Consider the following 56,808-nt stretch of genomic DNA (forward strand, 5'->3'; position numbering starts at 1 on the left):
CGACGTTTCAAACTCTAGCCGATCCCCGCTCCGAAAAGCGAATCCAGCCGCAATCCAATAAAACGTGCACGCCGAATACGCACCGAGCCGCGACAGGTCGCGACCCAGCCCGAACCGGGAAGTGGTGTTTCAGAGGATTGGCTGCCCCGGGACCGTCCGCGCCGACGCGTGTCCGGTGCTCCCTGCCAGGCAGCTCGAAGAACATTAGACCTCTCGGGAGGCCGAGTCAAGCGCGGGTTCCCGCTCCTCGGGGGCCTCCTCGGCGGTCTCGTCGGCCGGCAGCTGGAACGCCAGGACGGCCACGTCGTCGTCGTGCTCCGAGGTCACGCCCATCGCCCGGAGCAGGCGGGCGCAGATCACCTCGGGTGCGCCGATCGCGCCGGTGAGGGTGCGGGCGAGGAGGTCGAGGCCCTGGTCGATGTCCTCGTCGCGGCGTTCGACGAGGCCGTCCGTATAGAGGACGCCGGTCGTCCCGGGCAGGAGGCGCAGCGTGTGCGAGACGTGCAGGCCGCCGCCGGTGCCGAGGGGCGGGCCGTTCTGTTCCTCGCTGCGCAGGATGGTTCCGTCGGGGCAGCGCAGGAGCATCGGGAGGTGGCCGGCGGAGGCGTAGGAGAGGGTGTGGCGCCGCGGGTCCCAGACGGCGTAGGTGCAGGTGGCGATCTGGTTGGCGTCGATCTCCATGGCGAGGCCGTCGAGCAGGCGCATCACCTCGTGCGGCGGGAGGTCGAGGCGGGCGTACGCGCGGACGGCGGTGCGCAGCTGGCCCATCACGGCGGCGGCGCGCAGGCCGCGGCCCATCACGTCGCCGATGACGAGCGCGGTGCGTCCGCCGCCGACGGCGATGACGTCGTACCAGTCGCCGCCGACCGCCGCCTCGGCGCCGCCGGGCTGGTAGGTGGCGGCGACGCGGAGGTCCGCGGGCTGGTCGAGTTTCTGTGGGAGCAGGCTGCGCTGGAGGGTGACGGCGGCCTCGCGCTGGCGGCGTTCGGCCTCGCGGAGCCGGGCGGCGGCGAGGACCTGGTCGGTGACCTCGGCGGCGAAGATGAGGACGCCGGTGGGCGGGCCGTCGGTCGGGGTGTCGCGGGTGTCGCGGGTGTCGCCGGTGCCGAGCGGGACGCAGGAGACGTTGTAGTAGCGGTTGCCGGTGAGGCCGAGGATGCAGCGCGCCTTGACGCTGCGGGGCCGGCCGCCGCGGATGACCTGGTCCATGAGCGGCAGGACGCCGAGGGTGCCGAGTTCGGGCAGGGCCTCGCACGCGGGCAGGCCGGTGGGGCGGTCGCCGAAGAGTTCGCGGTAGGCGCGGTTGGCGTAGGCGAGCTGGTGCAGCGGGCCGTAGGTGACGGCGACGGGGGCGGGGATGCGGTTGAGGACCTCGCGCAGGTGCTGGGGTTTGTGCGGGTCGAGGAGTTCGGCCGCGGTGGCGAGGCTGGTCGGGTCGCGCGGGCCGGGGACCACGACGTCGCCGGAGGGCACGCCGTCCTCCGTGCCGACCGCGGTCTGCGGGGCGGCACGCCAGGGGACTCCGGTGAGCCGGGCGCTCCAGCGCATGAGGTTCAAACGACGGCCGCTTCCTCGGTTTCCAGTCATATCATCACTTTTTGTGTGCACATCAACACACGGGGTAATGACTCGGTTGAGGCTGATCCTGTCAGGCGGAGGCCCGATTCCGGAAGTCGCGCGTGTCCGGCGTGGCCGTCCGGTCGGTCACGCCGGGGCGTCCGGCCCGTGCTCGGGGCGCGGTCCGAACCCCGCCTCGAACTCAGAACGCGGGTGTTCCGGCGTTCCGAGCGACACCACTTCCCGGGAGAACAGCCCGCCCAGCACCCAGTCCATCAGCACCCGCACCCGTCGGTCCGCGCTCGGCAGCCGGCGCAGGTGTCGGGCGCGGTGCAGCCACCAGGCCCGGCGTCCGGTGAGCCGCCCGCCGCGCCTGGTGCGGGCGACGGCGCGGCGCAGGCCGAGTGAGGTCGAACAGGCGACCGGACCGGGCCGGTACTCGGCGAGGGCGGGCGAGTGCGGGCCGCCGTCCAGGGCGACGGCGATGTTCCGCGCGAGCAGTTCGGCCTGGGCGAAGGCGTGCTGGACGTTGGGCGCGCAGGGGGCGCCGTCCGCGTGCGGGTCGGGCACGGCCGCGCAGTCGCCGGCCGCCCAGACGCCGGGCAGCGCGCGTCCGTCCGGGCCGACGACCTGGAGGGTGGGCAGGCAGCGGACCCGGCCGTCGGTGTCCAGCGGCAGGTCGGTGTCGCGCAGGAGCGGGGACGGGCGGAGCCCGGCCGTCCAGATCAGCGTGCGGGCGGCGAAGCGGCTGCCGTCGGAGAGCGCGACGACCTGGCCGGCCGCGGACTCCAGCGTGGTGCGCAGCCGGATGTCGACGCCGCGTTCGCGCAGCTGTCCGAGGGTGTGCGCGGCGAGTTCGGGCGACTCCTCGGCGAGGATCCGGTCGGTGGCCTCGACCAGCACCCAGCGCAGGTCTTCCGGAGCGACGTTGTGGTAGCCGCGCACCGCGTACCGGGCCATGTCCTCCAGCTCGGCGAGCGCGCCGACGCCCGCGTAGCCGGCGCCGACGAAGACGAAGGTGAGGGCCGACTGGCGCAGGGCGGGGTCGCGGGTGGCGGACGCGAGGTCGAGCTGTTCGAGGACGTGGTTGCGCAGGCCGACCGCCTCGGCGACGGTCGAGAAGCCGAGGCCGTGCTCGGCGAGGCCGGGCACGGGGGCCGTCCGGGAGACCGAGCCGGGCGCCACCACCAGTACGTCGTACGGGAGTTCGAGCGGCGCGGGGGTCTCCCCGGGGGCCGCGGCGTCGGCGAGGGCCCGGCGGCCGGTGTGTTCGATCCGGGTGATCCTGGCGGTGAGCACCCGGCAGTCCGGCAGGGCCCGGCGCAGCGGGACGACCACGTGCCGGGGGTCGATCGAACCGGCCGCCACCTCGGCGAGCAGCGGGTGGTACGTGAGGTAGGCCTGGGGCTCGACGACGGTGATCTCCGCCTCGCCCCGGCGCAGCCGTTCGCGCAGGCCGCGCTGGAGGTGCAGCGCGGTGGCCATCCCGGCGCAGCCGCCTCCGGCGATCAGGATCCTGATGGTGCACCTCCTGACGGTGTCGCGTTCGTGTGGCGTTTTGTCCCGGCCGTCGAGCCGGGGCCGTTCCCCGTTCGGGGGTCCGCCCCCGACGCGCCCCCCTATGAAGGACCGAGGCGTGCCGTCTTGTCCACAGTCCGTACGGGGCTGGATACGGCGCGAGTGGCGGGTGTGGCCAGTTGTGCCGCCAGGGAGACTTTCTGACGCACTTTCGGCTTCGGAGAGCCGTGAACTATGGTCGGATTGTGTGCCGGAGCGGCCACCGCCATGACAATCGGCGGCGACGCACCGTGGAGCGGCCACTACGGCCAGTTCCAGCGTTGGCGCGAGAACCCGACTGCGGGACAGTCATCCGGGGAAGGGTAGTTCCCGGACAAGGCCCCGGGCGGTGCCGACGCACCGAACCGGACGCGTGGACCGGCCCGGTGGCACGACCGTGGTCACCGGAACGGGACGGGCGGCACGAGCAATGGGTCATCAGGTCACTTCTGACGGACTGAGCTGCACCGGGGGGTGCAGGGGCGGGCGACGACAGGGTCCGGGTTCGGACGCCTGCGGGGGAGAGTTGAGATGATGGAGCAGGAACAGGTGTTGGGACGGGCGGGTGCACCGCACGTCGGCCAAGGCACGGTGCCGGAGCAGCGCGGCCCGGTGGAACTGCCGCCGCAGCACGGGGTGTCGGCGGTCTCGTACGCCGGCGTGCCGTACCGGGCGGAGCCCTCGCAGGCCACCGTGCCGGGCGCCCGGCTGCGGGTGGACGCGCGGCGGAACCTGGAGAGCGTGCTGCGCGCCGCCCGGGAGGTGTTCGGCGAGTTCGGGTACGGCGCCCCGATGGAGGAGGTCGCCCGCCGGGCCGGGGTCGGCGTCGGCACGGTGTACCGGCGCTTCCCGAGCAAGGAGGTGCTGGTCCAGCGGATCGCCGCTGAGGAGGTCGCCTGGCTGACCGCACAGGCGCGTGAGTCGCTGTACGGCGGCGGCGGTGCCTGGGAGGCGCTGGCCGGGTACCTGGCACGCGCGGTGGGCACCGGCGCCGGGCGGCTGCTGCCGCCGGAGGCGTTCCGGTACGCGGAGGAGCTGGGCCGGGTGCCCGAACAGCGGCTGTCCGAACACGCCGTCGCGGCCCGGTACGACCTGCAGGGCGACGAGGCGCGGGCGGCGGGCGGGGCGACGGCGGCGGACGCCGATCCGCGGCTGCTGCTCCAGCTGTTGGCCGCCCTGGTGGCCCGGGCGGGCGCGGCGGGCGAACTGCGGCCGGGCGTCACGGTGGCGGACGTCGTCCTGGTGCTGACCGCGTCGGTACCGGTGCACGCGGCGCGGACGGCGGCGGCCGGGGTGCCGGGCGTCGTGGCCGTCGGGCCGCAGGCGGAGGGGCACGCGGTGTCCGGACCGTCGGACCGGCTGCTGCAGATCCTGCTGGACGGCCTGCGGGCGCGCTGACGGCCCGCGGGCGGGTTCGCGTCCACCGGGCCCGGTGACCCGGGGTGCCGCCCGGGGATCCGACCCGCACGGCCGGCTGCCGTGACCGGCAAGGGCGTTGGACGAGGAACCGGCGTGCGAGCACTGGACGCGCGCCGGGTACGGGCGTCGCACAACCGGCTGCCGCGCGCTGGGCGAACACGTCCGCGACGTCCCCTCGGAAGAGTGGGTACCGGCCGGTCCGGCTACCGCCCGTCTCTGCGCTATGCCATCCTTTGCCCGTGGTTGGAGCCAATGTCCCGATGCGCGCCGTTCGAACGCCGTCGGCGCCGTACGACGGGGAACCGTGCACCCACGCACGCCCACGTGCTCTGCCACGCCACAGGGGCTGTCGTGGAGTCTGGGGTCCGTTGTGAGCGCCGAGGAACAGAACGACTACGGATACGGCCTCGACTTCGGCCGCGCTGACGGCCGCTCCGGTCTGCCCGACGGCGTGCCCGGCAATCCGTCCGACGGTCCGTCCGGCGGCCTGCCGGAGGGGTCCGGCGCGTCGTCCTCGGGGCTGCCCGGCGCACCGTCCTCCGGTGTGCCCGGCCAAGTGCCCGGCCAAGTGCCCGGCGGCGCACCGGGATCGGCCGCGAGTCCGGCCACCGGCCACGTCCCCGACCAGGCCGGGATGCCCAGCCGCGAGTCGCTGTCCGCCTCCGCCGCCCTCCCGCCGGGCCGGGTGCCCGGTCAGGCGCCCGCCGGCCGCGGCGGCGTCGCCCCCGAGGCGTTCGTCGTCGGCGGCGGCCGCCCCGCCCGCCCCACGGTGCCCGCCCCCGCCGACCCGGTGGACGGCGAGCGCCCGCCCTCCGACTCCGAGTTGACCGCCCGGGTGCGGTCCGGCGACGACACCGCGTACGAGGAGATCTACCGCCGGCACGCCGACCCCGTCCGCCGCTACGCGCGCACCTGCTGCCGGGACAGCTTCACCGCCGAGGACCTCACCGGCGAGGTGTTCGCCCGCACCCTGCAGGCGCTCAGGGCGGGCAAGGGCCCCGAGTTCGCCGTCCGTGCCTACCTGCTGACCGCCGTACGCAACGTGGCCGCGGCCTGGACCCGCAGCGAGCGGCGCGAGCAACTCGTCGACGACTTCGGCGTGTTCGCCCAGACCTCGGCCGCCGCCGTCGACTTCGACCTGGCCGACCCGGGCGCCGACGCCTGGGCGATGGCCATGGCCGACCAGCGCATGGTCATGCAGGCGTACGCCGAACTCCCCGAGGACGACCGGGTCGTGCTCTGGCACACCGAGGTCGAGCGCGAGTCCCCGAAGACCGTCGCGGTGATGCTCGGCAAGACCGCCAACGCCACTGCCGTCCAGGCCCACCGGGCCCGCGACCGGCTCGCCGCCGCGTTCCTCCAGGCGCACCTCTCCGGCAGCCGGGACAGCGCGTGCGAGGCGTACGCCAACCGGCTCGGCGCGTACGCGCGCGGCTCGCTGCGCAAGCGGGCCTCGGCGGACGTCGGACGGCACCTCAGGGAGTGCGACCGCTGCACCGCGGCCTACCTCGAACTGTCCGAGATCAACATCGGTCTACGCGCGCTGCTGCCCGGTGGGGTGCTCGTCTGGGTCGGGGTCGGCGGGTTCGGTGCCGCCGCGGCCGCGGTGGGCGGTGCCGCCGCGGTCGGTGGCGCCGCGGCCGGGACGGCTGCGGCGACGGCGGGATCGACGGGGTCGGTGGCGGGGTCCACTGCGGGGTCCACCGCGGGGTCCACCGCAGGTGCGACCGGTGCCGGTGCGGCCGGCGCCGGGGGTGCCGCCGGCGGGAGCGGGTCCGGTGTCGGCGCAGTAGCCGGGGAGGCCCTCGGCGCCGCCGCCAAGGCCGGCATCGCCGCTGCCGCCGCGGTGGCCGCGGCCGCCGTCGCCACCTACGCGCTCATCGGCTCGCCCGAGCCCGCGCCGCCGGTCGCGGCGCCCACCGCGACCGCTTCCCCGGCCGCCCCGGCCCCGAAGGTGCCCGCACCCGTGGCGCCGGCACCAGCGTCGAGCAGCGCCACGCCTGCGCCGCCGCCCTTGTCCACGCCCGACCCGGCGACCAGCCCCTCCCCCCAGCCGACGCTGGCGCCGACGCCCACCCCGAGCCCGGCGCGCAAGACCACGCAACCGCCTGCGGCCACCGGCGCGCCGGTCTCGGCGCCCACGCACACCCGTCCGGCCACCACGCCACCCGACGTGCCGACGCCGGCCACGCCGGTCGTGCCGACGCCCGAGGTTCCGCCCGTCCCCACGCCGACCGTTCCCCCGGTGCCGACCCCGACCGTCACCCCGCCGACCCCGCCCGCACGCACCGACTTCTGGGCCGACTCGCTGCCCGTCCGCAAGCCCGGCAGCGACCGGGTGCCGCCGCCCGAGCCGGCCATCCGGCAGAAGGGCAGCGACTGGTTCTGGCAGCGCGGCGGCGCCTGGATCGGCGGCGAGTACCACCCGCACGCCCTCACCGTGCACACCCCCGCCACCACACAGGTCGACCTCGACCGCGCCTGCACGTCCTTCGACGCCGTCGTCGGCGTGGACGACGTGACGGTCTCGCCCGGTGGCGTCGTCTTCTCGGTACAGGGCGGCGACGGCAGCACCCTGTGGCGCTCCCCCGTGCTCGCGGCGGGGGACGACGCGGTGCCGGTGCACGTGCCCCTCGCCGGGCAGACGTCGGTCCGGCTGGTCGTCACGCCGGTGCACGGGATCTGGTCGGCGCTGAACGTGGCCGACTGGGCGCGGGCCCGCTTCAGGTGCGCGTGAAACGGGCCTCGGGGGTTTGACGGCCGAGGCCGTCAGATCGCGCAGGAGCCGTCCGCGCAGGCCTCCCCGGCCGGGGCGACCTGGGCGGGCGCCGGCTTTCGCTCGCCGGTCTCGGCGGCCACCTGCTCCAGAACCTGCCGGAAGGTCTCGGCCTCCTGGCCGCCCTGCACCGCCCACTTGCCCTCGAACACGAACGTCGGGACGGCGGTGATGCCCAGCTCCCGGGCCTGCGCCAGCTGCGCGCGCACCTCGGCGGTGCCCTCGTCGCCCGCGAGGTAGGCCGTCACGCGCTCGCGGTCCAGGCCCGTCGCCACCGCGATGTCCGTCAGCGCGGCGCGGTCGCCGACGTCGACGCCGTCGGTGAAGTGCGCCCTGAGCAGCGCCTCCTTCAGCCGGCCCTGGGCGGCGGCGCCGTACTCCGTCTCCGCGAGGTGCAGGAGGCGGTGGCCGAGGAAGGTGTTCGCGTGCAGCGCGGCGTCGAAGTCGTACGTGATGCCCTCGGCGCGGCCCAGCTCGGCGACCCGTGCGTCCATGGCGACGGACTGCGGGCCGTAGCGCTCGGCCAGCCACTCGCGGTGCGGGCTCGGCGTCGCCGGAGCGTCCGGGACCAGCTGGTACGGCCGGTAGACCACCTCGACGTCATCCCTGCCCGCGAAACCGTCCAGCGCCTGCTCGAAGCGGCGCTTGCCGATGTAGCACCAGGGGCAGGCGATGTCGGAGTAGATCTCGACCTTCATGACGGGGGCTCCAGGGGTGGGGGGCGTCTGACGAGATAGGTGAACGATGAACCATCTCGGGACATTCCCGGCGCCTTCGGGCCCAGGGCTGTCAGCCCTGGGCCCTCAGCCCTGGGGCGGTGCGGGCACCACCAGGACCGGGCAGGCGGCGTGGTGGACGGCGGCCGTGCTCACCGAACCGAGGAGCAGGCGGTTGAAGCCGCCGTTGCCGCGGGTGCCGACGACGAGGGTGTGCTGGCGGGTGGACGCCTCCAGCAGCACCTCGATCACGTTCCCGAGCACCACGTGCAGCGACAGCCCCCCGGCGTACGGGCGCGAACGCTGCTGCTGCACGGCGGCGACGGACCGGCGCAGTCCGTCCGCCATGCTCTCCACCAGCGTCTCCACGCTCTCCTGCACCAGCTCCGCCATCCCGGGCGGGTAGCCGGCCGGCGCCGGATTGACCACGGCGAGGACGTACAGCGGCAACCCGAACAGCTCCGCCTCCGTCATCCCCCGGTCCAGCGCCCACAGCGACCCGTCCGACCCGTCACACGCCGCCAGCACCCCCGGCGGCCGCCCCGCCGGTGGCCGCCCGAGCACCGACAACACCACCGGAACCGGCTCCTCCCGACTCACCCCGACCACGACCGCCTCCTCACACCCGGACCCGGACCCCATGCAACCCCGCCATCATCACTCGCCCCTCGCAGGAGCTCTCTGAGCCGCGCGGCGCGGGGCGGCGAGATGGGCCGCACGCCGGGGCGGCGGCAAGGACAGGCGGACGCCGGGCCGAGGGGGCAAGCGGACCGGGCCGTGCTCCCGCGGGCGGCGGGGTGGGTGGACGTGGGGTCATGGGGTGAGGGCGGAGCGGGTGGGGCGGGGGAGGCCGGTCCAGCAGGCACCGTGGCGGCGGGCGCGGAGGCGGCGGAGCCAGAGTTCGGTGGAGACCAGGTCGGCGAGGCCGGCCAGGGCCTGGGGGGAGCGGAGGGTGGCGGGGTCGGTGAGGCCGGCGCGGACGGCGGGGAGGTCGATGAGGCCGGCTTCGGCGAGGAGGGGTGCGTCGAAGAGTTCGGCGAGGCCGTCGGCGGCGAGGCGCAGGCCCGCGCGGGCGGGGGCGGTGCGGTCGGGGCGGGGGCCGCGGCCCCAGTCGGGCGGGAGGTCGGTGCGGCCGGCGCCGGTGAGGACGGCGTGCAGGAGGGCGTGCCGGGCACCGGGCTGGAGGCGGACGTCGTCGGGGAGGAGGCGGGCGGCGCGGACCACCTGGTTGTCCAGGAAGGGTGCGTGGAGGCGCTGGCCGGGCTGTTCGGCTGCGTGGACGAGCGTGCGGAAGGAGCGCGCGTGCCGATGAAGGGCGTGCCGGGCCCGTCGCGCGCCTGGATGTTCCTCGGGCGCTGGTCTGCGCGCCGCCACGCGGAGCCGCAGCGCGACCGCGGAGAGCGCGTCGTCGGAGAGCCAGCGGGCGGCCGGCCCCGGGACGCACCAGGCGAGGTCGCCGGCCGAGCGGTGGCCCGCCGTACCGCCGCCGTCCGGGACGTGGCGGGCCGTCAACTTCGCCGCGGCGTCGTCGAGCGCCTCCGCGTAACGGATCCGGGAGAGCCGGTGGGCGGCCCGGACGACGGTGAGCGGGGTGCGCAGCGCGCCCGTGAGGACGCCGGCGGCGGCGCGGTCGACGCCCGCCAACGCGGCGACCGGGGGCAGGAGTTCGCGGGACCGGCCGGCCCGGATGAGGTCGGCGAGCCGGGCGGGGTGGCCGTCGAGGACCTGGCGGGCGCCGTAGCCGGTGAGGTGGTCGGTGCCGCCGGCGTCGAAGCGGGCCTCGGCGCGGGCGGCGGCGACGAGTTCGGGGCCGGGCTCGTCGGTGAGCCGTCCGGACTGCGGGTCGGTGCGCAGGCTCGCGTACGGGAGGGCGTCGGGGCCGGGGTCGAGCACGGTGTGCCGCAGCCGGGGGGTGTCGGGGGCGAGCGCGAGGGTCGCCGGGGGTTCGGTCTCGCCGAGCGTGACGGCGGCCAACCGCTCGGGGGCTGCGGGCCCCTGGAGGGCGGTACGGGCCCAGGAGCCCTTGACCGCACCGGTCCGCGCGCCGCCCGCCGCCGGAACGGGCTCCCGCGTGCCGGCCGGGGGCGCGGGCGGCAGCGGCACCGCGGCGGCGAGCAGCGCGACGGTCGCGGACGCGGTGCCGTACGACAGGTCGACGCCGAGCCGGGCGCGTCCGCTGCCGGGCGGGGCGGGCACGGCGGTGCGGACCCGCGAGCGGACGGATTCCAGCAGGGCGCGCGTCAGTTCACGGACCGCGGGCGCCTCGCCGCGCGGCTGGTCGGCGCTGCCGCCGGACTCGTCGTAGGTGTCGAGGTACGGCCGGCCGCCGCGGACGGCGAGCACGTGGCCGGGCGGCACCCGCTGGACGCCGAGGTACGGGGTGCCGGTGCCGAGGGCCTCGGGCGACTCCGGGCAGGCGAGCCGGGCGGCGAGGTGGCCGGTGTCGAGGGGCGAGCCGACCAGGTCGGCGAGCGGGAGGGCGGCGGTGGCGTACGCGGTGCCGCCGCACCAGGGGGTGTGGAAGACCGGCTGGGCGCCGGCCAGATCGGTGAGCAGGAGGGTGGAGCGGGTGCCGGTGCGCAGCACGACGGTGTAGCTGCCGGGCCAGGCGGTGAGGTGGCGGACGGCGCCGCCGCGGGCGGCGGCGAGGCCGGCGGCGAGTTCGGCGTCGGTGGCGCCGCAGTGGCCGAGGACGGCGAGCCGGGTGGTGGCGGGGGTGTCCTCGACGGGGTCGGGGGTGGCGAAGCCGGTGCTGACGGCGGTGCGGGCGCCGGGGCGCAGGGTGACGAGGCGGATCTCCTCGGGGCGCCAGTCGCCGACCGCCCAGAGCGGGTTGGGACCGGTCCAGAGGGCGTGCGCGGCGATCGGCGCGACCGTCCCGAGCGCCTCGTGCGCCGGCGCGCCCGTGCGGGGAGCGCCCGTGCTCCAGCCCGTCAGCCACCGCATCGCGCCTCCACCGGACGAGGACCTGCCGCCGTGCGGCACGTCCGCTGGCGGGCAGCCCCGGGCCGGCTCGTGGCGTGCGCCGTGGCGGCTGCCCGGTCCGTTCCGGCGCGCCGTCAGGAGACATCGTGCCACCGGTCGGCGCCGCGGTGACCGGTGTTGGCGGTTCCGGTTGCGCGCCGCGGGAGTTCGGGTCCCGGGCCGCGGTGGCGCGCCCCTCGGGCGGCGGCGCCGCCGGCACCGGTATGCGGCCGGATCCGTTCGGTGGGCGGTGGGCGCCGTCTCCCGCCGGGCGGGCCGGGCCTCCCCCTCCGTGGCCCGGACCGCCCGCGAGGACGCCTTTGTCATGGGCATCGCGAGATGGCCGAAAGGCGTCGTCCAGTCCGGGAGGGCATCCGCATGCCCTCCCGGACTTCACCGCCACCCGCGGGGATTGAGGCGGCGGCATCCCCCGGCCCGCCGGGTCCTCGACGGCGGGCCGACCCACGACCACCAGCGAATCGCCGCGCCGCCGGTCGGGCCAGGGGGCATGGCCGGGCGCACGTGAACACAGGACCGGAGCACGACGCTCCGGCGCGCGGCACCCCCGACCCGTTCCGGGCGGTCCGGACCTCGCCCCGCGAACCCCCCGTGCAGGGACGCCGGGTGCGCGATCCCGCCATCCGGAATGAGGCCTCTTAACCGTCGGAACGCGTCCGACTACTCTAGGTACAGCAGCTACGGCCCGGTGCCGCCCGGGCCCCGCGCACAAGGCCGCAGGAGGTGCCGCCGCCACCATGACCGTCAGCCCACGAGGACCGAACGAACGGCTCGGCACGCTCCTGTCCCTCGCCCAGATCAGCAACGCGGGGCTGGCCCGCCGGGTCAACGACCTCGGCGCCCAGCGCGGACTGACGCTGCGCTACGACAAGACCTCGGTGGCCCGTTGGGTGGGCAAGGGCATGGTCCCGCAGGGGCCCGTCCCGCACCTGATCGCCACCGCCATCGGCGGCAAGCTCGGCCGGCCCGTCCCGCTGGAGGAGATCGGCCTCGGCGACACCGACCCGGCGCCCGAACTCGGCCTGGCCTTCCCGCGGGACGTCGCCGAGGCGGTCCGCTCGGCCACCGACCTCTGGCGGGTCGACCTCGACCTGCGCCGCGGGCCCGGCGGCGGGCGCTGGAGCGACAGCCTGGCCGGCACCTTCTCGGTCGCCGCCTACGCGACGCCCGTCTCCCGCTGGCTGATCAACCCGGCGGACGGTTCGGTGGCCCGCGACGTGCCGCGCGCCGCGAGCGAGTCGACCCCCTACCGGGTCGGCCACTCGGACGCCGCCAAGCTCCGCGAGGCCGCCCAGGAGGCGCGCCGCTGGGACTCCAAGTACGGCGGCGGGGACTGGCGTTCGTCCATGGTGCCGGAGTGCCTGCGGGTGGAGGCGGCGCCGCTGCTGCTCGCCTCCTACAGCGACGCGGTGGGCCGGGCGCTGTTCGGCGCGACCGCCGAACTCACCAGGCTGGCGGGGTGGATGGCGTTCGACACCGGACAGCACGAGGCCGCCCAGCGCTACTACATCCAGGCCCTGCGCCTCGCCCGGGCCGCCGCCGACGTGCCGCTCGGCGGCTACGTGCTCGCCTCGATGAGCCTGCAGGCCGGCTACCGCGGCTTCGCCGAGGAGGCGGTGGACCTCGCGCAGGCCGCCCTGGAGCGCAACCGGGGCCTCGCCACCGCCCGGACGATGAGCTTCTTCCACCTGGTGGAGGCACGGGCCCAGGCCAAAGCCCGCAATGCCGCGGCGTGTGCGACGGCGCTCGGCGCGGCGGAGAGCGCACTCGAACGAGCGCGCGCCGGTGACCCGGATCCGTCGTGGATCGACTTCTACGCCTACGACCGCCTCGCCGCCGACGCCGCCGAGTGCTTCCGGGACCTCGGAGTGCCCTCCAAGGTGCGGCAGTTCACCCGCGAGGCGCTGGCCAAGCCGACCGAGGGCTTCGTCCGCTCGCACGGACTGCGGCTCGTCGTCTCGGCGATGGCCGAGGCAGAGGCGGGCAACCTGGACGCCGCGGTCGCCGCCGGCGAGCGCGCCGTCGAGGTGGCCGGCCGGATCTCCTCGCAGCGCAGCCGGGAGTACGTGGTCGAGATGCTGCGCCGTCTGGAGCCCTTCCAGGGTGAGCGGCGGGTCCGCGAACTGGCCGAGCGCGCCCGGGCGGTGATCGTCGCCCCGGCGTGAGCCTCCGGCTCGTCCTGGCGCAAGCCCCGCGTGAGCCCCCGGCGCGAATGCCTCGCGCGCGCCGGGGCCACGCACCCTCGACCCCTCCCGCCCGCCGTGGCAACATCGGCGACGAACTCGGCCCCTGCGCCCGGCGGCGGGCAGGGGCCGACCGGGCGGACTGCGAGGAGCGGCAGTGACGTACGACTTCGACGTGCTGGTGGTGGGCGGCGGAATCGTCGGGCTCGGCACGGCGTACGCGCTGACGCGGGCCCGGCCGGGGCTTCGGCTCGCGGTGCTGGAGAAGGAGCCCGGCTTCGCCGCCCACCAGACCGGGCGCAACAGCGGGGTGATCCACAGCGGCGTCTACTACCGGCCCGGCTCGTACAAGGCGCGGTTCGCCGTGGCGGGCGCCGCCGAGCTGGTCGGGTTCTGCCGCGAGCACGGGATCCCGCACGAGGTGACCGGCAAGCTCGTCGTCGCCACCCGCGCCGACGAACTGCCGCGCCTGGCGGCGCTGGCCGAGCGCGGGCGGGCGAACGGCATCCCGGTCACCGAGCTGGACCGGGCCGGGATCGCCCGCTACGAACCGGAGGTCACCGGCCTGGCCGGGCTGCACGTCGCCACCACCGGCATCTGCGACTTCCCGGCCGTCGCCACGACGTACGCCCGGCTGGCCCGGGAGGCCGGCGCGGTGCTGCGGCCGGGCAGCGAGCTGCGGACGGTGGACCGGCGGGCGGACGGGGTGACGGTGCAGACCTCCGCCGGTGAGCTGCGCTGCCGGGTCCTGGTGAACTGCGCCGGGCTGCACAGCGACCGGATCGCCCGGCTGGCGGGCGACGACCCGGGCCTGCGGATCGTGCCGTTCCGCGGCGAGTACTACGAACTCGCCAAGGAGCGAAGGGAGTTGGTGCGCGGCCTGGTCTACCCCGTGCCCGACCCGGCGTTCCCCTTCCTCGGCGTGCACCTCACCCGGGGCATCCACGGGGACATCCACGTCGGCCCGAACGCCGTGCCCGCACTGGCCCGCGAGGGGTACGACTGGCGGACGGTCCGCCCGCGCGACCTGGCCGGGACACTGGCCTTCCCCGGCACCTGGCGGATCCTCCGGCGGCACTGGCGGTACGAGGTGGGCGAACTGCACCGCTCGCTGTCCAAGCGGGCGTTCACCTCCGCCGTCCAGCGGCTGCTGCCCGCGGTGACCGCCGACGACCTGGTACCGACCGCCGCCGGCGTGCGCGCGCAGGCCGTGGCCCGGGACGGCTCGCTGCTGGACGACTTCGCCTTCGCCGGCTTCGACCCGGCCGACCCGCGCTCCCCGCGCCGCCTGGTGCACGTCCTCAACGCCCCCTCCCCCGCCGCGACGGCCTCGCTGCCGATCGGCCGGGAGGTGGCCCGCCGGGTGCTGGCCGCACTGGAGGCGGGTGGATGAACGGCACCGGGAACAGGCACCGGGCGCGGACGGATGAACCACGCCGGGGACGGGCGGATGAGCCGCGTCACACGCCCCGCCGGCCGCCCCTCGCGGCCCCGTAGACTCGGGGGACTGTGACTGCCACCGCCCCCATCCCCCAGCAATCGCCGTCCGCCCGCCTGTCCGCCGCGCCAGCCGGCTACCCCGCGCCGATGTACCCGCACAAGGCGACCGAGGCCCAGCACCGCGAGCGGCGCATCCGCAGCTTCCAGCCGCGCCGGGGGCGGATGACCAACGCCCAGGCGGGCGCGCTGGACCGCAGCTGGGAGACCTACGGCATACCCATCGACGGCAGCCCGCTCGACCTGCACGAGCTGTTCGGCGAACTGCCGGTCACCCTGGAGATCGGCTTCGGCATGGGCGAGACCACCGCCACGATGGCCGCCGCCGACCCGGCGATGGGCATCCTCGCCGCCGACGTCCACACCCCCGGCCACGGCAACCTGCTCGGCCTGCTGGAGCGCGACGGCTCCCGGAACGTCCGGCTCGCCGCCGGAGACGCCGTCATCCTGCTGCGCGACATGCTGCCGGACGCCTCGCTGGCCGGCCTGCGGGTCTACTTCGCCGACCCGTGGCCCAAGCCCAAGCACCACAAGCGCCGGCTGATCCAGCCGTCCTTCCTCGACCTCGTCCTGCCCCGCCTCGCCCCGGGCGCCCTGGTGCACTGCGCCACCGACTGGGAGCCGTACGCCGAACAGATGCTCGCCGTACTGACCGCGGCGCCGGAGCTGGAGAACCTGCACCCCGAGGGTGACGGCACCGGCTGGCTGGAGCCCGCCGACCACCCGGACGGCAGCGTCCCCGGGTACGCGCCGCGGCCCGAGTGGCGGCCGGTCACCAAGTTCGAGCGGGCCGGCATCGCCAAGGGGCACGTGGTCCACGACCTGCTGTTCCGCCGCCGCTGAACCGTCCGGGCCGTTCGAACGGCCCGGCCGCCACGGTCGACGGGCCCGGCGCGACGCGGACGATTCGTCCCGAGTCCTCCCTCCGGGCCCGCACCGTGGCCTACCCTGTGCCGGGTGAGCAGCCCGTCGGGCGGCCGGTTCCGGTCCACCGCCCGGGCCGCCGCCGACGCACCGCAGACGGCTCAGCGCACCGGCGGCACCCGGACGATCCCGGGGCCGCGGAAGCGCCGGGCCCACCGGCTCCTGCCCTGGCCGGGCCCGTCCCCGGCGACTCCCCCACGCAGCCGCTCGCTCGCGCTCTCCTCCCTCACCGCGACCGCCGTGCTCACGCTGGGCGGGTGCGGGGTGCTGATCCTGCAGCTGGTCCGGCGGCAGACCGGCACGACCGGGCTGCTGGTCGGCCTCGGGCTCGCGATGGTGCCGCTGCCGTTCGTGCTCGGCGGCCTGGCCTGGCTCAACCTGACCGCCCGGGTGCCGCTGCGGCACGCCGTGTTCTGCCTCGGCTGGGGCGCGTGCGCCGCGACCACCGTCGCGATCCTCGCCAACAACTGGACCAGCAGCCACCTCGCCGCCCACCAGGGCCCGCTCGGCGAGCTGCTGGGCGCCGGTGTCGTCACCCCGGTGATCGAGGAGACCGCCAAGGGCGCCGCACTGCTCGTCCTCCTGCTACCGCTCGGCCGGCGCCTCCGCTGCCGCGGCCTGCGGGACGGGCGCCCCTGCGCGCCGCTGCTGCGCCGTCCGCCGAGCCCCTGCAGCCCCCGGCCGTACGCGCGCCGGGCCCCCGCGCCGCACGCCCGGAAGCAGCTGGGGCCGCGCCCGCGCCTGCGCCCCCTGCCGTACCTGCGGCCCGCCCCGCCGTCCGGCGGCTCGGCCGGACAGGGCCGGACCCCGCGGTCCCGGCCGCGCACGCTGGCCGCCGGGGTGGTCCTCGGCGGGATGGCCGCGTGCGGGTTCGCGTTCACCGAGAACGCCCTCTACCTCGGCCGCGCCTTCACCAGCGACCAGCAGCAGCGGCTGGACAGCATCGGCCTCGGCGAGCAGCCCAGCCTGCGCGACTTCGACAGCACCGTGCAGACCTTCGTCCTGCGCGGCCTGCTCTCCCCGTTCGCCCACCCGCTGTTCACCGCGCTGACCGGTCTCGGCGTGGCGCTCGCGCTCACCACCCGCCGCCGCTGGCTGGCCCGGACCGCCGCGCCGGTCGGGCTGCTGCTGGCGATGGCCCTGCACGGCGTCTGGAACGCCGCCGCCGACCTCGGCACGCACGGGTTCCTGTTGGTGTACGGGGTGCTGATGGTGCCCTGCTTCGGCGCGCTGGTCGGCTTCGCCGCCTGGGCCAGATCCCGGAGCGTCCGGCACGCGGCGCGGGGCCGGAAACGCTCCGCGGAGCTGCGGTGAAGAACGGATTTCCCATCCGGGCGACTTCCACGTATTGTTGTGTTCACCGACGCGGGGTGGAGCAGCTCGGTAGCTCGCTGGGCTCATAACCCAGAGGTCGCAGGTTCAAATCCTGTCCCCGCTACTCAGTAGCCGAAAGGCCCGGAGGATCCGTCCTCCGGGCCTTTCGCGTTTCCCGACCAGGCGCGGCCGTGGTGCCGGAGCCGGAAACCGGCAGGCTCAGCGCAGGGGAGACCGAGCAGCAGGCCGAGGAGGCACTGGCCCCGGCGGCCCGAACGGCGCTCAGGTCCACGAGTCGACCAAGGGTCGAATAATCCGTTGCCCTCCCGTCGGAGTGCTGCCTACAGTGGCCACACACTGAAAGGAGGTGATCCTGAGTTGAGTACCATCAGGATGCGTGAGGTGGCTGCTCGCTAGAGCCGCCCCTGCCTGCGCAGGGTGGAGCCCTGAGGCTCCCGGCAGGCGAAATCCACAGCAGTCACCCGGCCCGTGGGCTCACCGGTACATCCCCGGTGCCTCGGCGCCTGGCCAGTGCACGGGCCGGCGCGGAGGAGCAGCCCACGGGCCGTCTGCTTTTCGGGGGCGGCCGTCGTCACCATGGGACTCCCTGGACGTTTCCGTGGTGGGGCCGCGGCGCTAGAGTCGGCCCGGATTTCGGAGCGGAGCGGCGCGGGCACAGGGGGTACGCGATGGCGAAGGCGCGGCGGCGGGCCGGCACGGCGGCCCTGCGGACGGCGCAGCGGGCAGCGGCGGCCGTCCTGTTCGGGACGGGGCTGCTCGGGCTGCTGCTGTTCTCGCTCGGCCGGGCCCACGCCTGGCAGGCGCTCGGCGGCGGGCTGGTGATCGCCGGGGCGTCGTCGGTGGTCGGCGGCGGGCTGGGATTCCTGTTCGGGGTGCCGCGGGTGCGGAACGGCTCCGGTGAGCCGCAGGGCTCGTACGCGCCGAACACCAACCTGGAGCAGGTGTCGGACTGGCTGACCAAGGTGCTGCTCGGTGTCGGGCTGACCCAGCTCGGGTCGCTCGGCGAGCGGCTGCACCGGCTCGGGACGGCGCTGGCGCCCGCGCTGGGCGGGGAGGACGCGGCGGTGCCGTTCGCGGCGGCGCTGGTGCTGTACTTCCTGGTCTTCGGCTTCCTGGCCGGCTGGCTGGTGACCAGGCTCGCGCTGCCCCAGGTGCTGACCGACGCGGACCAGGCGCTGGACCTCTTCCTGGCCGGGCAGGACCGCGACCGGCACGGCGACAAGGTGGGCGCGGACGACCTGCGGGTGCGGGCGATGCAGCAGCTCGGGCTGCTCGGCGGTAGCGCGGACCGGCCGAGCGCGCTGGCCGCGCAGCTGCCGCCGTCCGCGGCGTCGCCGGCGTCCGGGCCGGACGGCGTGGTGGCCGAGGTCCGCTCGACCGCGCGCCGCTCGGCGCTCACCGCCGACCAGGTGCGGGACCTGTACGCGGACGGTTCGCAGGGCCGGCGGATCCAGGCGCTCGCGCTGATGCAGGGTGATCCGGCGCTGGCCGACCTGTCGAGCGTGCTGGACGCGATCGAGCACCCGCGCTCGGGCTTCGAGCAGTACCACGCGCTGCTGGCCGCGCGGGGCCTGCTCTCCCGGCTGCCCGGCGCCGAGGCGCAGCGGCTGCGGGACGCGGTGGCGGGGCAGCTGGTGCTGCCGGACGGCATTCCGTACGGCTCGGACCGGAGCTGGCTGGCGGAGAAGATACTGTCCCGGCTGGAGGCGACGGCGGCCCCGCAGCAGCAGGCGGCGGCTCCCGTACCGGTTCCGCAGCCCGCCGCTCCGGAGCGGAACTCCTAGACGGCGAAGTGCAGTTCGGGCTGCTCCCGGGGGCGTCTCGGCCCCGGCGCGAGCGGGGCGGTCGGCGCAGCCGGCTCAGCGGCCGCACAGGCCCTGGACGGCGGCCCGGTTGACGTTGGTCAGGCCGCGGACCAGCTGCGCGGTGAGGAAGACGATCACCAGGCCGACCACCGACAGCCCCGCGACCTGCCCGGCGCCCTCGATGTAGTAGACGTGCTCGACGCCCTTGCCGTCCGTGTAGTCGTACAGCCGGAGGCCCGGCCACGGGGTGAAGGTCGAGTAGACCCAGTGGTAGAGCGGGTAGAGCGCCATGGTCCAGCCGAGCAGCAGGAACACCAGCGTCATCACGAAGCTGAACACCGCCCACGGGAACATCACCACCTGGTACAGCACGCCCCTCCAGCCGGCCGTGTCCGCCAGCCGCGCGGTGATCGCCCCCCAGGTGCCCGGCCGGACCCGGCGCACCGGCGCCGGCCCGGGCACGTCCAGGGCGAGCATGCCCCGGGCCCGGGAGCGCTCCAGCCGGCCGAAACCGCGGGCGACGACGGTCAGCCCGGCCAGCACGGGCAGGCCGAGGACGGTCACGAAGGTGCCGGCACCGAACGAGAAGAGGACGACGGCGACGGCGAAGCCCACGAGCGCGACCGGCAGGCCGGTGAGCACGTAGCCGACCTCGCGGTAGTGGTACGCGGAGAACGGCGCCCGCCAGAACGGCGGCGGCTCCTCGGTGCGGCGGACCCGGGCGGGGCGTCGGCCTTCGGCGAGGCCGTCGCCGGGGCCGCTGCCGCCGTCGAGGCCGTCGAGGAAGTCCCACTCGCGGTCGTGCGTGGTGAAGCTGCTGCTCATGTCCCCGCCCCCTGTCTGTCCCGTTCCCGTGCTGACGATCTCATCTTTGTCGAACGGGGCGGGGCGGCGGCATCCGGAGACCTGGCGGATCGGGGGTGGGGTTAACCCCCCTCACCCCTCCGCGCGTGCGGCTCGCCACTCGTCGGCGAGGAGCGAGTAGAGGTACGAGTCGGACCAGACACCGCCCTTGAACAGGTCGTGCCGGACCCGCCCCTCCAGCTGGAAGCCGAGCTTCGCGAGCACCTTGGCGGAGGCCGCGTTGTCGACGTCGACGCGGGCCGCCAGGCGGTGCAGGCCGAGGTGGTCGAAGGAGAGCTCGCACAGCAGCCGGACGATCTCGCTCGCGTAGCCGAGCCCCCACACGTCGCGGCTCAGCACGTAGCCGAGGCAGGCCGATCGGTACTCGCCGAGGGTGAGGGAAGCGTGGGCGATCGGCGTGGCGTCCGCCGGGTCGTCGGCGTCGGCGCGCCGGGTGACGGCGAGCCGGTAGGTGTCGCGCTCCTCCTCCATCGCCTCCTCCAGGTAGAGGGCGAGCTGGTCGGCGCAGGTCTCCCGGTCGTGCGGTTCGAACGGGAGGTACCGGGTGACCTCGGGGTCGCCGTACAGCGCGTACAGCGCGTCCAGGTCTTCCGGGGTGTGGTGGTACTCGCGGATGGCCAGCCGGGGGCCGGTGAGTCGTACGGGGACCATGGCTGCCGACCCTATCCCCGGGCAGCGGTTACCGTTCGGGCTATGAACGACGAAGACCTGCAGCTCGCCCCGCGCACCATGGCCGCCGACCTGCTCGCCTGGGCGGCGGCGGAGGGCCGCACCCCGGTGGCCGAGGCGCCGGTGCGCGCGGTGCTGGCGCTGCTGGAGCTGGGCGAGGGCAGGATGCGCGACGGCTGGCCCGAACTGACCTCGGACGCGGTGGAGCACCTGCTGTACGAGCGGCTCCACCTGTACGTCCAGCCCGCGCCCGAGGAGGACCCGCTGGCGTACGGCGCGGCCGTACGGCTGCTGATCGACCACCAGCGGGCGGCGAAGCGGCTCAACGCCAAGCGGCAGGAGCGGCTGCACGCCGAGGCCGAGTGGCAGGGCGAGGTCGCGGCCGGGCTGCTGCGCCGGGCCGACCTGGTGACCTGGCCCCGGCTCTACGCGGTGCTGCTGCGTGCGCACGGGGTGGACGTCGCGGACGAGGCGGCGGTGCGGGACTGGCTGGCCGGGTTCCTGGAACTGGCGGAGGAGGAGCGGCTGGCCGCGTTCGCCGCGCTGGCGGAGGCCGGGTGGCTGGACGAGCCGGACGAGCGGGGCTGGGGCCCGGGCCGGGTCCTCTCGGTCGGCATGGCCACGGACGGCGCGCGGCGGCTGCTGGAGCAGGGCCTGATGCGGCGCAGCTACCGCAATCTGGCCGAGCTGACCGCGCTGGGGCGGCCGATGCCGGCCGAACTGGCCGGGGAATTCGGGGAGTTCGAGGACGCGGCGACGCAGGCGGCGCTCGCGCTGTACGGCGAGTGGACGGTGCCGGGACTGCCGCGGCTGCTGGTCGAGGAGTTCCCGGAGCTCGCGCCGGAGCCGGGGCAGGCGGAGATCGACGCGTACCTGGCGCAGTTGCCGCAGGAGGAGTGACGCCAAAGGCTGCGAAAAGGCCCCGACCTTGCGCGGTCGGGGCCTTCGTCCGCTCTTCGTTTCGCCGGAAACCCGGTGCAGGAGCTCAGGGGTTGAGGCCGTGCTGCTGGAGCCAGGGCTCCGGGTCGACCGGGGCCCCGCCGCCGGGGCGGACCTCCAGGTGCAGGTGCGGGCCGGTGACGTTGCCGGTGGCGCCGACCTTGCCGATCTGCTGGCCGGAGGCGACCTGGCCGGAGCCCTTGATGATCGAGGAGAGGTGGCAGTACCAGATCTCGGTGCCGTCGGGCAGGGTCTCGACGATCCGGTAGCCGTACGCGCCGGACCAGCCGGCCGAGGTGACGGTGCCCTGGCCGACCGCGTAGACCGCGGTGCCGGTGTCGGCGGCGAAGTCCAGGCCGGTGTGCAGGTGGGCCCAGTAGCGGGCGCTCTGGCCGTAGTGGGCGGAGAGGCTGTAGTCGCGCACCGGCAGGGTGAGGGCGGCGGCCTTGGCCTTCTCGGCCTCGGCGGCGGCCTTCTTGGCCTCGGCCTCCTTGACGGCGGCCTTCGCCTGTGCCTCCTGGGCGGCCTGCACGCGGGCGCCCTCCTCGGCGGCGGTGCGCTGGCTGTCGGCCTGCTGCTGGATGCGTGCGGCGAGCGCGAGGCCGGGGTCGGCGGAGAGGCCGACCGGGGTCTCGTCCGGGGCCTCGATGGCGGGCGCGGCGGCCGGGGTGGCGGAGGCGAACCCGGTGGCACCCAGGGTGGCGGCGACGGCGGTGACGCCGAGCAGCGGGGAGGCTCCACGGGTCTGACGCGGCATCCGGTGGCGGTTGGCCTCGGCCTCCGGGGCCGGGAACTCGTCCTCGGCCGGGCGGGGGTGGTCGAGGAGCTGGGTACCGGCAGCGGGGCCGGCGGGCTGTGCCGGGGTGTGCGTCGACGCCACGGAGGCGCGCTCCTTTCCTTCCTTCGCGCCTACCGGGTTAGCTGACGGGTTCGGAGCAGGAAGGTCTCCTACGGCCGGGCCGGGGCCCCGCCGATTCACCCCAAGGAACGTGGTTCCCCGGCTCCCTGGCCTGCCCGGAGGCCGGCCGGCGGGATTAGGCGACGGCGCACGGTGCCGTCTGGGTACGGCGTTTCGACCGCGCTGCGTTATCAAACGTTAATCCCAGGAGGCTCTGATTCCAAGCCATCCGCCTGGGACGGCCGACGACCGGGCGGGCGACTTGTGCCCTATGAACGTTTTGCGGCTACTGCCCGTCCCTGACACTACTTAACGTGATTGGACGCCGACGAACGGCGGCCCGGGCGGCCCCATCTGAGTACTTCTACTCATGTGCGACCGGCCGGGCCGCCGCCATCCTGACGCCATGAACGCACCGATGCAGTCACGCACCACGGCCGCGTACTACGTCCAGGCCGTACTCTCCTTCGCCCTGTCGGGCCCGCCCTCGCCATCGGGATCGCCTACCTGCCGGTCGGGGCCTGGACCCGGGCCTTCCTCGGGGTCGGCCTGCTCTACACCGTCACCTCCGCCTTCACGCTCGCCAAGGTCGTCCGGGACCGGCAGGAGTCGGCCGAGATCGTCACCCGAGTGGACCAGGCCCGGCTGGAGAAGCTGCTCAGCGAGCACGACCCGTTCAAGGTCGAGGGGGTCTGAGGGCCCGTCGCCGCGGGGCATCGCGCCGGCATCGCGCGGATAGCTTGACGGCTATGGCTATTAGCCTTAGCTTTATGGCTATCGGCGGTACCGCCGATGCCACCGCAGCAGCGGACCGAGGAGGCCCACCATGAACGGCACCATCACCCCGAGCACCCAGTACCTCGACGTTCCCGGCGGCCGGATCGCCTTCGACGACACCCGGCAAGGCGAAGGCGCCCCGGTCGTCCTCCTCCCCGGAATGCTCGACACCCGGCACGCGTACCGGTACCTCGTCCCACTGCTCACCGCCGCCGGCCACCGCGTCATCACCATGGACCTGCGCGGCTTCGGCGAGTCGTCGATCGCCTGGGACGACTACGAGCCGGGCGCGATCGCCCCCGACGTCCTCGCCCTGCTCGACCACCTCGGCATCGAGCGCGCCGTCCTGGCCGGCAGCTCCTACACCGGGGCGACGGTCGTCAAGGTCGCCGGGGACGCGCCCGAGCGGGTCGCCGGGATCGTCCTGATCGACGCCTTCATCGAGAACCTGCCGCAGAACGCCCTCATGCGCGGCATCGTCCACGCCATGGGGACGGTGGTCATCCACTGGCCCGCGTTCTGGGGCTTCTACCACCGCAAGCTCGCCTACCCGGGCGCCAAGCCGGCCGACTTCGACGCGTACGTGAACGGGCTCGTCGACTCGCTGCGCACCCCCGGCCGGAAGCCCGCCACCCGCGGACACGTCCGCGGCGACTCGGCGCCGGTCGGCTGGACGGCCGCGGTGCGGTGCCCGGCGCTCGTCGTCATGGGCGCCAAGGACCCCGACTTCCCGAAGCCGGAGGTCGTCGCCGACCGGCAGGTCGCGGCGCTGGGCGCGCGGAAGGCGATGATCGAGGGGTCGGGGCACTACCCGATGGCCGACAACCCGCGGGCCGTCGCCGACGCCCTGCTGCCCTTCCTCGCCGAGATCGCCTGACCCCCGATCGCCCGACCGTACGGAGAAACCGAGCCCATGCCCCGAGTCGGACTGACGCCCGAGCAGGTCGTCGACCACGCCCTCGCCCTCATCGACGACCAGGGACCGGACGGCCTCACCCTCGCCGCCGTCGCCGCCCGGGCCGGCGTCGCCACCCCGTCGCTGTACAAGCACGTCAGCGGCGGCCTCACCGAACTCCGGCGGCTCATCGCCGTACGGGTCACGGAGGAACTGGCCGCCCGGCTCGCGGACGCCGCCCTCGGGCGCAGCGGGGACGACGCCGTCGCCGCCGTCCTCCGCGCGTACCACGCGTACGCGCTGGCGCACCCGCACCGCTACAACGCCCTGCCGCAGGCGCCGCAGGCGGACGGCGACCTGAGCGCGGCGGCGGCGCGGCTGGTGGGGGTGATCGTGGCGGTGCTGCGCGAGTACGGCCTCGACGGCTCCGAGGCCATCCACGCCGCCCGCACCGTCCGCTCCCTCGCGCACGGCTTCGCGTCCCTCTCGATCGCCGGCGCCTTCCAACTCGCCGAGGACCTGACCACCACCCAGGACCGCCTCATCACCACCCTCACCAGCGGCCTCCGCACCTGGCCGAAGCCCTGAGACGACGGGAGGGGGCCGGCGGGGGACGAACCGTTCCTGCTGCCCGGGGGGAGAAGACGTGACGGCAGGGCGGAGGGTCACGCGAAAAGTCGATGGCGCCGACTTTTCGTGCGGCGCGGCTGCACGTGGGGCGTTGCGAGTGAGGAAACGGTTCTGCTCGCCCCCCAAGGCGCGTGAGACGTCGGTGGGGTCGACTTCTCGTGCGGGGTGGCGAGTGAAGGAACGTTTTTGCTGGGGCTAGTGTGGCGGGGCTGACTGGGGGGTCATGACCGGGGACCGCCCACCGTTTGGCGGAGGTCTTGTGCCCGCACTGACAGGGAGGGTGCGGCGGTGGTACTGGCGGCTGCTGGACGGGGACGCGCGGGCTGAGCGGGACACGCTCGTCGCGCTGCTGGTGCTGACGGTGGCGCTCGGGCTGCTGCCGATCGCGCTGCCGTACAGCTGGCCGCCGTCGGCGCTGGTGCTGCCGCTGGTGGTCGGCGGGCTCGTGCTGCCGCGCGGGCGGCTGCTGGTGCTGGTGTGCGCCGCGCTCGCGGGCAGTGCGCTGGGGGCCGCGTTGCAGAACCCGCACGGGGTGCGGATCGGCGTGACCGTCGTCCTGGCGGCCACCGGGGCGACGGTGCTGGTGACGAACCGGTCCCGGCACCGGCTCGGGCTGCGGGGCACCCAGGGCGACTCGATGCTGCTGGAACTGGCCGAGCACACCAGGACCCTCGCCCGGCTCCCGGACCGCCTGCTGGACTGGCACTTCGACAGCGCCCTCGCCCCCGCCGGCGGCACCTCGTTCTCCGGGGACTTCCTGCTCTGCACCCACCGCCCCGAGGACGACCTGCTGGAGCTGCTGCTGGTGGACGTGTCGGGCAAGGGCAGCCGGGCCGCCGCCCGGTCGACGCACCTGTCGGGCGCCTTCGGCATGCTGCTGGGGCGGGTGCCGCCGGAGGCGTTCCTGCCGGCGGCCAACGACCACCTGGTCCGGATGGGCTGGGAGGACCACTTCGCGACCGCCGTCCACCTCGCGCTGCGCCCGGCGACCGGCGACTACCGCCTCTTCAACGCGGGCCACCCGCCGGCCGCGCGGTACCGCCGGGCGAACGGCGGCTGCTGGGACCTCGCCGCGCACGGCGGCCCGGCGCTGGGCCTGATCCCGGGCGCGCCCTACCCGGCGTCGACCGGGCGGCTGGCCCACGGGGACTCACTGCTGCTGTTCAGCGACGGCCTGGTGGAGGTGCCGGGCCGGGACCTGGACGAAGGGGTGGGCCGGCTGCTGGCCGCCGCGGAGCCGGTGGTGCGGACCCGCCGCACGCAGCAGGAAATGGTCCGGGGCGCGGCGGAGCAGCTGGTGCGGACCGTCGCGCAGGACATCGCCGACGACCGGACCCTGGTGCTGGTGCGGCGACTGGGGCCCGTCGGTCCGCCCGGTACGGGCCCCGCCGGACGCGGCAGGGGTTGACCCGGGCGACGGACCTGCCGACCCCGAACGCGACCGAGCGCCGCTCCCGGCCGGACGACGTGGCCCTGCCGCTCCTGCACCGGATGTGATCCCTCCCGTAACACCTTGCACACATTCCCCTCACATCCCGGAACGCGACTCGGCCACCCGGGCGTGTCCGAAGTGTCCGAGTAGGGAGGAACCGGGGTGGACATGCGCCCGCCCCACGCCCCGATCGTTGGCGAACGAGGTTGGATTGGCGCCGAATTGACTCGATTTTGACGAGATCCGGTCACTTGGCGAGATCCGTTCACACCTTCGTAGGATCATCACCCTAGAATTCGCGGCGTGACGATGACTCAGTGGTGCGCAACGGCGGCCGGCGTGCTCGCGGCCCTCGCCCTCGTGACCGCCGCCCGCTACCACGCGGTCTCCGCCACCCACCGCCGCCGGTCCGAGCGGCTGCGCCGCGACGTCGCCCGGCTCCAGGAGCAACTCGCCGCCGAACTCTCCCGCCGGGGCGAGGAACTGGCCGTCGTCCAGCAGGAGCAGGAGCACACCGCCTCCACCCAGCGGGCCTTCCTCAGCGTCGCCCGCCGGATCCTCGTCATGGCCCACGACCAGCAGGCCCTGCTCGACGAGATGGAGCGCACCCACGACGACCCGGCACTGCTGGAGGGCCTGCTCAAGGCCGACCACGCCGCGGCCCAACAGGCCCGGCTGGCCCAGACCCTGGCCGTGCTGTGCGGCGCGCGGGCCGGCCGGCACTGGCCGGAGCCGGTCCCCCTGGAGGACGTCGTCCGCGGCGCCCAGTCGCGCATCCTGCCGTTCCAGCGGGTCGTGGTGCGCAGCCGGATCGAGACCGCCGTGGTCGGCGCCGCCGCCGAGGCGCTGATCCACGCCGTCGCCGAACTGCTGGACAACGCGACCCGCTACTCCCCGCCCAGCACCCAGGTGTTCGTCACCCTGATGCCGGTGCACAACGGCGCCGTCATCGAGATCGACGACGGTGGCGTCGGCATGCCGGAACAGGCCGTCGCCAAGGCCGCCGCCGCGCTCGCCGGCGGCAGCACCCTGGAGGTGTCCCGGCTGGGCGAGGTGCCGCAGCTGGGCCTCGCGGCGGTCGGCCGGCTCGCCGAGCAGTACGGCTTCCGGGTCACGCTCAGCTCGGCGCCGTCACCGTACGGGGGTGTGCGCGTCGTCCTGCTGCTGCCGAACGCGCTGCTCACCGAACCGCTTCCGCCGACCGTCCCCGGCCTCGGGCCGGACGACCGGGCGTTCGGCGCCGGCCCCCGCCAGTCCCCCCTGGTGGGCGGCCATCCCCTGGTGGAGACCCCACCGCCCGCAACTCCCATGCCCGCAGGGCCTCCCCCCTCGGCGGGTGCCCCGGCGGGCGACCCCGCGCCGCCGCCGCTGCCCCGCCGGAGCCACCGGCGTGACCGGGCCGGGAGCGCCGCGCAGCACGCCGCTCCCCAGCCGCCGCCCGTCCCGCCGTACCGCTCGGCCCGGGACGCGCAGGCGTTCATGGCGATGTTCCAGGCCGGCACCGCCAGCGGCCGATCGGCCGCCCGGGCGCAGGCCCACAACGACCCGTTCCGTCCCCCTTCCCCCCGACTTCCCCAGCGCTCCGGAGAGTTCCATGACCACCACCCCTGACCTCGGCTGGCTCCTCGCCGACATCGTCGCCGTGCCCGAGGTCCAGCACGCCGTCGTCGTCTCCAACGACGGCCTGGAGATCGGCCGCACGGCGGGCATCGTGCGCGAGGACGCCGAGCGTCTGGCCGCCGCCTGCTCCGGCCTGCAGTCGCTGGCGCGCGGGGTCGCGGCGGGCTTCGGCGGGCCCGGCAGCGCCACCCGGCAGATCATCATCGAGTACGGGGGCGGGTACCTGTTCATCGTCGCCGCCGGGGCCGGCGCGCACCTGGCCGTGGTGACCGGCGAGGCGGTCGACGCCGGCCTGGTCGCCTACCAGATGCAGGTCCTGGTCGAGCGGATCGGCACCCACCTCACCAGCCCGCCGCGGGTCGACCACGCGGCGGGGGGCCCTCGGTGAACGGGCCGGTCCGCCCGTACGTCATCACCGGCGGCCGCAGCCGCTCCACCCGGCCCGAGCTGGCGATCGAGAGCCTGGTCAGCGTCCTGCCGGACGCGCCCGAACTCCCCGACCACGCCCTGCTGAACCGGGAGCACCGGCGCATCCTCGGCCTCTGCCGGAGCCTGTTGTCCATCGCCGAGGTGGCGGCCCACCTGGGGCTGCCGCTCGGCGTCGTCAAGGTGCTGGTCGGCGACCTGTGGGACCTCGGCGCCGTCCAGGTGCTCCCGCCCGTCCCGCAGGCCGAACGCCTGCCCACAACCCTCCTGGAAGAGGTGCTCGTTGGCCTCCGCCAACTCCGCTGAAGCCCGGTCCGCTGAAGCCCGGCCCGCCGGGGCCCGGTCCGCCGAAGTGCCCGCCGACCCGCAGTACCTGCCGTCCTCCGTGCAGGGGGCGGTGAAGATCCTGGTCACCGGCCCCTTCGGGGTGGGCAAGACCACGCTGGTCGGCTCGCTCAGCGAGATCGCCCCGCTGCGCACCGAGGAGACCATGACGGCCGCGAGCAGCGGCGTCGACGACCTCACCGGGCGCGGCGACAAGACCACGACCACGGTCGCGCTGGACTTCGGCCGGATCACGCTCAACCCCCGGCTCGCGCTGTACCTGTTCGGCACGCCCGGGCAGCAGCGGTTCTGGCCGCTGTGGGAGGACCTGTCGCGCGGCGCGCTCGGCGCCATCGCGATGGTCGACCTGCGCCGGCCGGACGAGAGCTTCGAGGTGCTCGGCCGGCTGGAGGAGCAGCGGATCCCGTTCGCGGTGGCCGTCAACGTCTTCCCGGACACACCGAGCTACCCCGAGGAGGAGCTGCGCTCGGCGCTCGACGTGCTGCCCGAGGTGCCGATCCTGTACTGCGACGCGCGCGACCGGCGCCAGTCGTACGACCTGCTGATCGACTTCGTGGACCACCTGCACCGGACGTCCGTCCTGGAGCTCCAGGGATGACCGCGCCCGAACCGCCGGCGGCCTCCGGGTGCCCCGTCGGCCACGGTGGCGGCCTGCCCGGCAGCGCAATGCCCACGGGCGGCCCGCCGACCCCGCTGTACGGTGCCGCCGTCGCCGACGACCCGCACGGCCTGTACGCCCGGCTGCGCGCCCGCCACGGCCCGGTCGCGCCGATCGAGCTGGAGCCCGGGGTCGAGGCCTGGCTCGTCGTCGGCTACGCCGAACTGCTTGAACTCACCCGCAACGAGGCGCTGTTCTCCAAGGACTCGCGCCGTTGGCGGGTGCCCGCCGAGGGCCGGCTGGCGGCCGACTCCCGGCTGCTGCCGATGACCTCGTGGCGCCCCACCCTGCTCAACCTGGACGGCGCCGAGCACCAGCGGCTGCGCGCCGCCGTCGCGGACACGCTCGCCCAGATCGACCACCACCAGCTGCGCGGGACCACCGAGGCCGCCGCCAACGGGCTCATCGACAGCTGGGGCCCGGACGGCACCGCCGACCTGATCGCCCAGTACGCCCGCGCGCTGCCGCTGCTGGTCTTCACCCAGCTGGTGGGCCTGCCCGCCGCGGCCGGACCCCGACTCATCGAGCTGATCAGCCACTTCGTGGACAGCGGCACCGAATCGGTGCGCGCCAGCGCCGAGTTCCAGGCCATCCTGGTCGACCTGGTCCGGCGCCGCCGGGCTACCCCGAGCGCCGACCTCACCTCCTGGCTGCTCGCCCACCCGGCCGGGCTGACCGACGAGGAGGCGGTGCACCACCTGGTGGTGCTGATGGTCGCGGGCAACGAGACCAGCATCAACTGGACCGGCAACACGCTGCGCCTGCTGCTCACCGACCGCCGGTTCCGGGCCACCCTCACCGGCGGCCGGCTCACCGTCTCCGACGCGCTGGAGGAGGTGCTCTGGCGCGACCCGCCGACGCAGAACTTCCCCGGCCGCTGGGCGACCACCGACACGGTGCTCGGCGGCCAGTACATCAGCGCCGGGGACATGCTCGTGCTGGGCCTGGCCGCCGCCAACGCCGACCCGGCCGCGCAGGGCGTCGCCGCCGCCGCGCACGGCTCGCTCGGCGGCAACCGCGCCCACCTGGCCTGGGGCGCCGGGCGGCACGTCTGCCCGGCGCAGCACCCGGCGCGGATCATCGTCGAGACCGCGGTCGAGACCCTGCTGCACCGGCTGCCGGACCTCCAGCTCGCCGTCCCGCCGACCGAGCTGGCCTGGCGGCCGTCCCCGTGGTCGCGGGCGCTGCTCAGCCTGCCGGTGCTCTACAGCGCCTTCACCCCGCCCCGACCGCCCGCCCCCGAGAGGCCCGCATGGACACCACCGACGCTCCCCGAGGAACCGGCCCCCGGCCCGTCCGACTCGACCCCTTCGGACGGGACCAGCACACCGAGAACGCCCGGCTCCGGGACGCCGGCCCGGCGGTCCTGGTGGAGCTCCCTGGCGGGGTGGTGGTCTGGGCGATAACCCACCACGACACCCTCCAGTCGCTGCTCGCCGATCCGCGCGTCGGCAAGAACCCCCATCTGTGGACGGAGTTCCGGGAGGGACGCCTGCCCGAGGGCTGGCCGCTGCTCGGCTTCGTCACCGTGCCCGGCATGATCACCGCCGACGGCGACGACCACCGGCGGCTGCGCGGACTCGTCAGCCAGGCCTTCACGCCGCGCCGGATCGCCGGCCTCGCGCCCGCCGTCGAGGCGCGGACCGTCGCCCTGCTCGACGCCGTCGCGGAGCTGACGGGCCCGTTCGACCTGCGCGCGCACTTCGCGTACCCGCTGCCCATGCAGGTGATCGGCGAACTGCTCGGCCTCGCGGCGGAGCAGCAGGACGAACTGCACGAGCTGGCCGACACGCTCGTCTCCAGCGCGGCCACCCCGGCGGCGGCCGTCGCCGCGCAGCAGGGTCTGAACGCGCTGCTCGCCGGCGTCGTCGCGGCCAAGCGGGCCGAGCCCGGCGACGACCTGACCACCGACCTGATCGCCGCGCGCGAGGCCGGCCACCGCCCCGACCGGCAGCGGCTCAGCGAGGCCGAACTCGTCGGCACGCTGCTGCTGATGCTGGTCGCCGGGCACGAGACCACGCTCAACCTGATCACCAACGCCGTCCGGGCCCTGCTGGCCCACCCGGAGCAGCTGCGGCTGGTGCTGGACGGTGAACAGCCGTGGTCGGCGGTGGTCGAGGAGACACTGCGCCACGACTCGCCGGTCGGGCAGTTCCCGCTGCGGTACGCGATCGAGGACATCGAGGTCGGGGACGTGGTGATCCGGCGGGGCGAGGCGCTGCTCGCCTCGTACGCGGCGGCCGGGCGCGACTCCGGGCACCACCCGGACGCCGACCGCTTCGACATCACCCGGCGGCCGAACCGGCACCTGTCGCTCGGGCACGGGCCGCACTTCTGCCTCGGCTCGGGGCTGGCCCGGCTGGAGGCGGAGACGGCGCTGCGCCACCTGTTCGAGCGGTTCCCGGGCCTCGCCCTCGCGGAGGGCGAGGCGCCGGAGCCGATCGCCTCGTTCGTGAGCAACAGCGTGCGGACCCTGCGGGTGACCGTCTGAGCCACCCGGTTACCCGGGGGTGGCCCGGGTCGTTCGGCAGGGCATGAAGAAACTCGCCACCCTGGCCGCCCTCACCATGGCGGGCCTCGCCCTCGCCGCGCCCGCCGCCTCCGCCACCAGCCAGACCGCGTCCTCCCCGGACGCCACCGGCGGTCTCACCGACGGGCTCACCGCCTCCCCGGCCGACCTCGCCATCCACACCGCCGGCAAGCTGCCGGTGGTCGGGCACACCGCCCGGGAGGTGGAGAAGATCGGGACCAACCAGATGGCCCACCCCGGGCTCAGCGGGCAGATCGGCTGACCGACCCCCGTACGGTCGGCCGGCCTGTCGGCCTTGGGGCCAGGCCTTCGGGCCAGGCCCTTCAGGACCGGAAGAGCCCGTTGAGCTCCGGGTAGGTCAGCCCGCCGTCGAGGGCGGTGTACGTGCCGCTCGCGTACACCTCCTCGGCGGCCCGGCGGACCGCCGCGAACGCCACCTTGGCGAGGCCGGGGCCGAGGCTCACGCGGGCCACGCCGAGCCCGGCCAGCTCCGGGACGGACGGGGAACCGGGCGCGGCCAGGACGTTGAGCGGGGCCGGCACCGCCGCGACCAGCGCGGAGATCGTCTCCGGGTCGGCCGTGCCGGGGGCGAACACGCCGTCCGCGCCCGCCTCGACGTAGGCCCGCAGGCGGCGCACCGCCTCGTCCAACCGGCCCTCCGGCTCGCCGAGTCGGTGCAGGAAGACGTCGGTCCGCGCGTTCACGAAGAGCGGCACGCCGGCCGCGTCCGCCGCCGCCCGGGCCGCCGCGATCCGCTCGGCCGCCTCGGCGATCGGGCGGCCCTCGTCCTCCAGGTTCACGCCGACCGCGCCGGTGGCGAGCAGTGCGGTCACCGTCTCGCCGACCCCGGCGGCCGTCTGCGCGTATCCGCCCTCCAGATCGGCCGTGACCGGCTGCTCCACCGCGCGGACCACCAGCGCGGTCTGCGCCAGCACCAGGTCGCGGTCGGCGCCGCCGCCGTCCGGGCTGCCGAGCGTCCAGGAGACGCTCGCGCTGGCCGTCGCGACGGCCCGGGCACCGGCCGCGGCGACCAGGCGGGCGCTCACCGCGTCCCAGACGTTGGCGAGCACCAGCGGCTCGCCGGGGCGGTGCAGATCGTGCAGGAGCCGGGCCTTGACGTTCTGGGTCGTCACGGCTGCTCCCCTCACTTCGCGGCCGGGCTGAGGCGCGAGGTCACGCCGATCCGGTTCCAGGCGTTGATGGTGGCGATCAGGGCGATCAGCTGGGCCAGCTCGGCCTCCTCGAAGTGGGCGGCGGCCTCGTCGTAGACCGCGTCCGGCACATGGCCCTGGGTCAGCAGGGTGACGGACTCGGTGAGCGCCAGGGCGGCGCGCTCCTTCGCGGTGAACCACGGGGTCTCGCGCCAGGCCGGGAGGGAGAGCAGGCGGTGGTCCTGCTCGCCGTGCCCGGCGGCGTCGGTGGCGTGCATGTCGATGCAGAAGGCGCAGCCGTTGATCATCGACGCGTGGACCTTGACCAGTTCGGTGATCCTGGGGTCGAGGCCGGTCCGGGAGGCGCGGTCCACGGCGATCATCGCGTTGTAGTACTCGGGGGCGAGCCGGTGCATCGCGAGGCGCTGGGCGGGCGCGGGGACCGGCGCGTCGGTGGTGCTCGCGGTCTCGTTCGTCGTCGTCATGACCGCCAGCCTAGGGGCGGAGTGGCCCCCTGCCCTGGTGCATTCACCAGTGGTGTTCTTGGGCCAGTTCCCGGGCCGCTCGCCGGGCGCTCGCCGGGCGCTCGCCGGGCGCTCGCCGGGCGCTCGCCGGGCGCTCCGACCGTTCCGGCGCACGAACCAACGTGCGAGGATCACTGGCAGGACGAGGTCAGGGGGCCAGGATCGTGTGTACGGCGTTCGTCAGCATCGAGCCGGGGGCGGCGGTGCCCGTCCTGCTCCTCTCCGTCCGGGACGAGTACCTGGGGCGCCGCTGGCTGCCGCCGGCCCGCCACTGGCCGGACCGGCCGTCGCTGGTCGGTGGGCTGGACCTCGCCGCCGGCGGCACCTGGTTCGCCGTCGACCCCGGACGGCGGACGGCCGCCTGCCTGCTCAACGGCTTCGGGCCGCTCGCCCCCGCCGAGACCCGGCTCTCGCGCGGCGAACTGCCGCTGGTCGCCGTGCGCGAGGGCGGCATCGGCCACCTCGACCTCACCCCGTACGACCCGTTCCACCTCGTGCTGGTCGGACCGGCCGGCGCCCGGGTCGCCAGCTGGGGCGACGGGCGGCTCACCGAGAACGAGCTGCCGACCGGCCTGAGCGTCGTGCTCAACGACGGGCTGGAGGGCCTCGCCGGGAATCGGACCGCCTCCGAGCGGATCCGCGCCCTGATGGCCGCCCGCGCCGACCACTTCCGGGCCCGCTTCGCGGCCGAACCCCGGCCCGAGCCGGGCGCCGACAAGGCGGTCGAGGACGCGTGGGGCGCCTGGCTGCCGATCGTCTCCGGGGACGGGCTCGCGCCGGACGACGACGCGGCGCTCGTCCAGCGGCGCGACTTCGGCGACGGGCGGATCTGGGGCTCGTCCTCGATCTCGCTGCTCGCCCTCGGGCCGGACCTGCTGCGGTACGACTTCGGGCCGGCCCCGGTGCCCGCCGGGGGCGCGGCGTGGCGGCGGGTGCCGCTCGGCTGACCCGACCGGGCGGGCGGCCCGCGGAAGGACTTGAACCTGCCGCAACGGGAGGTTGCATCGTGGTCCTCCGTCGGCCACGAGGGAGGACCACGATGAACCGCCGCCGCCCCGCGAACGTGCTGCCCGCCGTCCTCCTGGTGGCCGGCACCGCGCTCGTCGCCGCCGGCGCCGCCCTGGCGCTCAGCCACGCGGCCGAGCGGGCGGTGTCCTCCGGCGCGCTGCTCGCCGGGTGGGTGCACGTGCTGATCTCCCACGCCCGGGCCGCGCACCCGGCCGCCGCCTGAGCGGGCGGGGCCGAGCGGACGGGTCCGAGCGGGCGGGTCCGAGCGGGCGGCCCGCCGGGTTTCGGTCAGACGTCCACTCGATGAACTTCCGGCGGCAGGCCTGCCGGGCGTCTACATCCCCGTAGTAGCTTCGCCGGGGCTCCCCCTGATCAGACCTCCGAGCGAAGGTGCGCGATGTCCACCCTGACCTACCCGGAAGCGATAGGCGTCGGCCTGCTGCAGGGTGTGACGGAACTCTTCCCGGTCTCCAGCCTGGGCCACAGCATCCTGCTGCCGGCGATCATCGGCGGGAAGATCCAGCACGACCTGGACATGACCGCGGAGGGCTCGGCCTACCTTTCCGTGCTGGTCGGCCTGCACCTGGCCACCGCGCTCGCGCTGGTGGTCTTCTTCTACAAGGACTGGCTCCGGGTCGTCGGCGGCCTGTTCAGCTCGATCCGCCACCGCCGCGTGCAGACCCGCAACGAGAAGCTCGCGTGGCTGCTCGTCATCTCCACCATCCCGGTGGGCATCGCCGGTCTCGCCCTGGAGAAGGCCCTGCGCAACGCCCTCGGCAAGCCCGTACCGGCCGCGGTCTTCCTCGCCCTCAACGGGCTCGTGCTGCTCGGCGCCGAGCGCCTCAAGCGCGGCGGCACCGGCCGCCGGCGGGCCGGCCACGCCGCGCCGCCGACCGAGGAGGCCGGGCTGGACCCGGCGATCGCCTCCGACCACCGGCTCGCCCGGCTCAGCTTCAAGCAGGGCGCCTGGATCGGCGCCGCCCAGATCCTCGCGCTGTTCCCCGGCATCAGCCGCTCCGGCGTCACCATGAGCGCCGGCATCCTGCGCGGACTGCACCACGAGGACGCCGCCCGGTTCTCCTTCCTGCTCGCCACACCGGTGATCATCGCCGCCTCGGCGCTCAAGGTGCCCGAGCTGTTCAAGCCGGAGAACTCCGCCGTCCTCGGCCCGGTCGTGGTGGGCAGCATCGCCGCCTTCGTCGCCGGGTACGTGTCGGTGCGCTTCCTCACCAAGTACTTCGAGACCCGCAGCCTGACGCCGTTCGCGATCTACTGCTTCGTGGCCGGCGCCGGCAGCGCGGTCTACCTCTCCCTCTGACCTACGACTCCTGGAGCACGGCCGCGAGTTCGCGCGGCCGCGAGAACATCGGCCAGTGCCCGGTGTCCAGCTCGACCAGCCGCCAGTGCTCGCCCTTCAGCAGCTCGGCGGCGTGGCCGTACGGCTCCGGCCAGTCCAGCAGGCACTTGACGTACGTCGCCGGCAGCTCGGCCAACGAGTCGGCCAGGACGGCCGGTTCGGTCAGCGAGGCGCCCGGGTGCGGCGTCGAACCGGCGACGATCCGGGCGATCTGCTCGTCGGTGAGCCCCTGGCCCGCGAAGTCCGGGGCGGTGAGCGGCGGCCAGTAGCCGTCGTTCCGCGCGATGGCCACCGCCACCTCCTGGCCGTTCCCGGCGACCGAGACGAACGACTCGCCGTCCTGCGGCACGTTGGCGTCCACGAACACCACCCGGGCCAGCCGGTCGCCGATCCGCTCGGCGGCCTGGCCCACCGGGATGCCCGAGTAGCTGTGCCCGACCAGGACGACCTCGCGCAGGTCGAGCCGCTCGACCTCGGCCACGACGTCCCGCACGTGGACCTCCTGCCCGGCCGGGGTCACGCCCCGCTTCTCCGCGAGCCCGGAGAGCGTCAGCGGGTACGCCCCGTGCCCGGCCGCGCGCAGCTCCGCCGCCACCTCGTCCCACGCCCACGCGCCGAGCCACGCGCCTGCCACGAGTACATAGTTCGCCATGAGCGGCACGGTAGCGCGCAGACGTGGCACACCGAGGGCCGAGCAGCGGGAGGGGCGGTGCTGAACGGCAGGGCGGCGGTCGTCACGGGCGGTTCGCGCGGCATCGGGCGGGCGATCGTCGAACGGCCGGGATCGCGGGACCGCCGGCACCCCCGGCGCGGGGGCCGCGCGGGATAATCCCGTCGATGAGCACTTCCTGGACCGCGTTCGGCGGCGACCTGCACCTCGACCTCACCGAGCGGCGCGCCGCCGGGGCCGGGCTGCGGGCCGCCCTGGAGGACGCGCTGCGCGAGGCCGTCCAGGACGGGCGGCTCGCCCCCGGCACCCGGCTGCCGTCCTCCCGGGCGCTCGGGGAGGACCTCGGGATCGCCCGCAACACCGTCGTGGAGGCGTACGGGCAGCTCACCGGCGAGGGCTGGCTCACCTCCCGGCAGGGCTCCGGCACCACCGTCGCCATGGGGGTCCCCCCGGCCGGAGGCTGGGGGAGGGCCGCGCCGCGCCCGCCGGCGCCCGGGACCACCCGGCCGGCGCCGGAACGCCGGCCCGTCCGGCACGACCTGATGTCCGGACGGCCCGACCTCTCGCTCTTCCCCCGCACCGCCTGGCTCGCCGCCGCCCGCCGGGCGCTCGCCACCGCGCCGCACGAGGCCCTCGGGTACGGATCGCCGCTCGGGCGCCCCGAACTGCGGGAGGCGCTCACCCACTACCTGGCACGCGTCCGCGGGGTCCGCACCGACCCCGACCGCCTGCTCGTCTGCAACGGCGTGACGCAGGGCCTCGGGCTGCTCTGCGCGGCCCTGCGGGAGCGCGGCGCCCGTGCGCTCGCCGTCGAGGAGTACGGCCTGCCGCCGCAGCTCGCCACCGTCCGCGCGGCCGGGCTCGCGACCGTGCCGCTCCCGCTCGACGAGCACGGCGCCCGGGTGGAACTGCTCGACGACCGGGTCGGGGGCGTCCTGCTCACCCCCGCCCACCAGTTCCCCACCGGCGCGCCGCTGGCCGCCGAACGGCGGGCGGCGGCGGTGCGGTGGGCGCGCGAGCACGACGGGTACGTCATCGAGGACGACTACGACGGCGAGTTCCGCTACGACCGGCAGCCACTCGGCGCGATGCAGGCGCTCGACCCCGAACGCGTGGTGTACGCCGGGACGGCCGCCAAGAGCCTCGCACCGGGCCTGCGGCTGGCGTGGCTCGCCCTGCCGGACGCACTCGTCGAACCGGTGGCCCGGCTGAAGCAGCTGGCCGACCACATGTCGCCGGTGCTCGACCAGCTGACGCTCGCCGAACTGATCACCTCCGGCACCTACGACCGGCACGTGCGGCGCTGCCGGCTGCACTACCGGCGCCGCCGGGACCGGCTGGTCGCCACCCTCGCCGAGCACGCCCCGCACGTCCGCGTCACGGGCATCGCGGCGGGGCTGCACGCGGTGCTGCGGCTCCCGGCGGACGGACCGTCGGAGGCCGAGCTCCTCGCGCGGGCGGCGGCGGCCGGGGTGTCGCTCAACGGGCTCTCCTGGCACCGGGCGGACGGTGCCGCCGCGAGCGGCCCGCCGTCGCTGGTGATCGGGTACGGGACGCCGCCGGAGCACGCGTTCCCGGCGGCGCTGGAGGCGCTGTGCGGGCTGCTGCGCAGCGCGTGAAGTCCGGTTCCCGGCCTACTTGTTGCGGCCGCCCAGTTCGAACAGGAGCATGATGAAGCCGGCGAAGGCGTGGATGCCGGCGGTGTAGATGACCAGGCGGACGGCGACGCGGCGGTTGGCCCACTTGCCGGCGTCGATGGTCTTGGGGGCGGCGGGGGTCGAGATGTGGGTGGTCGGGTCAGCGGCCATGGTTGTCTCCTCAGTGCGGTGCGGCAGGGCCGCCGCCGAGGCAGAGTTCGCCACCGGGGCTCTGCAGCAGGGTGTGGACGAAGAGCAGCTCGACCCCGTTCGCCGACTCGGCGGCGATGCAGTGCGGGGTGAGCGAGTCGAAGTGGGCGGAGTCGCCGACGTCCAGGTGGTGGGCGCGGTCGCCGAGGGTCAGCTTCAGGGCGCCCTGGAGCACGTACAGCCACTCCTCGCCCGGGTGGACCCGGACGACGGCGTCCTGCACGCCCGGCGGCACGTGGACCCGCAGGGCCTGCATGGCCCGGCCGGGCGCGCCGGCCCGGCGGTAGCCCCAGCCCCCGGCCCGGCCGGGCTCGATGACGCCGCCGCGGACCACCGGGTCGGGCTCGGTCATCGCCTCGCCCAGCAGCCCCGAGACGGACGTGCCGTAGGCGCGGGCGAGACCGAGCAGGACGGGCAGCGACGGCTGGCGCCGGCCGGTCTCCAGCCGGGACAGATAGGCTGGGGACAGTCCGACCCGGGCGGCCGCCACCTCCAGGGTGAGGCGGCTGCTGAGCCGGTGCTCGCGGAGGCGGGCGGCGAGGCCGGCGACCTCCTGGTCGTCGAGCTGGTCGCCTGCGGCGGCACCGGTGGGGCTGGTGGTCATGTGACCAGTGGACACCTCGCGTGCCGCACGGGCAAGAAATTTGCCTGCCAGGCAAAGCGCCGGACGAGGCGGTCGGCGCGACCCGGAACGGCTCAGGGTCGTGGAATGTTGCGCAGGTTGCTCCGGGCCAGGTCGATCATGCGCCCCACCCCGCCGGAGAGCACCGTCCGCCCCGCCGCCAGGGCGAAGCCCTTGAGCTGGGCGGCCGTGATGTACGGCGGGATGGACAGCGCGTTCGGGTCGGTGACGACGTCCACCAGCGCGGGCCCGGGACGCTCCAGCGCCTCGGCCAGCACCTCCCGCACGCGCCCCGGCTCGGTCACCCGTTTGGCCGGGATGCCCATCGCCCGCGCGATCCCGGCGTAGTCCACGTCGCCGTTGTCGATCTCCCACTCGGGGTAGCCGGAGACCAGCATCTCCAGCTTGATCATGCCGAGCGCGCCGTTGTTGAAGACGACGGTCTTCACCGGCAGCCGGTGCTTGACCACCGTGAGCAGCTCGCCGAGCAGCATGCCGATCCCGCCGTCGCCGGCCATCGCGATCACCTGCCGCCCCGGGCAGGCGAGTTGGGCGCCGACGGCGTGCGGGAGGGCGTTGGCCATCGAGCCGTGCAGGAAGGAGCCGATCACCCGGCGGCGACCGTTCGGCTGCAGGTAGCGGGCGGCCCAGACGTTGTTCATGCCGGTGTCCACGGTGAACACCGCGTCGTCGGCGGCCACCTCGTCGAGCACCGAGGCCACGTACTCGGGGTGGATCGGCAGGTGCTTGTCGATGTCCCGGGTGTAGGCGCCGACGACGTCCTCCAGTGACTTGCAGTGCTTGCGCAGCATCTCGTCGAGGAACGACCGGTCCGGCTTCGGCTCCAGCAGCGGGAGGACGGCCCGCAGGGTGGCGGCGACGTCCCCGTGGACGGCCAGCTCCAGGACGGTCCGGCGGCCGAGCCGGGTCGCGTCGTGGTCGACCTGGACGGTGCGGGCCTGCGGGAGGAACGAGTCGTACGGGAAGTCGGTGCCGAGCAGCACCACCAGGTCGGCGCCGTGCAGGGCCTCGTGGCAGGCGCCGTAGCCGAGCAGGCCGCTCATCCCGACGTCGTACGGGTTGTCGTGCTGAATCCATTCCTTGCCGCGCAGCGAGTGGCCCACGGGCGCTCGCAGGGCCTCCGCGACGGCCAGCACCTCGGCGTGCGCGTCACGGACGCCGGCGCCGCAGAACAGGGCCACCCGGCGGGCCGCGTTGAGCAGTTCGGCGAGCGCCTGCACCTGCGACCAGGGCGGGGCGGCGACGGCCTGCTCGGTGAGGAAGTGGCCGGTGCCGGTGGGGCGGGCGGCGGGCAGCGCGGCGACGTCGCCGGGGAAGGCGAGGACGGAGACGCCGCGGGCGCCGAGCGCGTGCTGGACGGCGATCCGCAGCAGGCGGGGCAGCTGGGCGGGGGTCGAGAGCATCTCGCACCAGCTGCTGCAGTCGGTGAACACCCGCTCGGGGTGGGTCTCCTGGAAGAAGCCGGTGCCGATCTGCCCGGACGGGATGTGGGAGGCGAGCGCGAGGACGGGCAGGCCGCTGCGCTGGGCGTCGTACAGGCCCTGGACGAGGTGGGTGTTGCCGGGGCCGCAGGAGCCCGCGCAGACGGCGAGGCGGCCGCTGAGCTCGGCCTCGGCGGCCGCGGCGAAGGCGCCGGCCTCCTCGTTGCGGACGTGCACCCAGCTGATGCCCTCGGCCCGGCGGATGGCGTCGACGACGGGGTTGAGGCTGTCGCCGACCACGCCGTAGACCCGCTGCACGCCGGCCTGCCGGAGAACTTCCACCATCTGTTCGGCCACGGTTGCCACACGTGAACCCTCCGGTGGGGCGGCGGGGCGTGCACTCGGGGTGGGGCGAACGGGTGAGGGGAGCCGGTGGGTTGTCGGCGGTCGAGTGCGGGTCCGCGCCTTCCGCCTCGCGCGGTTCCTCCCCCAGCGTCCGGCCGGGGGAGGAACCGCGCGAGGGGCGGATGAGGAAGTGGGGTGCGGGAGCCGGGAAGCCGCTATTCCGCCGCCAGGTGGTCGGGGCTCTGGCCCACCTTGCCCGCGGCCACGCCGGCCTGGGCCTGGCGGCGGGCGGGTTCGCGGCCGGGGGGTTGGGAGCAGCGCTCCTGGGCGGGTGGGACCGTGGCCGGGAGGGTCACCGGCTCCTCGGCCTTGAGCTGGACCGTCTCGCCGTCGTGCTGCAGGTGCAGGGTCTCGCCCCGGCGCAGTGTGTACGTCGTGCCGTCGTGGGTGATCTCGACACCGAGCAGCATGCCGCGGACCATCAGCGAGAAGCCGAGCCTGGTCAGCCCGGCGGGCAGCCGGGGCCGGAAGGAGAGCGTCTCGCCGTGGTCGCGCAGGCCGCCGAAGCCGGCCACCAGGGCGACGCAGGCCCCGGCGAGGGAGGCCATGTGGAGGCCGTCGCGGGTGTTGCCGCTGAGGTCGTGGAGGTCCATGAGGGCGGCTTCGGCGGTGTAGTCGTACGCGAGGTCGAGCTGGCCGACCTCGGCGGCGATGACCGCCTGGGTGCAGGCGGAGAGGGAGGAGTCGCGGACGGTGAGGCGCTCGTAGTAGGCGAAGTTGCGGGCCTTCTGCTCGTCGGTGAAGGCGTCGCCGCGGACCTGCATGGCGAGCACGAGGTCGGCCTGTTTGACGACCTGCTTCCGGTAGAGGTCGAAGTACGGGAAGTGGAGCAGCAGCGGGTACTTCTCGGGCGGGGTGCGCTCGAAGTCCCAGACCTGGTGGTGGGTGAAGCCGTCGGCCTGGGGGTGGACGCCGAGGCTCTCGTCGTACGGGACGTACATCGCGGCGGCGGCGTCGCGCCAGGCGGCGGTCTCCTCGGTGTCGACGCCGAGCGCGGCGGCCTCGCGGGGGTGGCGGCCGGCGGCCTCGGCGGCGGCGCGCAGGTTCGCCTGCGCCATGAGGTTGGTGTAGACGTTGTTGTCGGCGACGGCGCTGTACTCGTCGGGGCCGGTGACGCCCTCGATGCGGAACTTGCCGGCGGCGTCGTGGTGGCCGAGCGAGCGCCACATCCGGGCGGTCTCGACCAGGAGTTCGAGCCCGTACTCGCGCTCGAAGTCGATGTCGGCGGTGGCCCGGACGTACCGGGCGACGGCGGCGGCGATGTCGGCGCCGATGTGGAAGGCGGCGGTGCCGGCCGGCCAGTAGCCGGAGCACTCCTCGCCGCGGATCGTCCGCCAGGGGAACACCGCGCCGGCCAGGCCGAGTTGGGCGGCCCGGTCGCGGGCGAGCGGGAGGGTGGAGTGCCGCCAGCGGAGGGCCTGGTTGACGGCGGTGGGCAGGCAGTAGGTGAGGACGGGCAGGACGAAGGTCTCGGTGTCCCAGAAGCTGTGGCCGTCGTAACCGGGGCCGGTCAACCCCTTGGCGGGGATGGCGCGTTCCTCGCTGCGGGCGCCGGCCTGGAGGACGTGGAAGACGGCGAACCGGACGGCCTGCTGGAGTTCGACGTCGCCGTCGATCTCGATGTCGCTGGTGTTCCAGAACTCCCGCAGGTAGTCGGCCTGTTCGTCGGCGAGGCCGTCCCAGCCGGTGTACCGGGCGGCGGTCAGCGCGGCCTCGACCTGGTCGCGGACGGCGGGCAGCGAGCGGGTCGCGGACCAGCCGTAGGACATGAACTTGACCAGCCGCAGCCGCTGTCCGGGTTCGAGGACGGTGGTGACGCTGATCCGGCACTGGTCGGCGCCGGACTCGGCGACGGTGTCGAGCTTCTCCGGGCCCTCGATGACGTGGTCCATGCCGGCCGCGACCCGGATGCCGCTGTAGCGGGTGCGGTGCACCAGGACGGCCTTCGTCCCGTCGGCGTGGTGGGCCTCGGGCTGGAGCGGCGCCTCCAGGACGGCGGCGGCGCGCGGGTCGCCCTCGGGGCCGCCGGGAAGCTGCTCGTTGGCGACGAGTTCGGACTGGAGCACGATGCGGACCGGGCCGTCGACCGCCTCGACGGAGTACTCGACGGCGGCGATGGCGCGCTGGGTGAGCGAGACGAGCCGGGTGGAGCGGACCCGGATCGTGCGGCCGGCCGGGGAGGTCCAGTCGGCCTCGCGGTGCAGCAGGCCGTCGCGGAAGTCCAGCCAGCGCCGGTGGCTGATGAGTTCGCCGTAGCGCAGGTCGAAGGGCTCGTCGTCGACGAGCAGCCGGATGATCTTGCCGTTGGTCACGTTGATGACGCTCTGGCTGGACTCCGGGTAGCTGTAGCCGCCCTCGCCGTACGGCAGCGGGCGGAGTTCGAAGACGCCGTTGAGGTAGGTGCCGGGCAGGCCGTGCGGCTCTCCCTCGTCGAGGTTGGCGCGCAGGCCGATGTGGCCGTTGGAGAGCGCGAAGACGGACTCCGCGCGGGCCATCTCGGCCGGGTCGAGGCCGTGTTCGGCGATCTGCCACGGGTCGACGACGAAGTTCTCGGACACGGTCATGCCTGCTCCCCCAGCAGTTCGGAAAGGTCCTCGACGACCACGGTGGCACCCTCCCGGCGCAGTTCGGCGGCCTGGCCGGTGCGGTTCACGCCGACCACCGCGCCGAAGCCGCCGGCCCGGCCGGAGGCGACGCCGGCGAGCGCGTCCTCGAAGACCGCGGCGTGCGCGGGTTCGACGCCGAGGACACGGGCGGCGTGCAGGTAGGTGTCGGGGGCCGGCTTGCCGGACAGGCCCTCGCGCTTCGCGACGATCCCGTCCACGACCACGTCGAACAGGTCCGCGATGCCCGCCGCCCGGAGCACGTCCCGGCAGTTGGCGCTGGAGGAGACCACGGCTCTGGGCAGCCCGAGCGCCCGCAGCCGGCGCACGTAGGCGACCGAGCCGTCGTACGGCTTGACGCCCTGCTCGCGGATCATGCGCAGGACGGTGTCGTTCTTGGCGAGGCTGATCCCGTGCACGGTACGGGCGTTCGGGGGGTCGTCGTCGGTGCCCTCGGGCAGGTCGACGCCCCGGCTGCGCAGGAACGCGCGGGTGCCGTCGAGGCGCGGGCGGCCGTCGACGTAGGTGTCGTAGTCAGTGACCGCGTCGAAGGGGACGAACTGCCCGCCGGTGCGGGCTGCTTCGGCGCGCAGGAAGGTGTCGAAGGTGTCCTTCCAGGCCGCGGCGTGCACGATGGCGGTCTGGGTGAGGACCCCGTCGAGGTCGAAGAGGAAGGCGCGGATGTCGTCCGGTAGGCCCAGCATGGGTGCAGTCTTACCCGGGATCGCTCGTGATGCCGGGAAAGCCGCGGATTTCCCGGCGGCGCGTCGCGGGACGGGTGGCTCCCCGGGGGTTCGGGCGCCGGGCCGGGGCGGGGCGGGGGTGCACACGACCGCGATCGGCCCGCGGCGGCGATCCCGCCACCCGGCGGGCTCAGGCGGGGTCGTGGCGCCTGGCGGTGACGAAGTAGGGCTGCACCTTGCCGCTCTGGGCGTAGTCCTTGAGCCGGACGACCAGTTCCGCCCAGGTGCCGGCCACCATCGGGATGCCGTCCTCGCTGCCCGGCTGCCAGCCGCCGTGGCGCAGCAGCAGCCGGGTGCGGTCGGGGGCGTCGGGCTGCTCGGCGAGGTCCCAGGTGATCCAGGTGCCGGCCCAGTGCGGCGGGAACGCGCCGGCGTTCGCCCACACCACCCGGTCGAGGTCGGCGCGCTCGCGGCGCAGCCGGAACGGCTCGGGGACGCCGGGGAAGTCGAAGAGCAGGACGTCGTCGCCGTCCCGGTCGACGGCGGTGGTCCACCAGCTGGTCAGCCCGTCGTGGGTGTTGAGCGCGGCGAGGACGACGTCCCGGGGGGCGGCGATGTCGATCTGCAGGGCGATCTCGGGCATGGGTCCGCCTTTCGTGGCCCGCGGCCCCCCTCAGCCACCATGGCACGACCCCGGGGCGAACGCGCCCCGGGGTCGTGCGGTCGTGTGCGGGTGGAATCAGCCGCCGCTGCCGTAGGTGGTGTTCGCGCAGATGTCGTCGTCCGCCGAGCGGGCGTCGTTGGTGACGGTGGTGGGCAGCGGCGCCGGGGTGGACGACGTGCCGGCCGCGGGGGTGGAGCTGGTGGTCGTGGCGGCGCCGTTGGCGCCCGCGAAGTCCTTGCCGACGATCACGGTGACGCCCGGCGAGGTGCCGGAATCCACGGTGGCGCCGGGGAACAGCGCGGCGACCTTGTCGGCGTTGGCCTTCTGCCCGGGGCCGTACTCGATCATGGTGGTCTTGTACTTCGTGCTGGCCGCCTGGCCCGCCGTGGTGGCGGAGAACTTGGCGGCCTTCAGCTGCTCGGTCGCCTTGCCGGCCAGCCCGTTGGTGAGCGTGCCGTTGTAGACGGCAACCTTGACCGCCTCGTTGGAGGCGTCGCCGGCCGGCGCGGGGGCCGAGCTCGGGGCGGCGGGTTGCGACGGGGCCGGGGCGGCCGGGGCGCCGTCCTGCTGGCCGGTGGCGTTCTGGCCGTCGATGGTGTGGTCGGCCTTGAGGGTGTCCCAGAGCTTCTGGACGTCCGGCTGGACCAGGTCGATGTTGGCGTCCTGGGTGCGGTAGCGCCAGGGGGCCGTCACGAACTTGAGGTTGTGCATGTCGATGTTCTTCAGCGACAGGCCGAAGGACAGCAGCTTGTCGGCGGAGCTCAGCCCGGGGTCGACGGTCAGCGACTTGGTGGCGGCGTCGGCGAGCGGCAGCAGGTTGGTGGGGCTCAGCCCCTCCGTCTTGATCTTGTTGGCGAGCGAGCTCATGAACGCCTGCTGGCGCTTCATCCGGCCGATGTCGGAGCCGTCGCCGATGCCGTGCCGCAGCCGGACGTAGTCGAGCGCCTTCTGGCCGTCCACGGTCTGCTTGCCCTGCGGGAGGACGAGCTCGCCCTTCTTGTGCAGGTTGGGGTTGATGTCGCCCTCGTAGATGGCCTTGGGCAGGCAGACGTCGACGCCGCCGACGGCCTTGGTCATCGAGGAGAAGCCGTTGAAGTCGACCACGATGGTGTGGTCGACCCGGATGCCGGTCAGCTTCTCGATCGTGTTCTGGGTGCAGGCGGGGTTGCCGGCGTCGCTGCCGCCGACCGAGAAGGCCGCGTTGAACAGGTCGTTGCCGGCCTTGGTCCACTTGCCGCTGGGCAGCTTGCAGGACGGGATCTGGACGATCGCGTTGCGCGGGATGGAGATGCCGACGGCGTGCTTGTGGTCGGCGTAGACGTGCAGCAGGATCGTCGTGTCCGAGCGCGCGCCGCCGTCGTCGCCGCCGCCGAGGTCGGAGTTGGTGCCGCCGCGGCTGTCGGAGCCGATGAGCAGCACGTTGACCGGCTTGTTGCCGTCCGCGTCGGCCTGCGCCTCCGGCGGGCGGTCGGTGGCTATCGCGTCCGCGTCGAAGGACTTGATGTTGCCGTTCAGCTTGAAGTAGATCGCGCCGCCGGTGCCGGCGAGCAGCACCAGGACGCCCGCCGCCGACCAGGCGACGATCTTCTTGACGTTCTTCTTCGGCTTCCGGCTGTTGCGGGCCGCCGCCCGGCCGCCGCCGCCCGCGGGCGCGGCGTCCTTGCCGCCCTTGCCCTGTCCGGACCGGCGGGCCTCGGCCCGTCCTCCGGCGCGCGGCTGCGGGACGGCGCTGCCGCCGTCCGTGGTGGCCGCGTCGGGCGCGCCCTTGCCACGAGCCGGGCTCTCGCCCCGTTGACCTGCCATCCGCGTACCTTTCACCGCCGGAAGCGCTGCCCGTGATGATCGGGCACACCGTACTGTGGGAGACGGTCAGGACCGCACCCGGGTTGCACAATACGAAGGCCATATAAGAACTACGGCCATCACCGGAGAATACAAGCCGGTCGATCGCGCACCGTGTGACCAAGGTCTCCGCCGGGCGGGGCGCAGCGCGGGCGGGAGCCCGGCCCGCCGTGCGCGAACCGGGATCCCGGGAGGTCGGGCGGTGTCTCAGCTCTCGATCACGCGGCGGAACAGCACGGTGTCGAAGACGTCCTCCATGCGCACCGCGCGGCCGTCGCGCAGCGTCCAGGAGTGGATGAACGGCAGTGTCACCGTGGTGCCGCGCACCGACGTGACCTCGCGCACACCGAAGACCACGACGCGGTCCCCGGCGGCCACGAACTCCTGTGGTCGCAGCCGCATTCCGCCGAGCACGGAGGGCACCTTCGCGAGGAACTCGCGCACGCCGGCGTGGCCGTGCTTGGTGCCGCCGAGGCCGTACTCGGCCATGCCGTCGGGGTGCACCCACTCGACGCGCGGGTCGAGGGTGTCCAGCAGCGCGGCCACGTCGCGGTCGTGGAAGGCCCGGTAGGCGCGCTCGATCAGGGCGCGGCTGGTACCGGTGGCGGTGAGAGCGGTGTCGGTCATGTCGGTCCTCATGCCTTCGTCATGCCTTCGCCGCCCACGCGGCGGCCGTCCAGGTACTGCGGGTACATCACGCGCAGGGTGCGTTCGATGCCGTCGCGCCAGTCGACGGTGCACGGGCCGGTCAGCTTCCGGCGCAGCGTCGGGTCGAACCGGTAGGTCTCGCGGGTCACCTCGCTCGGGACGAGGTTCGCCGTCACTCCGGTGAGCCGCTCGATGTGGCGGATGCAGTCGGTGATGCCGACGGACTGGTCGCCGCCCCAGTTGACCACCGTGGCCGGGGCCGCGGCGGCCTCCCACAGCCGGGGCACCTGCGCCACCAGGTCGTCGGTGTGCAGCAGGGAGCACCAGTTCTGGCCCTCCAGCGGCACCTGGATCGGCTGCCCGGCCAGCATCGCCTTGAAGTACAGCATCGGCACGCCGCCGTAACTGCCGGGACCGTACGCGATGTTGAGCCGGGCGATGGTGGTGGGCAGGCCGAGCACCCGGGCGAAGGCGCGCACCGCGCCCTCGGTGGCGAGCTTGCCCATCGGGTAGGCGGGCAGCCAGTCGGCGGAGCCGTCCACCGGGTCGTCCTCGGTGTACGCGTGGTCCAGGGTCCGCCGCTTGTAGAGCGCCCCGGTGGAGACGAACAGGAACGCCTCGGCGGTGCGGCAGTGCTCCATCAGGCGGCCGGTGGCGACGGCGTTGATCTCGGCGGTGGCGTTGAAGTCGCCGTCCTCGCCGCGGTGGACGGCGGAGTGCAGGACGTGGGTGAAGTCCCGCGGCAGTCCGGCGAGCGCCTGCTCGGAGCCGTCGGCCATGTCCCAGTGCCGGGTGCGGATGCCTCGGCCGGCCAGCGCCTGCTCGACGCCCGGCGTCCCGAAGCGGCCGATGCACCACACCTCGTCGTGCGCGGCCAGTGCCTCGGCGACCGGCCGGGCGACCTGCCCGGTGCCCCCGGTGATCAGGATCTTCTTCCCCCGCATGCTGCTGCTGTGCTCCTTCGTCATCGGTTCGCGCCCCGCCGGCGCGCCAGCTCGTCGGCCTCGGCCAGCGCACGGTCCAGCTCCCGGCGCAGGATCGCCTGGAAGGCGGCCACGTGGCGCGGGCCCATCAGGGTGTAGTGCTCGCCCGGCACCTCCAGGTACCGGTTCTCCTCGCGGGTGTGCTCGTCCCACCGGCGAAGCTCGTTGTTCAGCCAGTCCTCGCGCGTGCCGCGCAGCGGGATCGCGTGGAACACCGTCATCGAGCGGACGTCGCCGCTCGGCCGGTAGCCCTTGCCCAGGTCGGTGAGGGTGTCGGCGATCTCCGCCCAGGCGGCGAACCTGGCGGCGTCCAGGTCGAGTTCGGCCAGCCGGTGCGGCGGGGCGAGCGCGACCAGCCGGGCGGCCTGCTCCTCGCGCGGCAGGTGCCGCAGGGCGTCCGGGAGTTCGACGGACTGCCTCTTGTCGATCAGCTCCAGGAAGAGCGCCAGGTGGGCGGCCGTCTCGGCGTACCCCAGCTCCTCCATGCGGTCCTTGATGTGCGGCGGCAGGTTGAAGCTGCCGACGAAGTCGACCCGCTCGCCCTGCGCCTCCAGGACCTTGGCGATCTCGAAGGCGACGGCGGCGCCGTAGGAGTAGCCGGCCACCGCGTACGGGCCCCGGGGCTGCTCGGCGCGGATGGCGTCCACGTAGGTGTCGACCATCTCCTCGAAGGAGACGAAGGGCTTCTCGCCGTCGTTGAAACCGCGGGCGCGCAGCGCGTGGAACGGGCGGTCGCCGACGAAGTACCTGGCGAGGTTGACGAAGACCAGCACCTCGCCGACACCGGGGTGGACGCAGAACAGCGGGGTCTTGTCGCCGCCGGTCTGCATCGGCACCAGCGGGTCGTACGGCCGGGAGGTGCCCGGGCGGGCGGGCTCGGCGAGGCGGGCGGCCAGGGCGCGGACGGTCGGCGCGGTGAGCACCGTGATGACCTCCAGGCCGGTGACGCCGAGGCGCTCGGCCACCTTGGCGCGCAGCCGCAGGATGTCGAGGGAGGTGCCGCCGAGGTCGAAGAAGCCGGCGGTGGCGCTGATCGCGGCCGGGTCGCAGTCGAACATCTCGGCGTAGATCCCGGCGAGGGCCAGCTCGACTGGGCCCTCGGGCGCGGTGTACCCGCCGAGCATGCGCACCGTCAGGTCGGAGACCGCGTGCTGCTGCCCGGCGTACGCCCCCTCCTCCAGGCGGCGGCGCATCAGGGCGCGCTGGATCTTGCCGAGGCTGGTCCTGGGGAAGGCCTCGGCGGGCAGGGGAAGGACCAGCGCGGGCCGGAAGCCCCAGTGCGTCACCACGGTCGCGCGCACGGCGGTGAGCACCCGGTACAGGGCGGTCTCGTCGCCCTCCGGCAGCTCGGGGTGGAAGGCGATCACCAGCTGCTCGGTGTCGCTGCCCGCCGGGCGGGTCGGGAAGGCGGCGACGTAGGAGCGGGCGACGCCGTCGAGCTGTTCGAGGGCGGCCTCGATGTCGTGGCTGAAGTAGTTGACGCCGTTGACGATGACGCTGTCCTTGCTGCGCCCGACCAGGGTGAGCCGGCCGTCGTCGATCCGGCCGAGGTCGCCGCTGCGGAACCAGCCGTCGGCGGTGAAGGCGTCGGCGGTGGCCCCGGGGTTGCGGAAGTAGCCGCGGGTGATCATCGGGCCGGTGAGCTGGAGCTCGCCGACGGCGCCCTCGGGCAGCGGGCGGTCGGCCGCGTCGGCGACGCGGACGGACAGGCCGGTGACGGGGGTGCCGAGGTTGGCGAACTCGGCGCTGCGGTCGGTGGCCGGGAAGCCGCGGCGGGAGTAGACGCTGCCGGCGCAGGTCTCGGTCATGCCGAAGGCGGGCCAGAGGGTGTCGCCGGCCAGGCCGTACGGCGCCAGCCGCTCCAGAAACGTTTCGCCGGTGCTCACCAGCACGGCCTCGCCGCCGCTGATGATCTGCCGGACCCGGCTCAGGTCGAGCCGCTCGCCCGCCGCGTCCAGCCGGTCGACGGCGGCGGTGACCAGGCCGAGCAGGAAGTTCGGCGCGAAGGTCATCGTCACGCCGTGCCGGGAGACCAGCCGGAGGAACTCCAGCGGGTCGGCGAGCACCACGGCGGGGGCGACGTGCACCTGGCGGGCGCCGACGGACAGCGGCAGCAGGTGGCACTCCAGCAGGGCGGCGACGTGGTCGAAGGAGACCCAGTTGAGCGTGACGTCGCCGGCGTCCAGCCGGTGCGCACCGTTCTTGCCCGCCATCGAGGCCAGCAGGTTGGCGTGGCTGAGCACGACGGCCTTGGAGTTGCTGGTGGACCCGGAGGTCAGCATCAGCACCGCGGTGTCCTCGGGGGCCGCGCGGTGCAGCTCCTCGGCCGGCTCGCCGGACAGCTCCGCCAGGACGGCCAGCGGGCGGTCCGGGTCGGGCGGGAGGACGGCGGCCAGGCCGGCGGTGGTGACGGTCAGCGGCCCGTCCAGCAGGGCGCCGACGTGGGCGAGCTGGGCGGCCCAGCGCTCCGGGTCGGCGGCGGCCGGCGCGGCCAGCGGGCACGGCACGAAGCCGCCGAGCACGGCGCCCCAGAACGCGGGCAGGAAGTCCTCGGCGCGCTCCAGGATCAGCACCACCCGGTCGCCGGGGCGCAGGCCGCGGGCCCGCAGGCCGGTGAGGACGCGCCGGGCGGCGTCGAGCAGTTCTGGGTAGGTCTGGTCGGCCGTGCCGGCGTCGGCGGCGCCGAGGCAGTGGCCGAGCCCTGCCGCGGGGTGCCGCTCGGCGACGTCCAGCAGCAGGTCGGTGAGGTTGGTGGGACGTGTCACGGGCCGTCTGTCTCCTGGCTTCGGGGCGCGCCGGGGCAGCCCGCCTGGCACGCCGAACAGGGGTTGAGGACCAAAGGGGTGCGGAAGTCCGCAGCGTGGCGCGACCGGACGGCTCAGCGCGGGGATGCCGACGACGGCCCCGACCGCCACCGCGCCGTCGCGTCGGTGGCCGGTCGGGCCGGCAAAGTTTCGGACCGGAAAGCCCCCGCTTGACGTGTGGTCACGAGGCTTACCGTAAGGTCGGATCGGACCTGGTCAGCCCGGCGAGTTCAGGGTTGGCCGGAAGGGGACAGGGCCGCGACCGGCGGTGAAGGGCAGGCTACTTCTCGTGAGGAAAACGGAATGCCGGGCCTTCCTTTCCGGCGCCCGAGTGCAGGTTGATGCCAGGGCGACTGGAGATTCGCCAGGTCGGTGGTGGAAAAATCCCGGCCCGATATATGTCCGCCGCAAGGCATATGCCCGCCGCAAGGCCCCCCGCACCCCCCTCGCGACAATCCCGTCCGAGCCGGGCCCAAAGGCCCTCGACCTGCGGTTTTGATCAAAGGTTGACTGACTTCGAACATGCGAACTACTGTCAGTCGCAGGTGGTCTGATCGAGCGTCATCTGACATGTTCTTGATTAAACAGTTGAACGGCGAATGAACGGAAAGACCACCACCGTAAGGGGGACGCAAGTGACCAGGGCAGCCGGCTCGCCGAACGGCCATGGCCAGGAGGAATCGACGCCGGGCGACCACGCCGCACACGTCGAGAAAACCCTGCTCCAGGCGCGGGCACTGATCGAATCCACCGTCTCCCTCTACCGACAGCGCCCCGACCAGAACCCCCCCGCCCCGCACGCCGACGTCACCGCCCTCGGCGAGGCCGTCGAACAGCTCGTGCACGGCGCCCGGCACTCGGTCTGCGTCGCCGTCACCGGCACCGGGCCCTTCGAGCAGATCGCCCGCGACGCCCTGACCACCATGCGCCCGGGCACCGTCGTCCGGGTGCTCTGCGCGCCCGGCGTCGCCGACTGCGCCCTGGCCAAGCTCGCGCACGCGCCCGGCGCCCGCTTCGAGATCCGCGTCTCCGAGGCCGACCTGCGCGACATCGTCATCTCCGACGGCGCCCGCGCGCTCGTCCGCGCCGCCGCCGGGAACGCCAAGGGCCAGGCCACCCTGGTCAACGACCGCGCCGCCGTGCGCGCCCTGGAGCTGCTCTTCGCCGGCGCCTGGTCGCTCGGCCGCAAGCTCGACGACCACCTCGCACTCAGCCCCCGGCTGCTCGGCGACCTCACCCGCAGCATCCTGGAACGGCTGCGCAGCGGCTACACCGACGAGTGCGCCGCCCGCGACCTCAACATGTCCCTGCGCACCTACCGGCGCCACGTCGCCGAGATCATGCGCGAACTCGGCGCCAGCTCCCGCTTCCAGGCCGGCGTGCGCGCGGTCGAGCTGGGCCTGCTCCTCGACTGAGGCGCCCCTGCGGGCCCTGCGGGACAGGGCCGGGCGCCGTTCCCGCGCCACGCGGGGAGAACCGCGGCCCACCAGCCGCGGCGCAGTGAGTAACACCAACGGGGAAACTGGTGAGTACGACGTGCCCATCGAGGCAGAGGACGAACTGGAACGAGCGCTCCTGGAAGTACGGGCGCTGATCGAGTCGACGGTGGCCATCCACCGCGACCGCAACCACCGCGCCCAGCAGATCGCCGCGGTGGACGGCGGCTACCGGGCGGTGCTCGACGCCGCCGCCGCCCTCATCCGCAGCGCCGTGCGCGGCATCGACATCGTGCACGCGCGGATGCCCGGCGCCGAGGAACAGGAGCCCGGGCTCAACGAGTTCGCCGAGCGAAGACTGATCTACGGGGCCGCCGAGTCGACCACCGTGCGGCTGCTGGCCAGCCCCACGATGATCGACGAGGACTTCGTCCGCGAACAGCTCGCCAAGGAGCGGCCGGTGGCGATCCGGGTGGCCCGGGTGCCGCCGCTCCAGGCGCTGCTGGTGGACGGCACGACCGCGCTGGTCGTCGCCGAGTCGGCCACCGGCGTCCGGGCCTCCGTCATCCGGGAGCCCAAGGTGGTCTACACGCTCGGCTCGCTGTTCGAGAGCGTGTGGCGCAACGCCGTTCCGGCCGGCGAGCGGATCGTCTTCGGCGACCGGGACCGGGCCGCGCTGGCCCAGCAGATCCTCGGCGCGCTGCGGGCCGGCGTCACCGACGAGGTCGCCGCGCGCGAGCTCACCGTCTCGGTGCGCACCTACCGCCGGCACGTCGCCGAGATCATGGCGATGCTCGGCGCCCAGTCCCGCTTCCAGGCCGGCGTGCGCGCCGCCGAGCTCGGCCTGCTGCGGCCCGCCCGGCCCGGACCGGGCGGCGGTCCGGGCGGCGGTCCGGGCGGTGGCGGCCAGAACTGACGCCGGGCGCCGGGCGAGTGGCAGCTTCCTGAAGGGTCTGTTGCCGCTTCCCCGGCGCCCCAGTTGTATGGGCCGCGGAAAGGGGAACGGGTGTCGCACGCACCCGGAAAACCCTTCCCGATGGCCTGCCGTACTCCCCCGAAACTGCCGGCCGTCGGCGCGGGGACCCGCCCCGCCGGAAAACCTCCGGTGGCGGGTCCCCGCTCCCACCGGTGAATTCGGCGCGGAAGGCGGGCCAATGGACCAGAACCCGATCGGTCTGGTGTTCCCCGGCCAGGGGACGCAGAAAGCAGGAATGGGCGATCCCTGGCGGGAAACCCCGTCCTGGGAACTCGTCCGGGAAATCTCCGAGGTCACCGGAGAGGATCTCGCCGAACTGCTCCTGGAAACCCCGGACGAACACCTTCGGCGCACCGACCTGGCGCAGCTCACCGTGTTCACGGTTGCCATGGTCGCGTACGCCGAGGCGGTGCGCCGCGGCGCACTCGACGGGCCGGTGGCCGCCGTGGCCGGCCACAGCCTGGGCGAGTACGCCGCGCTCACCGCCGCCGGGGCGCTCACCCTGCCCGACGCCGCCGCGCTGGTGGCGGCCCGTGGCCGGGCCATGCGGGACGCCGCCGACGAGCGCCCCGGCACCATGGGCGTGCTGGTCGCCGCGCCGCTGGAGCAGGTCGCCGAACTGACCGACCGGCTGCGGGCCCGGGGCGCCGACGTGTGGGTCGCCAACGTCAACGCCCCCGGCCAGAGCGTGGTCTCCGGCTCCGCCGCGGGCATCGACCTGATCGGCGAGCAGGCGCCCTCGATCGGCGCCAAGATGATCCGGCTGTCCGTCGGCGGCGCCTTCCACAGCCCGTACATGGAGCCCGCCGCCGACCGGCTGCGGACCGCGCTCGAGAACACCGCCTTCGCCCCGGCCCACCTGCCGGTCGTCGCGAACGCCGACGCCCGCGCGTACGCCGGCGACTGCGACTGGCCCGACCTGGCCACCCGCCAGCTCACCTCGCCGGTGCTCTGGGAGCCCGGCGTGCGCACCCTGACCGGCGAGCTCGGCTGCCGCCGGCTGGTCGAGATCGGCCCCGGAAAGACCCTGGCCGGCCTGATCCGCCGGATCGTCCCGGAGACCGAGGTGGTGTCGCTGAACAGCCCGGCCGCGCTGGGCTGACCGGCCGCCGCCCGGCCGGCGGCCGGTCACCGAACCGGACAAGGAGAACCACCCCGATGACACTGGGCACCGAGAGCATCTGGCTGCGCCGGTACGCCACCGGCGCGCCACCGCGGCTGCGGCTGCTCTGCCTGCCGCACGCCGGCGGCTCGGCCGGCTTCTTCCACGGCTGGGGGCGCGCCTTCGGCGAGGACGTCGAAGTCCTCGCGGTGCGCTATCCCGGCCGCCAGGAGCGGATCGCGGAGGATCCGTGGACCCGCCTGGAGGACCTCGCCGACGCGATCGCCGCCGAGCTGACGTCCCGACTCGACACCCCGCTGGCCCTGTTCGGCCACAGCATGGGCGCCACCATCGGCTACGAGATCGCGCTGCGCCTCGCGCAGCGGCACGGCGTCGCCCCGGCGCTGCTGATGGTCTCCGGCCGCCGGGCCCCGCACCTGCTGACCCCGCGCACCGCCGCCTTCGGCAGCGACGACGAACTGCTCGCCGAGGTCGGGAAGATGGGTGGCACCGACGCCGCGCTGCTGGCCGACGAGGACCTGCGCGAGCTCGTCCTGCCCGCCATCCGCGCCGACTTCCGGGCCGTCGCCCGCTACGAGGCGCGGCCCGGCGTGCCGCTGCCCTGCCCGGTGGTCGGCTACGTCGGCGACGGCGACCCGGACGTCGCCCCCGACGAGGTCGCGGCCTGGGCCAGGATCGCCCCGGCCGGCTTCGAGCTGAAGGTCCTGCCGGGCGGCCACTTCTACCTGATCGACCAGCGCGACGCGCTCGTCGCGGACATCCGCGAACGGCTTTCCGTGACCGTCCGACGCTGAATTCCCGGACGCCGGTGGCAGGTTGTTGCAGCCGCCGTTGTGGGCCCGGAAACCGGGCTCGCAGAATTCAATCAGCACGATTCTTTGATCCAGCACAGCATCCCGCACCGCATTTCGCACGGCCCGGAGAACCGGGTCGGACAAAGGAGAAAACCATGACCACCGCCACCCGCGACGAGCGCCTCGAAACCATCAAGGAAATCGTCTGCGACATTCTGGAGATCGAGGAGGACGAGGTCACCGAGACCAGCCTCTTCAAGGAGGACCACGACGCCGACTCGCTCCGCGCGATCGAGATCCTCGCCGCCCTGGAGAAGGAGTTCGGCGTCGTCATCAACCAGAGCGAGCTGCCCCGCATGGTCAACCTCAAGGGCGTCTACGAGGTCGTGTCGGAGCCGGCCGGCTGGTAGTCCCGAAAACGCTGCGACGGATGGGGAGGTCGCCATGACGGCGGCAGGAAACGGCACCGGGCGCACCGGGCCGCAGCGGCACCGGGTGGTGCTCACCGGGCTCGGGGTGGTGTCCAGCATCGGACTCGGCGTCCGGGAGTTCCTCCAGGGGCTCCGCGAGGGCCGCAGCGGTGCCCGGCCCATCTCGGTGTTCGACACCGAGGGCTTCGCCCACGCGAACGGGTGCGAGATCACCGACTTCGACCCGCGGGACTGGATCCGCACGCTGGACGTCGAACAGCTCGGCCGGGCCGCGCAGTTCTCGACCGCGGCGGCCCGGATGGCCCTGGAGGACTCCGGCCTCGACCTGGCGCGGCTGCGCGGCCGGCGCGGGCTCATCTCCATCGGCACCACCGACGGCGAGAGCTACGACCTCGACCAGCTGGTCGAGCGCGAACTCGCCGACGGCACCGGCACCTTCGACCCGACGGCCGCCCGGCGAGTGCCTGCCGGGCGGCTGTCGGCGGCCATCGCCCAGGAACTGGGCCTGACCGACGTGGAGGCGCTGACCATCCCGACCGCGTGCTCGGCGGGCAACTACGCCATCGGCTACGGCTTCGACGCCGTCAGCTCCGGTGAGGCGGAGTTCGCCTTCTGCGGCGGCGCGGACGCGATGTGCCGCAAGACCTTCACCGGCTTCTACCGGCTGGGCACCATCGCCCCCGACCGGTGCCAGCCCTTCGACGTCGACCGCAAGGGCATCCTGACCGGCGAGGGCGCGGGCGTGCTCGTCCTGGAGCGGCTGGACTCGGCGCTGGAGCGCGGCGCCACCATCTACGCCGAGGTGCTCGGCTACGGGCTCAACTGCGACGCCCACCACCAGGTGGCCCCGGACCGGGACAGCGTCGCCGAACTGATGCGGCTCGCCCTGGACAACGCCGGCGTCAAGCCGCAGGAGGTGGACCTCATCTCCGCGCACGGCACCGGCACCAAGGCCAACGACATCACCGAGGCCGGCGCCATCCGCCAGGTGTTCGGCGACACCCCGCCGCGCACCGTCTCGATGAAGTCGATGCTCGGCCACAGCATGGGCGCCGCCAGCGCGCTCGGCGCGATCGGCTGCGCGCTGGCCATCCAGAACCGGTTCATCCCGCCCACCATCAACCACGTCACCACCGACCCCGACTGCGATGTCGACTGCGTGCCCAACCAGGCGGTCGAGGCCGACCTGCGGATCGTCCAGAACAACGGTCTCGCGTTCGGGGGCAACAACGCGGCGGTCCTGCTCGGGCGGTACGACGCGATCAAGGAGGCGTCATGACGATCCGCCCGATCATCGGGATGGGCGCCGTCGCCGCCACCGGCTCCGGTGTCGACGAGCTCTTCGAGAACCTGTGCGCGGG

General features: G+C 74.5%; 49 protein-coding genes, 1 tRNA gene, 2 pseudogenes and 1 riboswitch (1 of these 53 only partly in view). Of the genes and pseudogenes, 31 read left to right on the forward strand and 21 right to left on the reverse strand.

Going from position 1 to position 56,808, the window contains the following annotated elements:
- Window positions 1-225 precede the first annotated feature (225 nt).
- A pseudogene (locus ACWCXH_RS30050) lies at window positions 226-1,557 on the reverse strand (PP2C family protein-serine/threonine phosphatase); the annotation flags it as partial.
- A gap of 147 nt (window positions 1,558-1,704) precedes the next feature.
- Entirely contained in the window at window positions 1,705-3,072 is a 1,368-nt protein-coding gene (locus tag ACWCXH_RS30055; RefSeq protein ID WP_449804689.1) for an NAD(P)/FAD-dependent oxidoreductase, read from the reverse strand.
- Window positions 3,073-3,645: 573 nt separating this feature from the next.
- On the opposite strand from ACWCXH_RS30055, the gene ACWCXH_RS30060 reads away from it, so the two are divergent.
- Together ACWCXH_RS30060 and ACWCXH_RS30065 are read left to right on the forward strand one after the other, a co-directional pair.
- Entirely contained in the window at window positions 3,646-4,512 is an 867-nt protein-coding gene (locus ACWCXH_RS30060) for a TetR/AcrR family transcriptional regulator (RefSeq protein ID WP_449804629.1), read from the forward strand.
- A gap of 391 nt (window positions 4,513-4,903) precedes the next feature.
- Entirely contained in the window at window positions 4,904-7,270 is a 2,367-nt protein-coding gene (locus tag ACWCXH_RS30065) for a sigma-70 family RNA polymerase sigma factor (RefSeq protein ID WP_449804630.1), read from the forward strand.
- A 32-nt stretch (window positions 7,271-7,302) separates the two neighbouring features.
- On the opposite strand, the gene ACWCXH_RS30070 is transcribed toward ACWCXH_RS30065, so the two are convergent.
- The 3 genes from ACWCXH_RS30070 to ACWCXH_RS30080 form a co-directional block, all read right to left on the reverse strand.
- Window positions 7,303-8,007, reverse strand: a complete 705-nt coding sequence (locus ACWCXH_RS30070; protein ID WP_449804631.1) for a DsbA family oxidoreductase — start codon at window positions 8,005-8,007, stop codon at window positions 7,303-7,305.
- A gap of 105 nt (window positions 8,008-8,112) precedes the next feature.
- Window positions 8,113-8,634, reverse strand: a complete 522-nt coding sequence (locus ACWCXH_RS30075) for a universal stress protein (protein ID WP_449804632.1) — start codon at window positions 8,632-8,634, stop codon at window positions 8,113-8,115.
- 204 nt (window positions 8,635-8,838) lie between these two features.
- Window positions 8,839-10,971 carry an asparagine synthase-related protein gene (locus ACWCXH_RS30080; protein ID WP_449804633.1) on the reverse strand — a complete coding sequence of 711 codons (2,133 nt, stop codon included), beginning with the start codon at window positions 10,969-10,971 and terminating at the stop codon, window positions 8,839-8,841.
- A gap of 773 nt (window positions 10,972-11,744) precedes the next feature.
- Here ACWCXH_RS30080 and ACWCXH_RS30085 point away from each other — a divergent pair.
- The 6 genes from ACWCXH_RS30085 (at window position 11,745) to ACWCXH_RS30110 (ending at window position 18,730) form a co-directional block, all read left to right on the forward strand.
- Window positions 11,745-13,172 (forward strand): MFS transporter, encoded by a 1,428-nt coding sequence (locus ACWCXH_RS30085; RefSeq protein ID WP_449804634.1) that lies wholly within the window; start codon window positions 11,745-11,747, stop codon window positions 13,170-13,172.
- Between the two features lie 175 nt (window positions 13,173-13,347).
- The gene (lhgO, locus tag ACWCXH_RS30090; RefSeq protein ID WP_449804635.1) at window positions 13,348-14,583 is read left to right on the forward strand and encodes an L-2-hydroxyglutarate oxidase; all 1,236 of its coding nucleotides are present in this window, start codon (window positions 13,348-13,350) and stop codon (window positions 14,581-14,583) included.
- Window positions 14,584-14,699: 116 nt separating this feature from the next.
- Window positions 14,700-15,530: a tRNA (guanosine(46)-N7)-methyltransferase TrmB gene (gene trmB, locus ACWCXH_RS30095; protein WP_449804636.1), complete on the forward strand. Its 831-nt coding sequence runs from the start codon at window positions 14,700-14,702 to the stop codon at window positions 15,528-15,530.
- A 114-nt stretch (window positions 15,531-15,644) separates the two neighbouring features.
- Entirely contained in the window at window positions 15,645-16,925 is a 1,281-nt protein-coding gene (locus ACWCXH_RS30100; RefSeq protein ID WP_449804637.1) for a PrsW family intramembrane metalloprotease, read from the forward strand.
- Window positions 16,926-16,975: 50 nt separating this feature from the next.
- A tRNA-Met gene (locus tag ACWCXH_RS30105) sits at window positions 16,976-17,049 on the forward strand.
- Between the two features lie 565 nt (window positions 17,050-17,614).
- Entirely contained in the window at window positions 17,615-18,730 is a 1,116-nt protein-coding gene (locus ACWCXH_RS30110; RefSeq protein WP_449804638.1) for a hypothetical protein, read from the forward strand.
- Window positions 18,731-18,805: 75 nt separating this feature from the next.
- On the opposite strand, the gene ACWCXH_RS30115 is transcribed toward ACWCXH_RS30110, so the two are convergent.
- Window positions 18,806-19,576: a sensor domain-containing protein gene (locus tag ACWCXH_RS30115; protein WP_449804639.1), complete on the reverse strand. Its 771-nt coding sequence runs from the start codon at window positions 19,574-19,576 to the stop codon at window positions 18,806-18,808.
- A gap of 111 nt (window positions 19,577-19,687) precedes the next feature.
- Window positions 19,688-20,266 carry a GNAT family N-acetyltransferase gene (locus ACWCXH_RS30120; RefSeq protein ID WP_449804640.1) on the reverse strand — a complete coding sequence of 193 codons (579 nt, stop codon included), beginning with the start codon at window positions 20,264-20,266 and terminating at the stop codon, window positions 19,688-19,690.
- Between the two features lie 42 nt (window positions 20,267-20,308).
- Between ACWCXH_RS30120 and ACWCXH_RS30125 the strand changes: the two genes are divergently transcribed.
- The gene (locus ACWCXH_RS30125; RefSeq protein ID WP_449804641.1) at window positions 20,309-21,184 is read left to right on the forward strand and encodes a hypothetical protein; all 876 of its coding nucleotides are present in this window, start codon (window positions 20,309-20,311) and stop codon (window positions 21,182-21,184) included.
- 85 nt (window positions 21,185-21,269) lie between these two features.
- Here ACWCXH_RS30125 and ACWCXH_RS30130 read toward each other — a convergent pair whose 3' ends face one another.
- A complete protein-coding gene (locus tag ACWCXH_RS30130) occupies window positions 21,270-22,103 on the reverse strand; it encodes a M23 family metallopeptidase (RefSeq protein WP_449804642.1) in 834 nt (277 codons plus the stop codon).
- A 12-nt stretch (window positions 22,104-22,115) separates the two neighbouring features.
- A riboswitch (cyclic di-AMP (ydaO/yuaA leader) is annotated at window positions 22,116-22,274 on the reverse strand.
- A gap of 253 nt (window positions 22,275-22,527) precedes the next feature.
- Between ACWCXH_RS30130 and ACWCXH_RS30135 the strand changes: the two are divergent.
- The 11 genes and pseudogenes from ACWCXH_RS30135 (at window position 22,528) to ACWCXH_RS30185 (ending at window position 31,696) form a co-directional block, all read left to right on the forward strand.
- Window positions 22,528-22,817: pseudogene (locus tag ACWCXH_RS30135) on the forward strand (YiaA/YiaB family inner membrane protein).
- Window positions 22,818-22,947: 130 nt separating this feature from the next.
- Window positions 22,948-23,775, forward strand: coding sequence for an alpha/beta fold hydrolase (locus ACWCXH_RS30140; protein ID WP_449804643.1), 828 nt, complete (start codon window positions 22,948-22,950; stop codon window positions 23,773-23,775).
- Between the two features lie 36 nt (window positions 23,776-23,811).
- Entirely contained in the window at window positions 23,812-24,381 is a 570-nt protein-coding gene (locus tag ACWCXH_RS30145; protein ID WP_449804644.1) for a TetR/AcrR family transcriptional regulator, read from the forward strand.
- Between the two features lie 301 nt (window positions 24,382-24,682).
- Entirely contained in the window at window positions 24,683-25,831 is a 1,149-nt protein-coding gene (locus tag ACWCXH_RS30150) for a PP2C family protein-serine/threonine phosphatase (RefSeq protein WP_449804645.1), read from the forward strand.
- A 333-nt stretch (window positions 25,832-26,164) separates the two neighbouring features.
- The gene (locus tag ACWCXH_RS30155; RefSeq protein ID WP_449804690.1) at window positions 26,165-27,466 is read left to right on the forward strand and encodes an ATP-binding protein; all 1,302 of its coding nucleotides are present in this window, start codon (window positions 26,165-26,167) and stop codon (window positions 27,464-27,466) included.
- Window positions 27,450-27,863 carry a roadblock/LC7 domain-containing protein gene (locus ACWCXH_RS30160; protein ID WP_449804646.1) on the forward strand — a complete coding sequence of 138 codons (414 nt, stop codon included), beginning with the start codon at window positions 27,450-27,452 and terminating at the stop codon, window positions 27,861-27,863. Before ACWCXH_RS30155 ends, ACWCXH_RS30160 begins: the two co-directional genes overlap by 17 nt.
- On the forward strand, window positions 27,860-28,207 hold the full coding sequence (locus ACWCXH_RS30165) for a DUF742 domain-containing protein (RefSeq protein WP_329927484.1): 348 nt from the start codon (window positions 27,860-27,862) through the stop codon (window positions 28,205-28,207). The genes ACWCXH_RS30160 and ACWCXH_RS30165 overlap by 4 nt, the downstream gene beginning before the upstream one ends.
- A gap of 46 nt (window positions 28,208-28,253) precedes the next feature.
- Complete coding sequence (locus ACWCXH_RS30170) at window positions 28,254-28,844, forward strand: GTP-binding protein (protein WP_449804647.1); 591 nt, start codon at window positions 28,254-28,256, stop codon at window positions 28,842-28,844.
- A complete protein-coding gene (locus tag ACWCXH_RS30175) occupies window positions 28,841-30,310 on the forward strand; it encodes a cytochrome P450 (protein ID WP_449804648.1) in 1,470 nt (489 codons plus the stop codon). The genes ACWCXH_RS30170 and ACWCXH_RS30175 overlap by 4 nt, the downstream gene beginning before the upstream one ends.
- A complete protein-coding gene (locus ACWCXH_RS30180) occupies window positions 30,274-31,395 on the forward strand; it encodes a cytochrome P450 family protein (RefSeq protein WP_449804649.1) in 1,122 nt (373 codons plus the stop codon). The genes ACWCXH_RS30175 and ACWCXH_RS30180 overlap by 37 nt, the downstream gene beginning before the upstream one ends.
- 43 nt (window positions 31,396-31,438) lie before the next feature.
- Window positions 31,439-31,696 (forward strand): hypothetical protein, encoded by a 258-nt coding sequence (locus ACWCXH_RS30185; RefSeq protein ID WP_449804650.1) that lies wholly within the window; start codon window positions 31,439-31,441, stop codon window positions 31,694-31,696.
- A gap of 61 nt (window positions 31,697-31,757) precedes the next feature.
- Here the strand turns inward: ACWCXH_RS30185 and ACWCXH_RS30190 are convergent, their stop codons facing one another.
- Window positions 31,758-32,567, reverse strand: coding sequence for an isocitrate lyase/PEP mutase family protein (locus ACWCXH_RS30190; protein WP_449804651.1), 810 nt, complete (start codon window positions 32,565-32,567; stop codon window positions 31,758-31,760).
- 11 nt (window positions 32,568-32,578) lie between these two features.
- Complete coding sequence (locus tag ACWCXH_RS30195; protein ID WP_449804652.1) at window positions 32,579-33,070, reverse strand: carboxymuconolactone decarboxylase family protein; 492 nt, start codon at window positions 33,068-33,070, stop codon at window positions 32,579-32,581.
- A gap of 203 nt (window positions 33,071-33,273) precedes the next feature.
- On the opposite strand from ACWCXH_RS30195, the gene ACWCXH_RS30200 reads away from it, so the two are divergent.
- From ACWCXH_RS30200 to ACWCXH_RS30210, 3 genes are all read left to right on the forward strand, one after another.
- The gene (locus ACWCXH_RS30200) at window positions 33,274-34,056 is read left to right on the forward strand and encodes an NRDE family protein (RefSeq protein WP_449804653.1); all 783 of its coding nucleotides are present in this window, start codon (window positions 33,274-33,276) and stop codon (window positions 34,054-34,056) included.
- Between the two features lie 92 nt (window positions 34,057-34,148).
- Window positions 34,149-34,340 carry a hypothetical protein gene (locus ACWCXH_RS30205; protein ID WP_449804654.1) on the forward strand — a complete coding sequence of 64 codons (192 nt, stop codon included), beginning with the start codon at window positions 34,149-34,151 and terminating at the stop codon, window positions 34,338-34,340.
- 174 nt (window positions 34,341-34,514) lie between these two features.
- Complete coding sequence (locus ACWCXH_RS30210; protein WP_449804655.1) at window positions 34,515-35,435, forward strand: undecaprenyl-diphosphate phosphatase; 921 nt, start codon at window positions 34,515-34,517, stop codon at window positions 35,433-35,435.
- A gap of 1 nt (window position 35,436) precedes the next feature.
- Here ACWCXH_RS30210 and ACWCXH_RS30215 read toward each other — a convergent pair whose 3' ends face one another.
- Entirely contained in the window at window positions 35,437-36,126 is a 690-nt protein-coding gene (locus tag ACWCXH_RS30215) for an alpha/beta fold hydrolase (RefSeq protein ID WP_449804656.1), read from the reverse strand.
- A gap of 185 nt (window positions 36,127-36,311) precedes the next feature.
- On the opposite strand from ACWCXH_RS30215, the gene pdxR reads away from it, so the two are divergent.
- Window positions 36,312-37,763: a MocR-like pyridoxine biosynthesis transcription factor PdxR gene (gene pdxR / locus ACWCXH_RS30220; RefSeq protein ID WP_449804657.1), complete on the forward strand. Its 1,452-nt coding sequence runs from the start codon at window positions 36,312-36,314 to the stop codon at window positions 37,761-37,763.
- A 15-nt stretch (window positions 37,764-37,778) separates the two neighbouring features.
- Here the strand turns inward: pdxR and ACWCXH_RS30225 are convergent, their stop codons facing one another.
- The 10 genes from ACWCXH_RS30225 to ACWCXH_RS30270 form a co-directional block, all read right to left on the reverse strand.
- The gene (locus tag ACWCXH_RS30225) at window positions 37,779-37,952 is read right to left on the reverse strand and encodes a DUF6126 family protein (protein WP_449804658.1); all 174 of its coding nucleotides are present in this window, start codon (window positions 37,950-37,952) and stop codon (window positions 37,779-37,781) included.
- A gap of 10 nt (window positions 37,953-37,962) precedes the next feature.
- Window positions 37,963-38,595, reverse strand: coding sequence for a helix-turn-helix domain-containing protein (locus ACWCXH_RS30230; RefSeq protein WP_449804659.1), 633 nt, complete (start codon window positions 38,593-38,595; stop codon window positions 37,963-37,965).
- Window positions 38,596-38,687: 92 nt separating this feature from the next.
- Window positions 38,688-40,421 (reverse strand): pyruvate dehydrogenase, encoded by a 1,734-nt coding sequence (locus ACWCXH_RS30235; RefSeq protein ID WP_449804660.1) that lies wholly within the window; start codon window positions 40,419-40,421, stop codon window positions 38,688-38,690.
- A 194-nt stretch (window positions 40,422-40,615) separates the two neighbouring features.
- Entirely contained in the window at window positions 40,616-43,024 is a 2,409-nt protein-coding gene (locus ACWCXH_RS30240) for a glycoside hydrolase family 65 protein (RefSeq protein ID WP_449804661.1), read from the reverse strand.
- Window positions 43,021-43,767, reverse strand: a complete 747-nt coding sequence (locus tag ACWCXH_RS30245) for an HAD family hydrolase (RefSeq protein ID WP_449804662.1) — start codon at window positions 43,765-43,767, stop codon at window positions 43,021-43,023. The genes ACWCXH_RS30240 and ACWCXH_RS30245 overlap by 4 nt, the downstream gene beginning before the upstream one ends.
- 169 nt (window positions 43,768-43,936) lie before the next feature.
- Complete coding sequence (locus ACWCXH_RS30250; protein ID WP_449804663.1) at window positions 43,937-44,389, reverse strand: SRPBCC family protein; 453 nt, start codon at window positions 44,387-44,389, stop codon at window positions 43,937-43,939.
- 96 nt (window positions 44,390-44,485) lie between these two features.
- The gene (locus ACWCXH_RS30255) at window positions 44,486-46,213 is read right to left on the reverse strand and encodes an LCP family protein (RefSeq protein ID WP_449804664.1); all 1,728 of its coding nucleotides are present in this window, start codon (window positions 46,211-46,213) and stop codon (window positions 44,486-44,488) included.
- A gap of 246 nt (window positions 46,214-46,459) precedes the next feature.
- Entirely contained in the window at window positions 46,460-46,879 is a 420-nt protein-coding gene (locus tag ACWCXH_RS30260; protein WP_449804665.1) for a nuclear transport factor 2 family protein, read from the reverse strand.
- 8 nt (window positions 46,880-46,887) lie between these two features.
- Window positions 46,888-47,844, reverse strand: a complete 957-nt coding sequence (locus tag ACWCXH_RS30265; RefSeq protein WP_449804691.1) for an NAD-dependent epimerase/dehydratase family protein — start codon at window positions 47,842-47,844, stop codon at window positions 46,888-46,890.
- 20 nt (window positions 47,845-47,864) lie between these two features.
- A complete protein-coding gene (locus ACWCXH_RS30270) occupies window positions 47,865-50,648 on the reverse strand; it encodes an AMP-binding protein (RefSeq protein WP_449804666.1) in 2,784 nt (927 codons plus the stop codon).
- Between the two features lie 674 nt (window positions 50,649-51,322).
- On the opposite strand from ACWCXH_RS30270, the gene ACWCXH_RS30275 reads away from it, so the two are divergent.
- The 7 genes from ACWCXH_RS30275 to ACWCXH_RS30305 all read left to right on the forward strand — a co-directional run.
- Complete coding sequence (locus ACWCXH_RS30275) at window positions 51,323-52,102, forward strand: DNA-binding response regulator (protein ID WP_449804667.1); 780 nt, start codon at window positions 51,323-51,325, stop codon at window positions 52,100-52,102.
- Window positions 52,103-52,223: 121 nt separating this feature from the next.
- A complete protein-coding gene (locus ACWCXH_RS30280; RefSeq protein WP_449804668.1) occupies window positions 52,224-53,039 on the forward strand; it encodes a LuxR family transcriptional regulator in 816 nt (271 codons plus the stop codon).
- Between the two features lie 238 nt (window positions 53,040-53,277).
- The gene (locus ACWCXH_RS30285) at window positions 53,278-54,201 is read left to right on the forward strand and encodes an ACP S-malonyltransferase (RefSeq protein WP_449804669.1); all 924 of its coding nucleotides are present in this window, start codon (window positions 53,278-53,280) and stop codon (window positions 54,199-54,201) included.
- Window positions 54,202-54,257: 56 nt separating this feature from the next.
- Window positions 54,258-55,016 (forward strand): thioesterase II family protein, encoded by a 759-nt coding sequence (locus ACWCXH_RS30290; RefSeq protein WP_449804670.1) that lies wholly within the window; start codon window positions 54,258-54,260, stop codon window positions 55,014-55,016.
- Between the two features lie 155 nt (window positions 55,017-55,171).
- Window positions 55,172-55,426, forward strand: coding sequence for an acyl carrier protein (locus ACWCXH_RS30295; protein ID WP_359971053.1), 255 nt, complete (start codon window positions 55,172-55,174; stop codon window positions 55,424-55,426).
- 34 nt (window positions 55,427-55,460) lie between these two features.
- Window positions 55,461-56,726 carry a beta-ketoacyl-[acyl-carrier-protein] synthase family protein gene (locus ACWCXH_RS30300; protein ID WP_449804671.1) on the forward strand — a complete coding sequence of 422 codons (1,266 nt, stop codon included), beginning with the start codon at window positions 55,461-55,463 and terminating at the stop codon, window positions 56,724-56,726.
- On the forward strand, window positions 56,723-56,808 hold the 5' end (the start) of the coding sequence (locus tag ACWCXH_RS30305) for a beta-ketoacyl-[acyl-carrier-protein] synthase family protein (RefSeq protein WP_449804672.1). It continues 1,066 nt past the right edge of the window; 86 of the gene's 1,152 nt are visible here — the first part of the coding sequence; it begins with the start codon at window positions 56,723-56,725; the stop codon falls past the right edge of the window. Before ACWCXH_RS30300 ends, ACWCXH_RS30305 begins: the two co-directional genes overlap by 4 nt.

This window comes from Kitasatospora sp. NPDC001660 (assembly GCF_053596725.1).

Excerpts from the sequence above, each read along its gene's own strand:
- ACWCXH_RS30060 (WP_449804629.1), top strand. The coding sequence starts at position 3,646 with ATGATGGAGCAGGAACAGGTGTTGGGACGGGCGGGTGCACCGCACGTC.
- ACWCXH_RS30070 (WP_449804631.1), bottom strand. The coding sequence starts at position 8,007 with ATGAAGGTCGAGATCTACTCCGACATCGCCTGCCCCTGGTGCTACATC.
- ACWCXH_RS30080 (WP_449804633.1), bottom strand. The coding sequence starts at position 10,971 with ATGCGGTGGCTGACGGGCTGGAGCACGGGCGCTCCCCGCACGGGCGCG.
- ACWCXH_RS30085 (WP_449804634.1), top strand. The coding sequence starts at position 11,745 with ATGACCGTCAGCCCACGAGGACCGAACGAACGGCTCGGCACGCTCCTG.
- ACWCXH_RS30110 (WP_449804638.1), top strand. The coding sequence starts at position 17,615 with ATGGCGAAGGCGCGGCGGCGGGCCGGCACGGCGGCCCTGCGGACGGCG.
- ACWCXH_RS30115 (WP_449804639.1), bottom strand. The coding sequence starts at position 19,576 with ATGAGCAGCAGCTTCACCACGCACGACCGCGAGTGGGACTTCCTCGAC.
- ACWCXH_RS30120 (WP_449804640.1), bottom strand. The coding sequence starts at position 20,266 with ATGGTCCCCGTACGACTCACCGGCCCCCGGCTGGCCATCCGCGAGTAC.
- ACWCXH_RS30125 (WP_449804641.1), top strand. The coding sequence starts at position 20,309 with ATGAACGACGAAGACCTGCAGCTCGCCCCGCGCACCATGGCCGCCGAC.
- ACWCXH_RS30140 (WP_449804643.1), top strand. The coding sequence starts at position 22,948 with ATGAACGGCACCATCACCCCGAGCACCCAGTACCTCGACGTTCCCGGC.
- ACWCXH_RS30145 (WP_449804644.1), top strand. The coding sequence starts at position 23,812 with ATGCCCCGAGTCGGACTGACGCCCGAGCAGGTCGTCGACCACGCCCTC.
- ACWCXH_RS30155 (WP_449804690.1), top strand. The coding sequence starts at position 26,165 with ATGACTCAGTGGTGCGCAACGGCGGCCGGCGTGCTCGCGGCCCTCGCC.
- ACWCXH_RS30160 (WP_449804646.1), top strand. The coding sequence starts at position 27,450 with ATGACCACCACCCCTGACCTCGGCTGGCTCCTCGCCGACATCGTCGCC.
- ACWCXH_RS30175 (WP_449804648.1), top strand. The coding sequence starts at position 28,841 with ATGACCGCGCCCGAACCGCCGGCGGCCTCCGGGTGCCCCGTCGGCCAC.
- ACWCXH_RS30185 (WP_449804650.1), top strand. The coding sequence starts at position 31,439 with ATGAAGAAACTCGCCACCCTGGCCGCCCTCACCATGGCGGGCCTCGCC.
- ACWCXH_RS30195 (WP_449804652.1), bottom strand. The coding sequence starts at position 33,070 with ATGACGACGACGAACGAGACCGCGAGCACCACCGACGCGCCGGTCCCC.
- ACWCXH_RS30205 (WP_449804654.1), top strand. The coding sequence starts at position 34,149 with ATGAACCGCCGCCGCCCCGCGAACGTGCTGCCCGCCGTCCTCCTGGTG.
- ACWCXH_RS30210 (WP_449804655.1), top strand. The coding sequence starts at position 34,515 with ATGTCCACCCTGACCTACCCGGAAGCGATAGGCGTCGGCCTGCTGCAG.
- ACWCXH_RS30215 (WP_449804656.1), bottom strand. The coding sequence starts at position 36,126 with ATGGCGAACTATGTACTCGTGGCAGGCGCGTGGCTCGGCGCGTGGGCG.
- pdxR (WP_449804657.1), top strand. The coding sequence starts at position 36,312 with ATGAGCACTTCCTGGACCGCGTTCGGCGGCGACCTGCACCTCGACCTC.
- ACWCXH_RS30225 (WP_449804658.1), bottom strand. The coding sequence starts at position 37,952 with ATGGCCGCTGACCCGACCACCCACATCTCGACCCCCGCCGCCCCCAAG.
- ACWCXH_RS30230 (WP_449804659.1), bottom strand. The coding sequence starts at position 38,595 with ATGACCACCAGCCCCACCGGTGCCGCCGCAGGCGACCAGCTCGACGAC.
- ACWCXH_RS30240 (WP_449804661.1), bottom strand. The coding sequence starts at position 43,024 with ATGACCGTGTCCGAGAACTTCGTCGTCGACCCGTGGCAGATCGCCGAA.
- ACWCXH_RS30245 (WP_449804662.1), bottom strand. The coding sequence starts at position 43,767 with ATGCTGGGCCTACCGGACGACATCCGCGCCTTCCTCTTCGACCTCGAC.
- ACWCXH_RS30250 (WP_449804663.1), bottom strand. The coding sequence starts at position 44,389 with ATGCCCGAGATCGCCCTGCAGATCGACATCGCCGCCCCCCGGGACGTC.
- ACWCXH_RS30255 (WP_449804664.1), bottom strand. The coding sequence starts at position 46,213 with ATGGCAGGTCAACGGGGCGAGAGCCCGGCTCGTGGCAAGGGCGCGCCC.
- ACWCXH_RS30260 (WP_449804665.1), bottom strand. The coding sequence starts at position 46,879 with ATGACCGACACCGCTCTCACCGCCACCGGTACCAGCCGCGCCCTGATC.
- ACWCXH_RS30265 (WP_449804691.1), bottom strand. The coding sequence starts at position 47,844 with ATGCGGGGGAAGAAGATCCTGATCACCGGGGGCACCGGGCAGGTCGCC.
- ACWCXH_RS30285 (WP_449804669.1), top strand. The coding sequence starts at position 53,278 with ATGGACCAGAACCCGATCGGTCTGGTGTTCCCCGGCCAGGGGACGCAG.
- ACWCXH_RS30290 (WP_449804670.1), top strand. The coding sequence starts at position 54,258 with ATGACACTGGGCACCGAGAGCATCTGGCTGCGCCGGTACGCCACCGGC.
- ACWCXH_RS30295 (WP_359971053.1), top strand. The coding sequence starts at position 55,172 with ATGACCACCGCCACCCGCGACGAGCGCCTCGAAACCATCAAGGAAATC.
- ACWCXH_RS30300 (WP_449804671.1), top strand. The coding sequence starts at position 55,461 with ATGACGGCGGCAGGAAACGGCACCGGGCGCACCGGGCCGCAGCGGCAC.